Source organism: Aeromonas sp. 130281, assembly GCF_056642115.1.
The window spans coordinates 1-56863 of sequence record NZ_JBWVQS010000009.1 but is presented as its reverse complement, the minus strand read 5'-3'; the positions used below and the strand labels follow the sequence as shown (position 1 = coordinate 56863).

Annotated in this window: 49 protein-coding genes, 1 tRNA gene and 3 rRNA genes (1 of these 53 cut by a window edge); 24 read left to right on the top strand and 29 right to left on the bottom strand. The window is 62.1% G+C overall.

What is annotated here, in order from left to right; genetic code table 11:
* The 3 genes from rsmB to AC1IN8_RS18525 all read left to right on the top strand — a co-directional run.
* On the top strand, nucleotides 1-1219 hold the 3' portion of the coding sequence (gene rsmB / locus AC1IN8_RS18535; RefSeq protein ID WP_319917458.1) for a 16S rRNA (cytosine(967)-C(5))-methyltransferase RsmB. 74 nt of this gene lie to the left of the window's left edge; only the last 1219 of its 1293 coding nucleotides appear in the window; its start codon lies off the left edge, out of view; it ends in the stop codon at nucleotides 1217-1219.
* Nucleotides 1220-1299: 80 nt separating this feature from the next.
* Nucleotides 1300-2676, top strand: coding sequence for a Trk system potassium transporter TrkA (trkA, locus tag AC1IN8_RS18530; protein ID WP_139437629.1), 1377 nt, complete (start codon nucleotides 1300-1302; stop codon nucleotides 2674-2676).
* 93 nt (nucleotides 2677-2769) lie between these two features.
* Complete coding sequence (locus AC1IN8_RS18525) at nucleotides 2770-4212, top strand: TrkH family potassium uptake protein (RefSeq protein ID WP_404837542.1); 1443 nt, start codon at nucleotides 2770-2772, stop codon at nucleotides 4210-4212.
* Nucleotides 4213-4292: 80 nt separating this feature from the next.
* Here AC1IN8_RS18525 and rmuC read toward each other — a convergent pair whose 3' ends face one another.
* Together rmuC and AC1IN8_RS18515 are read right to left on the bottom strand one after the other, a co-directional pair.
* On the bottom strand, nucleotides 4293-5624 hold the full coding sequence (gene rmuC / locus AC1IN8_RS18520; RefSeq protein ID WP_139437625.1) for a DNA recombination protein RmuC: 1332 nt from the start codon (nucleotides 5622-5624) through the stop codon (nucleotides 4293-4295).
* 55 nt (nucleotides 5625-5679) lie between these two features.
* Entirely contained in the window at nucleotides 5680-5895 is a 216-nt protein-coding gene (locus tag AC1IN8_RS18515; RefSeq protein ID WP_139437624.1) for a hypothetical protein, read from the bottom strand.
* Nucleotides 5896-6032: 137 nt separating this feature from the next.
* Here AC1IN8_RS18515 and AC1IN8_RS18510 point away from each other — a divergent pair, with 137 nt between their 5' ends.
* A complete protein-coding gene (locus tag AC1IN8_RS18510) occupies nucleotides 6033-6545 on the top strand; it encodes a ferredoxin-type protein NapF (protein WP_247627693.1) in 513 nt (170 codons plus the stop codon).
* 92 nt (nucleotides 6546-6637) lie between these two features.
* On the opposite strand, the gene AC1IN8_RS18505 is transcribed toward AC1IN8_RS18510, so the two are convergent.
* From AC1IN8_RS18505 to aptA, 6 genes are all read right to left on the bottom strand, one after another.
* Nucleotides 6638-7090: an Rrf2 family transcriptional regulator gene (locus AC1IN8_RS18505; protein ID WP_005326180.1), complete on the bottom strand. Its 453-nt coding sequence runs from the start codon at nucleotides 7088-7090 to the stop codon at nucleotides 6638-6640.
* Nucleotides 7091-7377: 287 nt separating this feature from the next.
* On the bottom strand, nucleotides 7378-8217 hold the full coding sequence (locus AC1IN8_RS18500) for a PfkB family carbohydrate kinase (RefSeq protein WP_265435563.1): 840 nt from the start codon (nucleotides 8215-8217) through the stop codon (nucleotides 7378-7380).
* A gap of 65 nt (nucleotides 8218-8282) precedes the next feature.
* Nucleotides 8283-9254 (bottom strand): LysR substrate-binding domain-containing protein, encoded by a 972-nt coding sequence (locus AC1IN8_RS18495; protein ID WP_005326177.1) that lies wholly within the window; start codon nucleotides 9252-9254, stop codon nucleotides 8283-8285.
* 155 nt (nucleotides 9255-9409) lie between these two features.
* On the bottom strand, nucleotides 9410-10138 hold the full coding sequence (locus AC1IN8_RS18490) for a glutamine amidotransferase-related protein (protein ID WP_042650122.1): 729 nt from the start codon (nucleotides 10136-10138) through the stop codon (nucleotides 9410-9412).
* Between the two features lie 83 nt (nucleotides 10139-10221).
* A complete protein-coding gene (locus AC1IN8_RS18485) occupies nucleotides 10222-11718 on the bottom strand; it encodes a CoA-acylating methylmalonate-semialdehyde dehydrogenase (RefSeq protein WP_479760072.1) in 1497 nt (498 codons plus the stop codon).
* 102 nt (nucleotides 11719-11820) lie between these two features.
* On the bottom strand, nucleotides 11821-13152 hold the full coding sequence (gene aptA, locus AC1IN8_RS18480; RefSeq protein WP_319917461.1) for an omega-aminotransferase AptA: 1332 nt from the start codon (nucleotides 13150-13152) through the stop codon (nucleotides 11821-11823).
* 172 nt (nucleotides 13153-13324) lie between these two features.
* Between aptA and AC1IN8_RS18475 the strand changes: the two genes are divergently transcribed.
* The 3 genes from AC1IN8_RS18475 (at nucleotide 13325) to AC1IN8_RS18465 (ending at nucleotide 15855) form a co-directional block, all read left to right on the top strand.
* Nucleotides 13325-13867 carry a cupin domain-containing protein gene (locus tag AC1IN8_RS18475; RefSeq protein WP_139437613.1) on the top strand — a complete coding sequence of 181 codons (543 nt, stop codon included), beginning with the start codon at nucleotides 13325-13327 and terminating at the stop codon, nucleotides 13865-13867.
* A 198-nt stretch (nucleotides 13868-14065) separates the two neighbouring features.
* The gene (locus AC1IN8_RS18470; RefSeq protein WP_479760070.1) at nucleotides 14066-15562 is read left to right on the top strand and encodes an aldehyde dehydrogenase; all 1497 of its coding nucleotides are present in this window, start codon (nucleotides 14066-14068) and stop codon (nucleotides 15560-15562) included.
* Between the two features lie 125 nt (nucleotides 15563-15687).
* Nucleotides 15688-15855 (top strand): hypothetical protein, encoded by a 168-nt coding sequence (locus AC1IN8_RS18465; protein ID WP_162852236.1) that lies wholly within the window; start codon nucleotides 15688-15690, stop codon nucleotides 15853-15855.
* Between the two features lie 6 nt (nucleotides 15856-15861).
* On the opposite strand, the gene AC1IN8_RS18460 is transcribed toward AC1IN8_RS18465, so the two are convergent.
* Both AC1IN8_RS18460 and AC1IN8_RS18455 read right to left on the bottom strand, forming a co-directional pair.
* Nucleotides 15862-16176 carry a helix-turn-helix transcriptional regulator gene (locus AC1IN8_RS18460; RefSeq protein ID WP_236661792.1) on the bottom strand — a complete coding sequence of 105 codons (315 nt, stop codon included), beginning with the start codon at nucleotides 16174-16176 and terminating at the stop codon, nucleotides 15862-15864.
* Nucleotides 16177-16178: 2 nt separating this feature from the next.
* The gene (locus AC1IN8_RS18455; RefSeq protein WP_479760067.1) at nucleotides 16179-17531 is read right to left on the bottom strand and encodes a type II toxin-antitoxin system HipA family toxin; all 1353 of its coding nucleotides are present in this window, start codon (nucleotides 17529-17531) and stop codon (nucleotides 16179-16181) included.
* A 208-nt stretch (nucleotides 17532-17739) separates the two neighbouring features.
* On the opposite strand from AC1IN8_RS18455, the gene rarD reads away from it, so the two are divergent.
* From rarD to AC1IN8_RS18440, 3 genes are all read left to right on the top strand, one after another.
* Nucleotides 17740-18636 (top strand): EamA family transporter RarD, encoded by an 897-nt coding sequence (gene rarD, locus AC1IN8_RS18450; RefSeq protein WP_139437603.1) that lies wholly within the window; start codon nucleotides 17740-17742, stop codon nucleotides 18634-18636.
* Nucleotides 18637-18692: 56 nt separating this feature from the next.
* Entirely contained in the window at nucleotides 18693-19496 is an 804-nt protein-coding gene (locus tag AC1IN8_RS18445; RefSeq protein ID WP_479760065.1) for a helix-turn-helix domain-containing protein, read from the top strand.
* A gap of 82 nt (nucleotides 19497-19578) precedes the next feature.
* Entirely contained in the window at nucleotides 19579-20223 is a 645-nt protein-coding gene (locus tag AC1IN8_RS18440; protein WP_139437599.1) for a LysE family translocator, read from the top strand.
* Between the two features lie 92 nt (nucleotides 20224-20315).
* Here AC1IN8_RS18440 and AC1IN8_RS18435 read toward each other — a convergent pair whose 3' ends face one another.
* Entirely contained in the window at nucleotides 20316-20975 is a 660-nt protein-coding gene (locus tag AC1IN8_RS18435; RefSeq protein ID WP_479760063.1) for a chromophore lyase CpcT/CpeT, read from the bottom strand.
* A 236-nt stretch (nucleotides 20976-21211) separates the two neighbouring features.
* On the opposite strand from AC1IN8_RS18435, the gene AC1IN8_RS18430 reads away from it, so the two are divergent.
* Entirely contained in the window at nucleotides 21212-21661 is a 450-nt protein-coding gene (locus AC1IN8_RS18430; protein ID WP_427230409.1) for an SRPBCC family protein, read from the top strand.
* Between the two features lie 233 nt (nucleotides 21662-21894).
* Here the strand turns inward: AC1IN8_RS18430 and AC1IN8_RS18425 are convergent, their stop codons facing one another.
* Nucleotides 21895-22395, bottom strand: coding sequence for a DUF1993 domain-containing protein (locus AC1IN8_RS18425; protein ID WP_479760061.1), 501 nt, complete (start codon nucleotides 22393-22395; stop codon nucleotides 21895-21897).
* Between the two features lie 279 nt (nucleotides 22396-22674).
* Between AC1IN8_RS18425 and ydfZ the strand changes: the two genes are divergently transcribed.
* Nucleotides 22675-22872 (top strand): putative selenium delivery protein YdfZ, encoded by a 198-nt coding sequence (ydfZ, locus tag AC1IN8_RS18420; RefSeq protein ID WP_479760059.1) that lies wholly within the window; start codon nucleotides 22675-22677, stop codon nucleotides 22870-22872.
* Between the two features lie 153 nt (nucleotides 22873-23025).
* On the opposite strand, the gene AC1IN8_RS18415 is transcribed toward ydfZ, so the two are convergent.
* Nucleotides 23026-23367: an SH3 domain-containing protein gene (locus AC1IN8_RS18415; protein ID WP_479760057.1), complete on the bottom strand. Its 342-nt coding sequence runs from the start codon at nucleotides 23365-23367 to the stop codon at nucleotides 23026-23028.
* A gap of 210 nt (nucleotides 23368-23577) precedes the next feature.
* On the bottom strand, nucleotides 23578-24915 hold the full coding sequence (locus AC1IN8_RS18410; RefSeq protein ID WP_479760118.1) for a DUF4397 domain-containing protein: 1338 nt from the start codon (nucleotides 24913-24915) through the stop codon (nucleotides 23578-23580).
* A gap of 330 nt (nucleotides 24916-25245) precedes the next feature.
* Here AC1IN8_RS18410 and AC1IN8_RS18405 point away from each other — a divergent pair, with 330 nt between their 5' ends.
* From AC1IN8_RS18405 to AC1IN8_RS18390, 4 genes are all read left to right on the top strand, one after another.
* Complete coding sequence (locus tag AC1IN8_RS18405) at nucleotides 25246-26031, top strand: hypothetical protein (protein WP_479760055.1); 786 nt, start codon at nucleotides 25246-25248, stop codon at nucleotides 26029-26031.
* 167 nt (nucleotides 26032-26198) lie between these two features.
* A complete protein-coding gene (locus tag AC1IN8_RS18400; protein ID WP_479760053.1) occupies nucleotides 26199-27092 on the top strand; it encodes a LysR family transcriptional regulator in 894 nt (297 codons plus the stop codon).
* A 496-nt stretch (nucleotides 27093-27588) separates the two neighbouring features.
* Nucleotides 27589-27771 carry a hypothetical protein gene (locus AC1IN8_RS18395; protein ID WP_429111404.1) on the top strand — a complete coding sequence of 61 codons (183 nt, stop codon included), beginning with the start codon at nucleotides 27589-27591 and terminating at the stop codon, nucleotides 27769-27771.
* A 74-nt stretch (nucleotides 27772-27845) separates the two neighbouring features.
* Nucleotides 27846-29372: an anti-phage dCTP deaminase gene (locus AC1IN8_RS18390; protein WP_479760051.1), complete on the top strand. Its 1527-nt coding sequence runs from the start codon at nucleotides 27846-27848 to the stop codon at nucleotides 29370-29372.
* Between the two features lie 896 nt (nucleotides 29373-30268).
* On the opposite strand, the gene uvrD is transcribed toward AC1IN8_RS18390, so the two are convergent.
* Nucleotides 30269-32440 (bottom strand): DNA helicase II, encoded by a 2172-nt coding sequence (gene uvrD / locus AC1IN8_RS18385; protein WP_479760049.1) that lies wholly within the window; start codon nucleotides 32438-32440, stop codon nucleotides 30269-30271.
* A gap of 409 nt (nucleotides 32441-32849) precedes the next feature.
* Here uvrD and AC1IN8_RS18380 point away from each other — a divergent pair, with 409 nt between their 5' ends.
* The 4 genes from AC1IN8_RS18380 (at nucleotide 32850) to AC1IN8_RS18365 (ending at nucleotide 37692) form a co-directional block, all read left to right on the top strand.
* Nucleotides 32850-33848, top strand: a complete 999-nt coding sequence (locus AC1IN8_RS18380) for a BMP family lipoprotein (protein ID WP_005326140.1) — start codon at nucleotides 32850-32852, stop codon at nucleotides 33846-33848.
* Nucleotides 33849-33945: 97 nt separating this feature from the next.
* Nucleotides 33946-35523, top strand: a complete 1578-nt coding sequence (locus AC1IN8_RS18375) for an ABC transporter ATP-binding protein (RefSeq protein ID WP_139437734.1) — start codon at nucleotides 33946-33948, stop codon at nucleotides 35521-35523.
* Nucleotides 35524-35605: 82 nt separating this feature from the next.
* Entirely contained in the window at nucleotides 35606-36724 is a 1119-nt protein-coding gene (locus AC1IN8_RS18370) for an ABC transporter permease (RefSeq protein ID WP_202047911.1), read from the top strand.
* Nucleotides 36725-36726: 2 nt separating this feature from the next.
* On the top strand, nucleotides 36727-37692 hold the full coding sequence (locus AC1IN8_RS18365) for an ABC transporter permease (RefSeq protein ID WP_025325295.1): 966 nt from the start codon (nucleotides 36727-36729) through the stop codon (nucleotides 37690-37692).
* Nucleotides 37693-37769: 77 nt separating this feature from the next.
* On the opposite strand, the gene AC1IN8_RS18360 is transcribed toward AC1IN8_RS18365, so the two are convergent.
* Entirely contained in the window at nucleotides 37770-38951 is a 1182-nt protein-coding gene (locus AC1IN8_RS18360; RefSeq protein WP_479760047.1) for a M28 family metallopeptidase, read from the bottom strand.
* A 514-nt stretch (nucleotides 38952-39465) separates the two neighbouring features.
* Nucleotides 39466-40371 (bottom strand): LysR substrate-binding domain-containing protein, encoded by a 906-nt coding sequence (locus AC1IN8_RS18355; protein WP_479760045.1) that lies wholly within the window; start codon nucleotides 40369-40371, stop codon nucleotides 39466-39468.
* A gap of 119 nt (nucleotides 40372-40490) precedes the next feature.
* On the opposite strand from AC1IN8_RS18355, the gene AC1IN8_RS18350 reads away from it, so the two are divergent.
* The 3 genes from AC1IN8_RS18350 to AC1IN8_RS18340 all read left to right on the top strand — a co-directional run bounded on the left by AC1IN8_RS18350 (nucleotide 40491) and on the right by AC1IN8_RS18340 (nucleotide 43111).
* Nucleotides 40491-41618 carry an S-(hydroxymethyl)glutathione dehydrogenase/class III alcohol dehydrogenase gene (locus AC1IN8_RS18350; protein ID WP_247627671.1) on the top strand — a complete coding sequence of 376 codons (1128 nt, stop codon included), beginning with the start codon at nucleotides 40491-40493 and terminating at the stop codon, nucleotides 41616-41618.
* Nucleotides 41619-41669: 51 nt separating this feature from the next.
* Entirely contained in the window at nucleotides 41670-42524 is an 855-nt protein-coding gene (fghA, locus tag AC1IN8_RS18345; protein WP_479760043.1) for an S-formylglutathione hydrolase, read from the top strand.
* An 80-nt stretch (nucleotides 42525-42604) separates the two neighbouring features.
* Entirely contained in the window at nucleotides 42605-43111 is a 507-nt protein-coding gene (locus AC1IN8_RS18340) for a DinB family protein (RefSeq protein ID WP_479760041.1), read from the top strand.
* A gap of 64 nt (nucleotides 43112-43175) precedes the next feature.
* On the opposite strand, the gene AC1IN8_RS18335 is transcribed toward AC1IN8_RS18340, so the two are convergent.
* Nucleotides 43176-43898, bottom strand: coding sequence for a head GIN domain-containing protein (locus AC1IN8_RS18335; RefSeq protein ID WP_479760039.1), 723 nt, complete (start codon nucleotides 43896-43898; stop codon nucleotides 43176-43178).
* 339 nt (nucleotides 43899-44237) lie between these two features.
* Between AC1IN8_RS18335 and ovoA the strand changes: the two genes are divergently transcribed.
* The gene (ovoA, locus tag AC1IN8_RS18330; RefSeq protein WP_479760037.1) at nucleotides 44238-46388 is read left to right on the top strand and encodes a 5-histidylcysteine sulfoxide synthase; all 2151 of its coding nucleotides are present in this window, start codon (nucleotides 44238-44240) and stop codon (nucleotides 46386-46388) included.
* Between the two features lie 57 nt (nucleotides 46389-46445).
* Here ovoA and AC1IN8_RS18325 read toward each other — a convergent pair whose 3' ends face one another.
* The 11 genes from AC1IN8_RS18325 to AC1IN8_RS18275 all read right to left on the bottom strand — a co-directional run.
* Complete coding sequence (locus AC1IN8_RS18325) at nucleotides 46446-47417, bottom strand: bile acid:sodium symporter family protein (RefSeq protein WP_479760035.1); 972 nt, start codon at nucleotides 47415-47417, stop codon at nucleotides 46446-46448.
* Between the two features lie 269 nt (nucleotides 47418-47686).
* Nucleotides 47687-49129 carry an amino acid permease gene (locus tag AC1IN8_RS18320; protein ID WP_479760033.1) on the bottom strand — a complete coding sequence of 481 codons (1443 nt, stop codon included), beginning with the start codon at nucleotides 49127-49129 and terminating at the stop codon, nucleotides 47687-47689.
* Nucleotides 49130-49296: 167 nt separating this feature from the next.
* A complete protein-coding gene (locus AC1IN8_RS18315; protein WP_479760032.1) occupies nucleotides 49297-49635 on the bottom strand; it encodes a tRNA-binding protein in 339 nt (112 codons plus the stop codon).
* 62 nt (nucleotides 49636-49697) lie between these two features.
* The gene (locus AC1IN8_RS18310; protein ID WP_479760030.1) at nucleotides 49698-51143 is read right to left on the bottom strand and encodes an amino acid permease; all 1446 of its coding nucleotides are present in this window, start codon (nucleotides 51141-51143) and stop codon (nucleotides 49698-49700) included.
* A gap of 103 nt (nucleotides 51144-51246) precedes the next feature.
* Entirely contained in the window at nucleotides 51247-51702 is a 456-nt protein-coding gene (locus AC1IN8_RS18305) for a beta-galactosidase subunit beta (RefSeq protein ID WP_479760029.1), read from the bottom strand.
* On the bottom strand, nucleotides 51699-54773 hold the full coding sequence (ebgA, locus tag AC1IN8_RS18300) for a beta-galactosidase subunit alpha (protein WP_479760027.1): 3075 nt from the start codon (nucleotides 54771-54773) through the stop codon (nucleotides 51699-51701). The genes AC1IN8_RS18305 and ebgA overlap by 4 nt, the downstream gene beginning before the upstream one ends.
* A gap of 323 nt (nucleotides 54774-55096) precedes the next feature.
* Nucleotides 55097-56062, bottom strand: a complete 966-nt coding sequence (gene ebgR / locus AC1IN8_RS18295; RefSeq protein ID WP_479760025.1) for a transcriptional regulator EbgR — start codon at nucleotides 56060-56062, stop codon at nucleotides 55097-55099.
* A 155-nt stretch (nucleotides 56063-56217) separates the two neighbouring features.
* A 5S ribosomal RNA gene (gene rrf, locus AC1IN8_RS18290) occupies nucleotides 56218-56332 on the bottom strand.
* Between the two features lie 22 nt (nucleotides 56333-56354).
* A tRNA-Thr gene (locus tag AC1IN8_RS18285) sits at nucleotides 56355-56430 on the bottom strand.
* Nucleotides 56431-56536: 106 nt separating this feature from the next.
* A 5S ribosomal RNA gene (rrf, locus tag AC1IN8_RS18280) occupies nucleotides 56537-56651 on the bottom strand.
* 120 nt (nucleotides 56652-56771) lie between these two features.
* A 23S ribosomal RNA gene (locus AC1IN8_RS18275) occupies nucleotides 56772-56863 on the bottom strand; the annotation flags it as partial.

Below are 56863 nucleotides of genomic sequence, written 5' to 3'. Positions count from 1 at the left end.
GCCTGCTGCCCAGGAGAAGGTGGCGCCTCGCGATCGCGCCCTCCTGCAAGAACTCTGCTACGGCACCCTGCGCTGGCTGCCCCGTCTCGACGCGGCGGTGAGCGAGATGATGGACAAGCCGCTCAAGAACAAGAGCCGCATCTTCCACTATCTGATCCTGGTCGGTCTCTATCAGCTCATCTACACCCGCATTCCGGCGCATGCCGCCGTGGCCGAGACCGTCAATGCCGTCAAGCTGCTCAAGGGCACCTCACTGCGCGGCCTCATCAACGGCGTGCTGCGCAACTTCCAGCGCAGCGCCGAAGTCATACTGCTGCGCATCGACCGGGTGCCCAGCATCCGCCTCGGCCACCCCGAGTGGCTCACCAAGCGTCTGCGTCAGGCCTATCCCGAAGATTGGGAGTTCATCATGGAGGCCAACAACCAGCGCCCCCCCATGTGGATCCGCAACAACAGCCAGCGCCAGAGCCGCGAGCAGATGCTGGCCCGCATGGCCGAAGTGGGTATCAATGCGGTGGCCGGCGAAGAAGGTGAGGATTGCATCCTGCTGGAGCGCCCTTGCGACGTGACCAAGCTGCCCGGCTTCGAAACCGGTGACTGCTCGGTGCAGGACGGTGCCGCCCAGCAGGCCGCACGCCTGCTCGATCCTCAGCCGGGTGACTGGGTGCTGGACGCCTGCGCCGCCCCCGGCGGCAAGACCGCCCACCTGCTGGAGCTGCAGCCCGCCCTCGCCGGTGTGGTGGCCGTGGATGCCGACGAGAACCGCCTCACCCGGGTGCAGGAGAACCTGGATCGCATCGGCCTCACCGCCCGGGTGATCCACGGGGATGCCAGCACCCCGGATCTGTGGTGGCCAGAGGGCCAGTTCGACCGCATCCTGCTGGACGCCCCCTGCTCAGCCACCGGCGTCATCCGCCGCCATCCGGACATCAAGTGGCTTCGCCGGGATCAGGACATCCGCGAGCTGGCCGAGCTGCAGCGCCGCATTCTCAATGCCCTCTGGGCGAAGCTGAAGAGCGGCGGCACCCTGCTCTATGCCACCTGCTCGGTGCTGCCGGAAGAGAACCGCGACCAGATCCGCGCCTTCCTGGCTGACACCAAGGATGCCCGTCTGGTGCCGCTGCACCAGCAGGACACCCCGGATTGCCCGGGTCGCCAGTTCCTGCCCGGCGAGGCGGAGATGGACGGCTTCTATTATGCCAAGCTGATCAAGCTGTAGGCCGTGCAGCCGGATGCCGAGTCCGGGCGACAGGCTGGCTTGCCTCGTTTCGAAGCAACAATCTTGAGTAAGATGTCCATATGAAAATCATCATTCTGGGTGCGGGTCAGGTGGGTGGCACCCTGGCGGAAAACCTCGCCGGCGAGAACAACGACATCACCATAGTCGACACCGACAGCGACCGCCTGCGGGAGCTGCAGGACAAGTTCGACCTGCGGGTGGTGAACGGCCACGGCGCCCACCCCAGGGTGCTGCGGGAGGCGGGGGCCCAGGATGCGGACATGCTGGTCGCGGTCACCAACAGTGACGAGACCAACATGATCGCCTGTCAGGTGGCCTACTCCCTGTTCAACACCCCGAACAAGGTGGCGCGGATCCGCTCCCCCGCCTATCTGGTGGAGCGGGATCGCCTGTTCCTGCCGGAATCCGTGCCTGTGGATCACCTGATCGCCCCCGAACAGCTGGTGACCGACTATGTGCGTCGTCTCATCGAGTATCCGGGTGCACTGCAGGTGGTTGATTTTGCAGGTGGCAAGGTGGGCCTGGTGGCGGTCAAGGCCTACTACGGCGGCCCCCTGGTGGGCAATGCCCTCTCCACCCTGCGGGATCACATGCCGAACATCGAGACCCGGGTAGCCGCCATCTTCCGCCAGGGTCGCTCCATCCGCCCGCAAGGCACCACCATCATAGAGGCTGATGACGAGGTGTTCTTCGTCGCCGCCGCCGGCCACATCCGGGCCGTGATGTCTGAGCTGCAGCGGCTCGAGAGCCCCTATCGCCGCATCATGATCGTCGGGGGTGGCAACATAGGTGCCGGCCTCGCCCGCCAGCTGGAGAAGCGCTACAGCGTGAAGCTTATCGAGCGCAACCAGAAGCGGGCGGAGCAGCTCTCGGAGAACCTGGAACACACCATCGTCTTCTGCGGCGACGCGGCGGATCAGGAGCTGCTGGCGGAGGAGCACATCGATCAGATCGACGTCTTCATCGCGGTGACCAACGAGGACGAGGCCAACATCATGTCGGCCCTGCTCGCCAAGAAGATGGGTGCCAAGAAGACAATGGTGCTGATCCAGCGCGGCGCCTACGTGGATCTGGTGCAAGGCGGCTCCATCGACATCGCCATCTCGCCCCAGCAGGCCACCATCTCGGCCCTGCTGACCCACGTGCGCCGTGCCGACATCGCCAACGTCTACAGCCTGCGCCGCGGCGCCGCCGAAGCCATCGAGGCCATAGCCCACGGTGACGAGAACACCTCCAAGGTGGTGGGCAAGACGGTGGGCGAGCTCAAGCTGCCGCCGGGCACCACGATCGGCGCCGTGGTCCGGGGGGATGAGGTGCTGATCGCCCATGATCGCACCCAGATCCAGCAGGATGACCATGTGGTGATGTTCCTGGTGGACAAGAAGTACATCCCGGAAGTGGAACGCCTGTTCCAGCCCAGCCCTTTCTTCCTGTAAGCACCCCATGCAACAGGCTGCGACATTCAGACCCGGACACTTCCCAGAGGGAAGGTCCGGGTCTTTTTTCAATCAACGACCAGGTTATCTTGCATGATCAAGCTGCGTCCCATCGTCTTCACCCTCGGGCTGGTGCTCTCCAAGCTGGCCCTCTTCATGTGGCTGCCCACCCTGCTGGCGCTGTTCACCGGCTCCGAGGGTTTCGTCGAGTTTCTCAAGTCCGTGCTCATCACCCACGGCGCCGCCCTGCTCTGCCTCCATTACGGGCGCAAGGCCGAGTTTCACCTCGGGGTACGGGAGATGTTCCTGCTCACCACCTCGGTCTGGGTGGTGGCCTGCATCTTCGGCGCCCTGCCCTTCGTCTTCATCACCCATATCGGCTTTGCCGACGCCTACTTCGAGACAATGTCAGGGGTCACCACCACGGGATCCACAGTGCTGTCGGGGCTCGACGGCATGGCCCACAGCATCTTGCTGTGGCGCTCCATCCTGCAGTGGCTGGGGGGCGTGGGCTTCATCGTGATGGCGGTGGCCGTGCTGCCCTACCTCAACGTCGGCGGCATGAAGCTGTTCCAGACCGAGAGCTCGGATTGGTCGGACAAGAGCGCACCCCGCGCCAAGACGGTGGCCAACAACATAGTGGTGGTCTATCTGGTGCTCTCCATGCTCTGCTTCCTCGCCTATTGGGTGAGCGGCATGACGCTGTTCGAGGCGGTCAACCACGCCATGACGACCCTCAGCACCGGGGGTTACTCCACTTCGGACCAATCCATGTCCCACTTCTCCAACGAGGCGCACTGGATCGGCACCCTCTTCATGTTCCTCGGCGGCCTGCCCTTCCTGCTCTATGTGCAGGCCCTCTCCCGCCGTGACAACAGCCTGCTCAAGGATGCCCAGGTACAGGGCTTCTTCTGGCTGGTGGTCTGGGTGACCCTCATCGTCACCTTCTATCTGTGGTTCAGGGACATCTACGGTTTCATGGATGCCCTGCGCATCAGTAGTTTCAATATTGTCTCGGTGGTTACCACCACAGGCTATGGCCTCGGCGACTTCGGTACCTGGGGCCCGCTCACCAGCATCATCTTCATGATCCTGCTGGCGCTCGGCGCCTGCTCCGGCTCCACCTCGGGCGGCCTCAAGATCTTCCGGGTGCAGGTGGCCTTCGCCCTGTTCAAGAAGCAGATGCGCCAGCTGATGCACCCCTCCGGCGTCTTCCCCCAGAAGTACAACGGCCGCCCGGTGAACGACGCCATCATCCGCTCCCTGATCTCCTTCGTGCTGGTCTACTTCGCCGTCATACTGCTGATCGCCGCCCTGCTCGCCGCCATCGGCCTGGATCCCCTGACAGCCATCTCGGGCTCCATCACCGCGGTGGCCAACGTGGGCCCGGGCATGGGCCCCGTCATCGGGCCCAGCACCAACTTCGCCAGCCTGCCGGACTCGGCCAAGTGGATACTGTCGTTCGGCATGCTGCTGGGGCGGCTCGAGATCCTGACGGTGGCGGTGATCTGCTTCCCCTCGTTCTGGCGGCAATGAGGCTGGCGTCGCGGATCGCCATGACAAAAAGGGCAGCCCGCGGGCTGCCTTTTTGTCTGAGTTCGACCGCCGCCGTTGCGTCAGTCGGCGGAGTCTTCCCGCTCCAGCGCACGGTTGACCAGGGGCTCCGGCAGGGGCTTGGTGACCTCGACCCCCAGCTCGCGAAAACGCTCGGCCTGGGCGATCAGGTTGCCACGGCCGTTGACCAGTCGCCCCATCGCCTTGTCGTAGCTCTCCTGCGCCTTGTGCAGGCTGCCCCCCATCTGCTGCATCTCCTCCACGAACAGCCGCAGCTTCTCGTAGAGGCGACCGGCCCGCTCCGCTATCTGGCGCGAGTTCTGGTTCTGCCGCTCGTAGCGCCACAGGTTCTCTATGGTGCGCAGTGCCACCATCAGGTTGGTGGGGCTCACCAGCAGAATGTTGTGATCCAGCCCGTAACGCACCAGGGAGGGATCGGCCTCCAGGGCGGTGAGGAAGGCAGGCTCCACCGCCACGAACATCAGCACATAATCTAGGGTGCGTACCCCGGGCAGCTGCTGGTAATCCTTGCGGCCCAGCTCGCGGATGTGGTTGCGCACCGAGGCGACGTGCTCCTTGAGCGCCACCGCCCTCTCCAGCTCGTCCCCCGCGTTGTACCAGCGCTCGTAGGCGGTCAGCGACACCTTGGCGTCTATGATGATGTCCTTGTCCTGGGGCAGGTGGACGATGACGTCGGGCTGATAGCGCTTGCCCTTGTCCACCTCGATATTGACCTGGGTGTGGTACTCGTGGCCCTCCCGCAGGCCGCACTCGGAGAGGATGCGGGCCAGCACCACCTCACCCCAGTTGCCCTGCTGCTTGCTGTCCCCCTTGAGGGCCCGGGTCAGGGCCGCGGCCTCTTCGGTCATGCGGGCATTGAGCTCGGCGAGGCGCTCCAGCTCGAACCTGAGGCTGTGACGCTGGGCCGTCTCCTGGGCGTGGGTCTCCCCCACCTGGCGACGAAAGCCCTCGAGCTGCTCCTTCAGGGGTGTCAGCAGCAGATCCAGGCTGTTCTGATTCAATTCGCGGAAGTTACCGGAGTTTTGTTCGAAGATACGGTTGGCGAGGTTCTCGAACTGCTGGCTGAGGCGAGCCTCCGCCTGCTGTTGCAGTTGCAGCTTCTCGGCGCTGGCGATGCGTTCGCTGCGCAGAGTGGCTTCGGCATCCTTGAGGCGGGCGGTGAGCTTGAGCAACAGGGCCTGCTGCTGCTCCAGCTTCTGCTGGCCCAGCATCTTCTCGTCCTGCAGCTCGTCGAACCTGTCCTGCAGCGCCTGATGGCGCTCCTCAATGAGCAGTGTCTCCTCACGGGCCGTGCGACGCCCCGCCAGCCAGCCGAGGAGCAGGGCAAGCAGACCAGCCAGCACGGCAGGCAGCCAGGTCGTCATCGGGATCATCGCCGACTCCGCCGACGCAGGAAGCGCTGGAGATCAGCTCGTGCAGACAACCCTGTCATCGGCGGCTCCGCTGGCGCAGGAAGAGTTCGAGGTAACGGTTGAGCAGCAACCAGAACAGGACATAGATGAGGTAGGCGGCCAGCACCACCCACTTGTGACTGTTGACCCCGGTGTCGAGCTCGGTGAACTCGATCTCCTTGATGTGGCAGTAGGCCCACATCAGCAAGGGGAAGATATACAGCAGAGAAGCACGCCACAGAAATAACCACATGAGTTCATCAGATCCCGCAAAAAGACCCGCCTAGCTTACACAAGGGCAACCCGGCTTGCGATCCTGGCCGGCGCTATTCTCTGGCTTGCCGACGGAAAACTGGATAAAATTAACCCCTAATAGGTATAGGGGTGGGCATGACTCATTTTTTCTGTCGCTGGCTGACGCACGCACTGGGGGGCACCCGCAAACCGGACATGGTTTGCCACGAGGCGCGCCCGCCCTGGGCCATCGAAGAGTCGCAATTCCTCGCCCTGTGCCGCCGCTGCGGCGACTGCTTCAAGGCCTGCCCCAACGGTCTGCTCAAACCCGCCGACCAGCCCGAATATGTCGGCACCCCCATCGCCGGCACCCCAGTGCTGGATCTCGCCTGCGGCCAGTGCAGCTACTGTGGCAGCTGCGCCAGAGCCTGTCCCACCGGGGCGCTGGATCTGAGGCTCGGCCGTCAGGTACAGACCCGGGTCAGGATAGAGGCGAGCTGTCAGGCCCGTCAGGGCTTCTACTGCCTGCTGTGCGAGGATGCCTGTCCCCAGCAGGCGATCAAGGCCAGCAGCGAGGGGGTGAGCGTCAACATGGCGGCCTGCGACGGTTGCGGTGCCTGCGGCCTCGCCTGCCTGCACGGCGCCATCACCCTGATCCCCCAGCTCTGACGGCTCCGGCATTCCGACGCCCCCAGATCCGTCCCCCGCATGCATGCCAGACAGCAAAAAGGGCCCTCGGGGCCCTTTCACAGTCATGGCCCTCAGGCCATGGTCAGGATATTGTCCTGCTCTATCCCCAGCAGGTGGCACAGCCGGGTCGGATCCCGCACCGCATCCGCCAGGGTGTACTCCCCCAGCACCTCGAGGAAGGCGTTCATGGCGCGGCGCAGTATGCCCTGGATGCGGCAGCCGCCGGAGAGGCGGCAGTTCTCGCGCTTGCAGTCCACAGGGCAGAGCACGTGTTCCATGTCCATCACCACGTCGCGCAGGTTGATGGAGACGGCGGAGCGGCCGAGACGGATGCCGCCATGCTTGCCACGTACCGTTTCGATGTACCCCTTGATGCCGAGCTGATGCACTATCTTGACCACGTGGTTGCGGGAGATGGCGAAGGTGTCGGCCACTTCCGTGATGGTCGACAGGCGATCACCGGGCTGGATGGCCAGAAAGGTCAGGGTACGCAGGGCATAGTCGGTAAATCGTGTGAGTTGCATGGTCGCACTTGCCTCTTACTACAAGCCAGAAATCAGGACGACAGCCAGTGGCCAGAGAGGTGAGACTGCACGTGCGCCCGCACAGGTGTCGCGTCTTCAGCCGGGTCGTGGAGTGACAAGGTTAAGAGCAGCTCTGGCGGGTGTCGACGAAGATGTACATAAATCGACACTTTCTTTGATTGATCGCAAACTTGCCGGCTCGAGGCGGGGTTTTGGCCATTTCCGGCGGCTAAATTCCATCGGCAGGCACAGGGCCACAGGCCGGCGAGCGGGCCGGTTCTGGGCTGTCAGTGGGGATGCTTCAGCCAGGTTTTCAGGGCCTGGGAGGGAATGGAGCTCTCGGAGGCGACCGCGAAGGCGCCCCAGTCCACCGCACACTGCAGGGCATCCCTCATCGCCATGCCGCGGGCCAGACCGTGGATAAGGCCGCCGGCGAAGGCATCCCCCGCCCCCGTGGTGTCGACCACGGACACAGGCCGCGCCGCCACCCGCACCTGCTCCTCGCCGTGGATGGCCACGGCCCCTGCCTTGCCCTCGGTCAGCACCAGCCATTCGAGCTGATCTCCTGCGAGTTGGCGGGCATGCTGCCAGGGGTCGTCCACCTCGGCGAGATCGGCGCGGGAGGCCACCAGCACGTGGCAGGGGCGGCGAGCCTGCCCGCCCTTGGGATACTGGGCCACCACGAAACTCTTGCCCAGCATCTGGCGCATGTAGCCGATGATGGCGGTGCCGGGGTAGTTCACATAGAGGCAGTCCACCCCCTCCAGCGGCAGGTCGCCGGGCAGATCCGGGCGGCGCGGCCGCCTCAGAATGGTGCGCTCCCCGGTGGAGTCCACCAGCACCAGCAGCTCCCCTGTCTCGCCGCCGAAGCGCTCCACGTGGGAGCAGTCCAGCCCATGGCCCGCCGCCTGCTCCAGCAGCCAGTCGCCGGTCTCGTCCAGCCCGATGCGGGAGGCGATGATGACCTCGTGCCCCGCCCACACCAGCCCTATGCCGGTGTTGGCGGCGCCGCCGCCGAGCCTGCGCCCCTGATCCACGTATTGCAGGCGCGCCCCCGCCACCAGGGGTTCGGCCAGGGAGAGCACATGATCACAGTTGAGATTGGCAAGCAGCAGGATGCGGGACATGGGGACCTCGGCAGGGCGGGCAGGATCCGGCACCCAGCGGCACCGGATCTGTCACGGAAGACGACTCAGTAGACGGGCAGCTCCACCCCGACCAGCAGTTCGTCGATGCGCGCCTGGGTCGGCTGCTGCATCACGTTCTGGATCATCTCCTTGGTGAGATGGGGGGAGAAGGAGCTGATGAAGTCATACATGTAGTTCTGCAAGAGGATGCTCTTGCTGAAGCAGAGCTGGGCCGGGCAGGGCTCGAACAGGTGCTCCAGATTGATGGCCACCAGGCCGGGGGCATCGGTGTCATTGGCCACCAGCGACGAGATGATGCCGATGCCAAAGCCCAGCTCCACGTAGCGCTTGATGACCCCCGCATCCATCACCGTCATGTAGTAGTTGGGGCTGAGGCCAGCCGCCTGGAACACCCTGTCCTGCACCTGACGCCCGGTGGCGCCACTCTCGTAGCTGAGGATGGGGTACTGGCAGAGCTGCTCCAGGGTCGGTTTCTTCACCTTGGCCAGGGGGTGATCCTGGGGTACCACCAGCGACAGGGTCCAGAGATAGGCGGGCAGCGCGATCAGCTCCTTGTCGAAGCCTATCTCGTGGGCCACGATGGAAAAATCCGAGTAACCCTTGCTGATCTGCTCCTTGGTGGCCGACATCACGGGGTGCAGGTGGAACGAGATCTTGGGGTACTTCTTGGTGAAATAGGTGACGCTTTTCGGCAGCAGGTAACGGGCTATGGTGTGGGTGGTGTGGATGTTGAGGGTGCCCACCGTCGGGTCCAGATACTCCCGGGAGATGGCCTTGATCTTGCTCTCTATGTTGAGCATGGCCTCGGCGCACTTGATGATCTCCTCCCCCACAGGGGTGATCCTGTGCAGGTGCTTGCCGCGACGCTCGAAGATGCGCACCCCCAGCTCGCTCTCCAGCAAGCCGATCTGCTTGCTCACCCCAGGCTGGCTGGTATAGAGCGCATCGGAAGCGACGGAGACGTTGAGATTGTGGTCCCGCACCGCGATCAGATACTTCAACTGCTGTAGTTTCAAGGTTGCACCCTCACAGGCTGGCGCGGCTGTCGTCAGATGGACAAGGCCGCCACAAATGGCGGCCAGTGTACCATCCGAGCTCGGCATATCACCGCTTGATCCTTCATTTTGCTACAAAATCTAGCATCTGCAGGGTGGATATGACAAACGGACGCTCAGCGCACGGCAGGCCCGACCGGCAGCATGCCGAGGAACTGCAGCAGCCACTGCATCATGGTGGCCGAGTCCACTTCTCCCTCCAGGGAGGAGAGGCTGCTCTGGTAGTGTTCGTCGGGCAACCGATCCCGCCGCCGCTCGATCAGTGCCCGGTTGTACTCCACCGAGAACTCCGGATGACCCTGGATGGCGACTATGTGATCCCCCTGCAGGAACATGAAGTTCGGGCAGAAGTCGTTGCCCGCCAGCAGGGTCGCCCCCGGTGGCAGCTGCTCCACCTGATCCTGGTGACTGGCCAGGATCCGAATGGTCTCGAGCCCCGGCTGCATCCAGGGTTTCGCCTCCTGCATGGGGTGAACCGAGACCCCCAGCCCCCAGCCCTTGGTGGACTTCACCACCTCTCCCCCCAGCGCCTGGGCGATCACCTGATGGCCAAAGCAGATGCCGGCCAGCTTGACGTTGGCATCGTGGGCCCGCCGGATCCAGTCGCGCAGCGCCAGGATCCAGGGGATGTCGCTGTAGGCATCGTGGCGCGAACCTGTGATGAGCCAGGCATCGCATTCGTTCAAGTCGCTCGGCAGCTCGCCGTCGAGCGCCGACCAGACCCTGTATTCCAACGCCGGTGCCAGCGCCCGGAATCCCTTGATAAACATCTCGGAGTAAACGGGGCCGAAACTCCCAACCAAGTCGGGGTCCAGCCGGTCACAATCGAGAATTCCCAGTCGCATCTGTCACTCCTTCACAGGGATAGCGGGACACGCCGGCGGACTCCTTCCGCCGGGCCATGCCAGGGCTAGCTGCTGCATGTTGATCATTTCATGGTCGGCATGGAGAACTCGGCGCCGGCCCGCAGGCTCTGGGGCCAGCGCGCAGTCACCGTCTTCATCCGGGTATAGAAGCGCACCCCGTCCGGCCCGTGCATGTTGAGCGGCCCGAAGATGGATCGCTTCCAGCCACCGAAGCTGTGAAACGCCATGGGCACCGGTATGGGTACGTTCACCCCTACCATACCGACCTGAACCCTTGTGGTGAAGTCCCTTGCGGTATCCCCGTCGCAGGTAAAGATGGCGGTGCCGTTGCCGTACTCGTGTTCGTTGATGAGGCGCAGGGCCGTCTCGTAGTCCGGCGCCCGCACTATGGCGAGCACGGGGCCGAAGATCTCCTCCCGGTAGATGCGCATCTCGGGGCCGACCCGGTCGAACAGGCTGCCGCCGATAAAGTAGCCCTCACCGTGGCTGACACCGCGACCATCGACCACCAGTTCGGCTCCCTCGGCCACCCCCTGATCCACGTAGCCGCGCACCTTGGCCAGGTGCTCGCGACTGATGAGGGGGCCCATCTCGTTCTCCGGGCTCTGGCCGAGGCCGGGTCCGACCCGCAGGGCCGCCACCAGGGGCGAGAGTTTCGCGACCAGAGCATCGGCGGTGGCATCGCCGACCACCAGGGCCACCGAGATCGCCATGCAGCGTTCGCCGGCCGCGCCATAGGCCGCCCCCATCAGGGCGGAGACCGCTTGATCGAGATCCGCATCCGGCATCACCAGCATGTGGTTCTTGGCGCCGCCCAGGGCCTGCACCCGCTTGCCGTGGGCCGAGGCGGTGGCATAGATGTACTGGGCGATGGGGGTGGAGCCGACGAAGGAGACCGCCTGTACCCGCGGATCGGTCAGCAGCACGTCCACCACCTCCTTGTCGCCGTTGACCACGTTCAGCACCCCGTCCGGCAGACCGGCCTGCTTGAGCAGCTCGGCCATGCGCAGGGAGAGGGAGGGATCCTTCTCGGACGGCTTGAGGATGAAGCTGTTGCCGCAGGCCAGCGCCACCGGGAACATCCAGAGCGGCACCATGGCCGGGAAGTTGAACGGCGTGATGCCGGCGCAGACCCCCACCGGCTGCATCATGGAGTGGCTGTCCACCCCGCGGCCCACGTTGAGGGAGTGTTCCCCCTTGAGCAGATGGGGAATGCCGCAGGCAAACTCCACCACCTCCAGTCCCCGGGTCAGTTCTCCCTGGGCGTCGGAGAACACCTTGCCGTGCTCGCGGCTGATGAGGCGGGCCAGCTCGTCCCTGTGCAGCTCCATCAGCTCCTTGAAGCGGAACATCACCCGCGCCCGCACCAGCGGCGGGGTCTGGGACCAGTCGGCGAAGGCGCGCTCGGCGCTGGCGATGGCATCGAGGCACTCGGCGGCGGTGGAGAGGGCCACAGTGCCCTGCTGCTGGCCGGTGGCCGGATCGAAGATGGCGCCGAAACGCTCGCTGCGACTCTCTGTGGTTTCGCCGTCGATGAAGTTGTCGATCCTGTAACTCATAAATCCTCCGTGATGGGTCATTCGCGTCATTCCTGCGCGCGGCCGTGGGCATCAGGCACAGGAAGAGGGCGCCCGGCGGGCGCCATGCAATCGGGTGAAACGTTATTCCTGGGTCTGCAACACGTCCTGCAGCAGGGTGAAGAGGTCATCGATCTCGCTGCGCTCGATGATGAGGGGGGGCGACAGGGCTATGATGTCGCCGGTCACCCGGATCAGCGCCCCCTTCTCGAAGCAGCGCACGAACACCTCGTAGGCGCGCTTGCCCGGCGCATCCGGCATGGATTCGAGCTCTATGCCCGCCACCAGGCCGTAGTTGCGCACATCCTTCACATGCTTGCAGCCCTTCAACGAATGGGCCGCCTCCTCCCAGTAGCCCGCCAGATCGGCGGCGCGATGGAGCAGGTTCTCGCTGCGGTAGATCTCGAGGGTCGCCAGACCCGCGGCGGCGGCCACAGGGTGGCCCGAGTAGGTGTAGCCGTGGAACAGCTCGATGGCGCCCTTGCCGGCGGCCATCATGTCGTCATAGATGTGGTTCTGGACCAGCACGGCGCCCATGGGGATGGCGCCGTTGGTGAGCCCCTTGGCGCAGGTGATGAGGTCGGGGATGACGTCGAACTCCTGGGCGGCAAAGGCGGAGCCCAGGCGACCGAAGCCGGTGATCACCTCGTCGAAGATCAGCAGGATGCCGTGTTTGGTGCAGATCTCCCGAAGGCGCTTGAGGTAGCCCTTGGGGGGCATGATGACGCCGGTGCTGCCGGCGATGGGCTCGACGATGACGGCCGCTATGTTGCTGGCATCATGGAGGAAGACGATCTTCTCCAGCTCGTCGGCCAGGGTGAGATCTTCCTCCGGCAAACCCCTGGTGAAGGCATTTTTCCCAATGTTGAGGGTATGGGGCAGGTGATCCACCCCCCCAAGCAGGGAGCCGAACCACTTGCGGTTGCCGGGAATGCCCCCCACCGAGATGCCGCCGAAGCCGACCCCGTGGTAGCCGCGCTCACGGCCTATGAGCCGGGTGCGGGTGCCCTGACCGCGGGCCCGCTGCCAGGCCAGCGCTATCTTGAGCGCAGTGTCGACGGATTCGGAGCCGGAGTTGGTATAGAAGACGTGGCCGAAGCCCTTGGGGGCTATCTCCACCAGCCGGTTGGCCAGCTCGAACGGCAGAGGGTGGCCCATCTGGAACGTGGGGGCAAAATCGAGGTGGGAGATCTGCTGGGAGACCGCCTCGGCAATCTCGCGCCGACCATGGCCCGCGTTGCAACACCAGAGCCCGGCGGTGCCATCCAGTATCTTGCGGCCATCCTCTGAGTGATAATACATCCCCTCTGCCGACTTCAGGATGCGCGGCGCCGCCTTGAACTGCTGGTTGGCGGTGAAGGGCATCCAGAAGGCGGACATGTCGGAAGGGGTATTGATGTCGCTAATCGGTTTCATGGTCACCTCATCCTTAAGGCGTTTAGTAACACTTGGCTAATGCCTATTAAATTAAACACCTGAATCCATAAAAAAGGGCCTATCATCGCCCTGCTTGGTGTCACCCCCCAGGGGTGGTATAAGATATTTAACACAATTTTAATAATAGTAAACAGTCAAGGAGTGTCTATCGATGGATATCGGTCACCGCCTCAAGGCGGTTCGCACCAAGGCGGCCCTCTCCCAGCGCGAGCTGGCCAAGCGCTCCGGTGTGACCAACGGTTTTATCTCCCAGATCGAGAAAAATCAGGTGAGCCCCTCGGTCGCGTCGCTGCGCAAGGTGCTGGAAGGCATCCCCATGTCGCTGGCCAGCTTCTTCACCGATGAGACGGAGATGGATTCCGAGGTGATCTTCCGCGCGGACGACATGCCGGATCTCGGCACCCACCCCATCAGCTATCGACTGGTGGGCCACAGCCGGGCCAACCGCGCCATCGGCATGATGCAGGAGGTACTGCCCCCGGGGGCCGACACCGGCGACGACATGCTGAGTCACGAGGGGGAAGAGTGCGGCATCGTCATCAGGGGACAGGTGGAGGTCACCGTCGGCGAGCAGGTACACCTGCTGGCCCCCGGGGATGGCTACTACTTCGACAGCCGCACCCCGCACCGCTTCCGCAACGTGGGGGAACAGGAGTGCATGCTGATCTCGGCCAACACCCCGGCCAGCTTCTGATCCCCATGGGTGGCCAGGGCCGCTCGCCCCTCCACGAAACGGCCCTGCTGCCTAGATGAGGTCCGCCGCAGATCGGGGGCTTTCCTCAGGCACCGAGCGGCAAGTGTTTAATGAATTGTTACAAGATGAATTTACAAGCGGCAGGATGTTTAGCATATTGATACGCGAAGACGTTTTTTGCCGGTTCAAGGAGTGAACATGAGTGACCTGACCCTGGCCCAGTGGCAACACAAGGCCGCCCATCTGACCCTGCCCTCGCAAGCCTTTATCGACGGCAGCTACCGGGATGCCGTCAACGGCGCCACCTTCGATTGCATCAACCCGGCCAACGGCCAGCTGCTGACCAAGGTGGCCTCCTGCGACGCCGCCGACGCCGAGCTGGCGGTGCAGGCCGCGCGCGCCGCCTTCGATGACAAGCGCTGGAGCGGGCTCTCCCCGAAACAGCGCAAGCTCGTCATGCAGCGCTTCGCCGAACTGATGCGCCTCAACCAGGTGGAGCTGGCCCTGCTGGAGTCCCTGGACATGGGCAAGCCCATCGGCGATGCCATGGGCTATGACGCCCCGGCCGCCGCCAACTGCATCGCCTGGAACGCCGAGGCCATCGACAAGATCTACGATCAGGTCGCCCCGGTGGACGAGTCCGCCCTGGCCCTGGTGACCCGGGAGGCGCTCGGGGTGGTGGCCGCCATCGTGCCCTGGAACTTCCCCCTGGTGATGGCCTGCTGGAAGCTGGGCCCGGCGCTCGCCACCGGCAACTCCGTCATCCTCAAGCCGTCCGAAAAATCCCCCCTCACCGCCCTGCGCATCGCCGGCCTTGCGAAAGAGGCGGGCATCCCGGACGGCGTCTTCAACGTGCTGCCGGGCTTTGGCCACACCGTGGGCGAGGCGCTGGCCATGCACATGGACGTGGACTGCATCACCTTCACCGGCTCCACAAAAATCGGCAAGCATCTGGTGCAGTGCTCCGGCAAGTCCAATCTGAAACGCGCCTTTATGGAGTGTGGCGGCAAGAGCCCCAACATAGTGCTGGCGGATGCGCCGGATCTGGACGCCGCCGCCAGGAGTGCCGTGGGCGCCATCTTCTACAACCAGGGCGAGGTGTGCACCGCCGCCTCCCGCCTGCTGGTGCAAAACAGCATCAAGCCACAGTTCATGGAGCGCCTGCTGGCCCATGCCCGCGAGTGGATCGCCGCCAACCCGCTGGATCCCGCCACCCGCATCGGCGCCATGGTGGACGGCATCCAGATGGAACAGGTGCTGAACTACATCGCCATCGGCCAGCAGGAGGGCGCCAGGCTGCTGCTGGGGGGCAAGCGCACTCATGCCGAGAGCGGCGGCTTCTATATCGAGCCCACCATCTTTGACGACGTGACCCCACAGATGCGCATCTTCCGCGAGGAGATCTTCGGCCCTGTGCTGGCGGTGACCGGCTTCGACACCCTCGAAGAAGCCATCGCCCTTGGCAACGACACCGACTACGGCCTGGCGGCAGCGATCTGGACGGCGGATCTCAACAAGGCGGTCAAGGGCTCCCGCGCCCTGCGTGCTGGCACCGTCTTCGTCAACAACTGGGATGGGGGCGACATGACGATGCCGTTCGGCGGCTTCAAGCAGTCCGGCAACGGCCGCGACAAGTCACTGCACGCCCTGGAGAAGTACACCGAGCTGAAAAGCACCTGGATCCAGCTCGATTAGCGTCGAATATGACGAGATCAGACAACAAAGGGGGAGAAATCCCCCTTTTTCATTTTTACCCTTTCCTCAACGGCCTCAATCGATATAATCATCAAATAGACAAGCCCTTAAATATAAAGATAAAAATGCTGTTTTTTCTGGGAAGTGTACTGTTTCTGGTGGTGGGTCTGCCGCTGCTTTTCTTCATGCTGGGCCAGGGTGAGGCCTATGTGACCTGGGGTCCCTGGATCTCCGCCATCGCACTCATGCTGTGGCTGCTCATGGATGTAGAGAAGATCCGCCGTGGTCGTTGATCATTCCTACTCATCATCAACCAGTTGTTCGGCAATCTGTTTTTGCAAACCCAAGTTCAATGGTGTCAGCCTCATCTTCAATCCAAATGGCCGGAATACCTGATCGACCGTCTTCATTGAAGGAGTGGCAGTATTGCGTTCGATTGCTGACAAGGTGCGTCGACTGATTCCAATGAGACTGGCATAGCCCTCCTGATCCATCCCTAGCATCTCTTTGCGCAACTTGCGTAGCAGGTCGCCTTCGTGGATGACGCCACGATGCAACTTGACCAACAGTTCACGCAGCAGCTCCTCACGCTCTTCTATAGATAGTTTCTTCATCCTCATGCCCCCCACTGCTCAATCCAGACCGTCAGTCTTTCATCGAGCGTATTGAAATTGAATGTCGGCATATTCAGGATGGAAACGGGCACTCCACGTCGAGCCAAGCGTTCCGGTAACCCCTTGAGCCTTAGTGCCAGCTCGGTCAACGATGCCAACAAGATGTCAGGCTCAACCCTGTGTGACAGGCGTTGCGCAATGGCCACCCAATCAAACTGCCCTCCCTCTTCGAGCCCCAACCCCCACTGTGTCGTGCGACGGATCCCCTCTGGATCGGCTTTCATGGGGGCAAAGTCGTAGACTGGCGCGAGCCAGATCCCCTCGTCGCTCTTGAGCAATGCCGTATTGCGGCCATGGTTGTCCGAATTTCCAAAGACCACGTTGAGCAAGTCGCGTCTGACCCACTCGATCACAAATGCAGTGCTGTTGAAACGAGCGTTACGCTGTCGGGCCTCCCCCTCCAGCATGGGCAGCAAGGTATCGAGAATATCCAGATGGTTAAGGTCCGAGCCTGGGGCTGCGCCCATCACGCTATAGACAGATTCCACTCCGAAGCGAACCAATTTTTGCTCCTGCACCGCTACATCAAAGCGGGGAAGCCACAACGAAGGGTATTTGCTCCCTTCGTCAAGACGCATGCCATGAATCGGTATCGTATCGATCCCCAAGGCATTAAGTTCTTGATAATAGTGATACTCAGCTCTGAGGATATCCTGATCAATGGCGCTGCGATTGTTACGCGGGAACTTGACCAGATAGAACTCATCCAGGCAGTAGGGGTCATCCTGAAAAGTGTCTATCCACACCTCCTGATTGCGATTTTGCCGCAACAACAGCTTGGGGGCCTCTCCACCGGCCCCGGTCGCACCACCGCTGGCGGCCCCCATCTGCTGGGCATATTCCAGAAAGTCGGTATCACGTTCCAATACCATCGCCACAGGGAAGCGCAGTTGTGTGACCCGGCTCTGCTCGGGTATCTGAGTCGCGACTCTCTCTACAGCCTCCTTGATGCGCAAGTTTCCGATCGGAGCAATAGTGCCGAGAGCCAGAAGGGTACGGTCTTGTCCCTCTTCACCCAAATGTCCGATGTCGAGCTGCCTGACCCAGTAACGGCGCGCACTGCCCGCCGGCATAATGTCATCGAGAAAACGAAACCAGCCACCATCATGAGGGATCATCAGCTCAATGGGGTACCTCAAGGCACAGGCGTGCCATCCCTGTGTTTGATGCAGATGTTCAAGGGCATAATCAAACTCATAGGCGAGCCGGGCCGAGCGCTTCCCTTCCTCATTCAGCCGCAAACGGGCTGCATCACACCACCCCTTTTCACCATAAATCTGGATAGTCAGTTCCATCACACCTCACCATGTGAGTTATTTTGCTCAAAATTATGACGTCCTTCATATTTTGAGAATTATATTACTCAAAAATAGATCCTTCAGTAAATTTTGAGCAAAATAATTCACATCAAAACATGGTTCTTTGTTCCCGCTACGGTACTCGTTACACTCATTACCCCGTGAGCTCCAACACCCACAACAAGCCATAAGGCAACATTCACGCATGCAGCAACAGATCCAGCGCCAGGGCATCATCTATGCCCTGTGCGCCTATACCCTTTGGGGCCTGGCGCCCATCTACTTCAAGACCATTTCCGCCGTCCCGGCCGCCGAGATCCTGACCCACCGCATGATCTGGTCCTGCGCCCTGCTGATGGTGCTGACCCTGATCGGCCGCCAGTGGCACAAGGTGCAGGCGGTGTTGCGCCAGCCAAAAGTGCTGCTCACCCTGGCCTTCACCTCGGTCACCGTCGGCGGCAACTGGCTGCTGTTCATCTGGGCCATCAACAACGGTCACATGCTGGATGCCAGCCTCGGCTACTACATCAACCCCCTGTTCAACGTGCTGCTCGGCATGGTGTTTCTGAGCGAGAAGCTGCGCCGCCTGCAGTGGTGGGCGGTGGGACTGGCGGTGATAGGGGTTGCCGTCCAGCTCATCGCCTTCGGCTCCCTGCCCTGGATAGCCCTGGTGCTGGCCTCGAGCTTCGCCATCTATGGCCTGATCCGCAAGAAGCTGGCCCTGGATGCCCTCACCGGCCTGCTGATCGAGACCATGATCATGCTGCCGCCGGCGGCCATCTACCTGTGGGGATTCGCCGACAGCCCCACCAGCCACCTCACGCAAAACGACTGGCACCTGAACCTGCTGCTGATCGCCGCCGGGGTCGTGACCACGGCACCCCTGCTCTGCTTCACCGCCGCCGCCACCCGGCTCAAGCTCTCCACCCTGGGCTTCTTCCAGTACATAGGCCCCAGCCTGATGTTCATCCTGGCGGTCACCCTCTACGGGGAGGCGCTGGCGCTGGACAAGATGATCACCTTCGGCTGCATCTGGAGCGCCCTGGTGCTGTTCAGCCTGGACGGGTTGCGCAGCGGCAAGCGGCGCCAGGAGGCTGGCTGAGGAGCCGGCGCAATAATCTACAAGCCAAGGGGCGGCTTTCGGGTTATCAATAGGGGATGAACGCCCCCCAATCCCGCATCCACTACTGGCAATCCCGGCTGCTGCCGGGGGTTGAACTCTCCCACTCCCATCACAGGGAGTTCAGCTATGGCCGCCACGTGCACCTGGACTACCACATTGGTCTGGTGCAGCAGGGCGGCCAGAAGTTCATCCACAAGGGCAGCAGACACAATCTGGTGCGCGGCCAGCTCTCCACCGTCAACCCGGACGAGATGCACGACGGCCTCAGCCTGCTGCCGGAAGGGTACGAGGTGCGGGTGTTCGCCATCGCCCCGGAGCAGCTGGCACGCTGGCTGCCAGACAAGCCAGAACCCTTCTTCGACAAGGGATTGCAGAGCCGCCCCGACCTCTATCAGGGCTTCGCCCGGTTGCACATGTATCTGGATCAGCCCGAGCCCGACGCCCTGCTGGCGGAGAGCCAGCTCCTGGCCCTGCTCGGCGAGCTGCTGCACCTGGCACCGGAGCGCCATGCCCTGGCGGATCCCCAGATAAGATTCCTGCGCGACTACCTGCTGGGCCAGCTGGACGGGCACCACAGCCTGGAGGATCTGGCCGCCCTGTTCGGGCTGGATCGCTTCGCCTTCCTGCGCCAGTTCAAGAAGAAGACCGGCATGACCCCCTACGCCTGGCTCAAGCGGCTGCGTCTCGAGCGCGGCAAGCACCTGCTCGCCCGCGGCCTGCCGGTGAGCGAGGTGGCGCTGGCGGTCGGTTTCTTCGATCAGAGCCACTTCCACCACGGCTTCCGCCAGGCCTTCGGGCTGACCCCGGCGGACTACCGTCAGCAGATGCTCCCCGGCTGACCGATCCCGCTGCAATCTTTTACAAGCCAGCCCCTGCCCCCATCCCCCATGCTGCTGCCTCATCTTTGTAGCGAGGTATGCCATGTTCACCAGCCTGTTTCTGACCATAGGTCTCATCCACCTGATCGCCCTGGCGAGCCCGGGCCCGGATTTCGCGCTGATCCTGCGCACCAGCCTGCACAGGCCCACGGCGCTCGGGGCCGCGCTTGGCATCGCCATCGCCATCCTGCTGCACGCCACCCTCAGCCTCACCGGCATCAGCCTGCTGATCGCGAGCCAGCCCTGGCTGTTCCTGGCGGTGAAGGTGGTGGGCGCCCTCTATCTCGGCTGGCTCGGCTGGGGGGCCATCAAGGCGGCGCGCCGCAGCGCCGCCACCCAGGCACTGCGGGCTGGCGGGGAGTTGCAGGGCTGGAATCGGGGGCTGAGAGCCGGGATCGCCACCAACCTGCTCAACCCCAAGGCGCTGCTGTTCTTCATGGGATTGCTGGCGGCCATGGTGACGCCCCAGGTGGATGGCCTGACCCGGGGTCTGCTGATCCTGGAGCTCTTCCTGCTCTCCCTGGCCTGGTTCGGGCTGCTGGCCTGGAGCCTCTCCACCGCCCGGGCCCAGCGGCTGATCGGCCGGGTGCAACGGCCCCTGAACCTGGTCACAGGTCTGCTGTTCGGGGCGGTCAGCCTCTCCATCCTCATCGACCTTCAGGCGCACTGGCCCGGGCTCGCGACATAAACGGGGCTGGGCGGACGAGCGGCTGCGAAGCGGCGACCTCAGCGAGCACCGCCAGCAGCGGGAGATGCCAACGTGATGCGGCGCCGCCCGGGTCACTCCCCTCGTTGCTTCACCTTGCGCAGGTAGAGATACCCCTCCCCCGGGCTGCCCCAGCGCTGGCGGGCGCCGTTGTCATAGGCCCTGTCCAGCAGCCTGACGCTGTTGGGGCCTATCCAGAGGTACTGCACCAGGGTAGTGGCGCCGCCAAAGTCGGTGGCGCAGCTGCCGACCTTGCTGTGGCCCGCGTACTCTCCGCTGGCCTGGCGGGTCAGCCAGATCTCGCAGCCCTGGCGCAGGGAGAGCTGTTGCGGGGTGAGGGAGTCGAGCAGCTCGGGCTGACGCCAGGCGCCGGTGAAATCCGTGGCCCTCGGCATGGTCAGCTCGGCCATCAGGATGCGACCATCGGGCAGCGGGGAGAAACGGTAGATGCGCTGACGGAACGGGCGCACCGCCCGCTCGGTCAGGAACTGCTCGGCATAGACCCAGCGAAAGGGGCCTTCTCCGGGCCAGATCTCCACCAGGCGCAGCTCGGCGCTGGTGAAACGCGGGTCGTAACCGGCCTGCTCCTGGCTGGAGAACTCGCCGGTGAACCAGGAGAGCAGCGGCTCCATCTTCCCCTGCACCGGTGACGGACTGGCCACGAAGGGGACGGGGTTGGCCCACACCAGGCAGCCGTAAAACAACCCCAGCAGGGCCACCATCAGCTTTGTCATCGAATCCTTCCGAGTCGCTTGCATGGCGGCGATTATATGAGCGAACGGCGGCAATAACCTCTACCTTGATCAACTCCTCGCCAATCCGCTGAAAAATCACTGTGTTAGCGAAGAAGTACGACGCAGGAGAGCGGCGGAGCCAGGCATCCTCGCTCACTCGGCCCAGCACCCGGCCAGCGGCCAACATCACCGTGGGCGACTATTCTTGCTGCGGACCCACCGAGGAGGTATCCCTCATGACCACTGGAACCGTGACACTGCACCGCGTACTCAAGGCCCCGCCGATGCGGGTATACAGAGCCTTTATCGAGGCGGACGCCCTGGCCAAATGGCTGCCGCCCCATGGCTTCACCTGCAAGGTGGCGCAGCTGGAGGCCAGCGTCGGCGGCAGCTTTCGCATGGCGTTCTCGAATTTCGCCACCGGCCACAGCCATGCCTTCGGCGGCGAGTATCTCGAGCTGGAGCCGGGCAAGCGCATCCGCTACACAGACCGCTTCGACGACCCCAATCTGCCCGGGGAGATGCGGGTCACCATCACCCTCACCCAGGTGCTGTGCGGCACCGATCTCGCCATCGAACAGGCGGGGATCCCTGCGGCCATCCCGGTCGAGATGTGCTACCTCGGCTGGCAGGAGTCCCTGACCCAGCTCGCCGCCCTGGTGGAGCCGGAGCTCCCGAGCGAATAAGCCGAGCCATCCCGGGGATGCGGGAACCCCAAAAAAGCAGAGAGCCTGCCGGATGGCAGGCTCTCTTCATTCCGGCAGGGCAGCGGCTTACCACCTATCCCGATAGGCGTCATTGTCGAAGGCAGTCTGGACACAGCCAGCGCGCAGAAACCGGAGCGTACTGGAGTACCTGAGGATGTCGAGCACTGCCTGGGTTCAACATGGCGAGTTAACTAGCCTGATGGGATGGGTTCTTATTGCAGATTCAGGCCGCCCAGGTAATCCCGCTTGCCCAGATCCACCCCGGCCTGGCGCAGCAGGGCATAAGTCATGGTCAGGTGGAAGTAGAAGTTAGGAATGCCGTACTCGTGCACGCAGCTGTGGCCGTCCATCCCCTTGCCACCGGCCCAGTAGGGGTAGTAGTGGCCGCTCGCATACTGGCTGAAGTCGGCGTCCAGCTTGCTCTGCAGATAGGCGAGGGTCTTGGCTACATGAGCGCGCAGATCCGCCATTGTCTTGGGATCATCCCCCAGCACCGGCGGCTCGCTCAGGCTGGCGGTGGCCACCAGGGCGCGGGCGCTGTCACAGCAGATCAGCACCTGTTTGCTCAGCGGCAGCATGTCGACGATGAGGCGCTCATTGAAGAAGTTCTCCACATTGAACTTCTTCGCCGCGGCGTGGGCCTCGGCCTTGGCCAGACACTGGTCCAGGTTGGTCAGCATCTTGATGAACTGGGCGGCGATTTCACGATTCATATTGGGATCCCGGTTGGTTGAAGGCAGTTAAACGAGCGGCACCACTATAACCCATCCCTTTTCCGGTTCGAGCCTGTGGCGATGAAAAGCAGAGGCGACCCGCGTGCTCTGCGACAGGCAATGGCGGCCTCGGCGGGGCCCCTTGCCAGCGCGCCCGGCTCCCTGAGTCCCTCTTTCCCCTTTTTTTGATCTGTGACAGGCATCTCGTTTTTTCGGAGGCGTAGTCTGGGCCCGTTGTCCCGGCACGGGCCGGGACCCACACCCGAAAAGGAGAATGCCATGAAGATCTACGATAGAAACCGCAATGTGCTGACCCTGGGCCAGCGCGTCATGATTGCTGCCACCGGCGCGGTCGACACCCTGAAGGAGGCGCACACCGACAACATGACCCCCTATGAGGCGGAGCATGAGAAGTGCGTGCTGCTGGCGAACAGCCAGGAGCGTTACGCCCCCATAGAGTTGATTAGACTAGGCTGATCCCCTTCCCCGTCACCCTACTCTTTACAATTCACCCGGCCGCCGCGCCCCAGCTGACGGCCGGGTTTCTGAATGCCCAGGCCCCCTCCTTCCCCTCATCCCACGATGTTGACGGCTCCCCTGCCGCCTTAGGCAACGCAGAGCGGCCCTGCCTTATGACGGTGAGGCGATGCAGCTTGCCGGTATCCAGCCTGAGCCCCCTGTTTCGTTGTGCACCCAGAGCCAGCCTGCCAGCTCCCGCTCCACCCTCACCCGCTCCCCCACCGCCACGTCCAGCTCCCGGGCGCTATAGTCCTGGCGCGCCAGCGCCTCCCCCGCGCCGGTCGGGGTCAGCAGCGACAGGGGCGCCCACCCCTCGTTGCCATCTGCGGTAAAGGTGCGCACCCAGCCCGGAAACTCGTCATCCTCGTGGCCGATACGCACCCGCTCCCCGGCCCGAAAGGCGATGGGATTGGGATAACAGGTTTGGTGAGCCAGGGTGATCAACGCCAGCATTGTCTCTTCCTCCGACAGGTTCTGTTTGGTCACGCCCCGAGTCATACCACAACCCGGGCCTTGCGGCTCGATGCTGGCAGCATCTTTTGGATCGCGACCCCGGATAGCCAGGATTCCAGCTCCGCCAGGATGTCGCTACACCATAAAAAGACCCAGACTGAGGGGCTCAGTCCGGGTCAGATTGCGAGTCGGCTGACTCGCAGAGGAGCATCACTTGCTGCTGACGTCGTCCAGGATCAGCAGCTCGGGATCCACGCCACCGACGCTGTCAGACAGGGCTGCGGCTGTCAGCACCTGACCATTGGCCAGGGTGACCGGCAGGGGGCCGATGACAGGGGCCTTGTCACCCGAGGCGGTGACGGTGACCTGGTAATCCCCGGCAGCAACCGCAAGATAGCCGCTGTCCGCCTTGAAGGGCACGGCCTTGAGTGCTGGGGTGGCGCTGCTGATGTCCGACCCCGTCGTCAGATAGACGTCCACCGCCGGTGCCGTGGGGGCGGCATGGAGCACGCGAAGTTGTGCCTCCGTCGCCACCGCGCGACCGCTGTCGGTCAGCAGCAAGGGCTCTATGGTTTCACCGGCGGGATCCAGCAACTGGCCCACGGCAAACAGGGAGTAGCGCACCCCCGCCTTGAGCGGCACGTCGCCGGCATTGATGACTTCCGGCGTAGCGGCCCCGGTTGGCGTGACCACAAAGTCATAATCGGCGGCGGCCAGCTCCAGATACCCGGTATTCCCCTTGAACGCCAACCCCTGCAGCGGGGCCGCTGTCGGCGCAACGCCATTCACCCAAATATCGACGGCAGGGGCATCAGCGACGGCATGGACCACCCTCAACTGAGCCTGCTCATCGGCAGACAGCAGGGGGGTGGCGCCAGCACCGTCTATGGCGAGCAACTGCACCGGGCTTGGCCCCGCCCCCAGGTTGTCGATCGCCGCGATCAGCAGATCAGCTCCGGCATTGAGTGGCAGTGGGCCTGAGTCATAAACCACATCCACTGTCCCCGGCAGGGTCAGCCTGATCTGGTATTCACCTGCCGGCAGGGTGAGGGGGTCGCTATGGGTCTTGAACGGAATGTTGGCCAGCGTCGGGCTGGTCAGGGCGGCCCCCGGCGCGGTGACATGGATGTCGACGGCCGGTGCACCCGGTGCGGCATGCAGCACCTGCACACGAATATCGCCGCCCGTTGGCACCTGGTTCGGCCGCTCAATCACCAGCGGGCCGAAGGCGGTATCACCACTGCCAGCCAGCTTACCGACCGCCAGCACGTCGTACTGGGTGTCGGGTTTGAGGTCGAGGGAGACCGGGCCTATGACGGTCGCGGTACTGCCCGGCAAGATCCCGTCCACCGCCACCTCGTGGCTGCCAGCGGCAACCGGCTTGAGCCCGCTGCTTGAGCCATAGTCGACAGCCGCCAGCAAAGGCGCACCGTCCACATTGACATTCACCTTGGGGGCATCCGGGGCCAAGTGGCTGATCCTGATGGCGGCATTGGGCGGACTGCTGTCATTTTCACTGCCTCCGCATGCGGCCAGACCCAATACCATAGCCAGTGCGGCACAACGTTGAATCCATTTCATCTGGTCATTCTCCATTGGTTGGTCCCCACGGGCATATGCAGCTCGCTAATGACTGGATCATCACCCTTTGCTTTTTATTTGCTCAGGCGGTAGTGCGGCATAGACGGCAGACCTCCTCTTCCCGCTTCCTGCGCCCCCCACGCCGGCAGAGAGCGCCTCGCTCACATAGCGGCAGCTCCCACCCCCTCTCCCCCCGCCATTCATTACCAACAGTGAATTTTCATATCAACCGAGTGCCATTTCAGTGAACACTGCACCGCCCTAGACTGCTTCTCGAACCTTAACGAGGAGTCTGATATGAAATTCCCCCAAGTCGCTTTGCTGGCCGGTGCCATCGCCTCGGCCCTCTCTTTCAACACCTTCGCCGGTGACCTTGTCTCGGTGCAGTTCAGCGATGGCCGCCCCGCCGTCACCGGGGTCGAGGCGGTCAACAAAGCGCTCAACCCCATAGGCGTCAACGTGGTCACCGTCGACATTCCCGAGAGCGCCAGGCCGCTGCTCGAAGCCTCCCACCGCCGCGCCTTGACCCGGGCGGAGCACGGCGCCCTGATTGCGGCCTTCAACCTGAGTCAGGCCGAGCTGCTGGAGCAGGCCAGGCTCGCAGGGCGCGAACCCGCGGTGCAAGGGGGCGGCGTCGCCACCGAAGAGACAGGCGTCGGCCCCTACCCCAAGGTCTATGACCTGATGGCGCTGGACGAGCGCACCCGCAGCGCCGTGCTCGGCAAATATGGCCGCATGCACGTCAACTCCGCCGAGGACGGCACCGACATCGACGAGGTGATGACTGTGGTCAGCGGCGGCCCCTTCCGCTGGGGCTTTACCCTCAAAGACGGCAGCATAGCCCGCTTCCAGATAGACAAGGTGGGACTTCAGGACAAGGCCGTGCGAGTCAGCTATCACGGGCTCGGCATGCACGCCGGGTTGATGGACGCCAAACAGGGGCTGCTGGTGGCCTTCGCCCACGGCCCCGAGGCATTCACCATGCGCTACCAGGCCGACGTGCCCCACGCCCAACTGCTCGGCACCAACCCCTGGGCCGATGTCGGCATCACCCTGCCCCCCGCCCCGGGCAAGGCGCAATAAGCCTCCTCCATGGATCGGGCGGTCGGGCAGCAGCCCGGCCGCCTCGTCATGCCCCGCGTTTCAATGACGGCGGGCTGCCGATGGCCCTCCTTGCAATCCGCACTATCGCGATTAAAGTGCGCAATGATGGCACCATCATTTACCAGTGGTGAATTAACGGGGGCAGGATGAACAAGATCACGGCGCTGAACGTCTTTCGCCGGGTGGTGGAGATGGGCACCTTCAAGGCGGCGGCGGACGACCTGCACCTCTCTCAGGCGGCGGTCAGCAAGAACATCAACGAGCTGGAAGCCTTTCTCGGCATTGCGCTGATCAACCGCACCACCCGGCGGCTGAGCGTCACCGAATCCGGCATGGCCTACTACGGCCAGATATGCGGCGTGCTGGACAGCCTGGACGCCGCCGACCAGTCCATCATGGCCGCCTCCTTCACCCCCAGAGGCAGGCTGAGGGTCGGCGTGCCCATGTCCTACGGGCTGATCCGCCTCAACCCGCTGATCTGCGAGTTCCAGCGCCGCTATCCGGCGATCAGCATCGAGGTGATCCTGAGCGACGCCTACATGGATCTGGTGGATCAGGGGCTGGATGTGGTGATCCGGGGGGCTGCAGCGCTCGATGACTCCACCCTGCGCGCCAAACCCCTGTGCGAGGTGCGGCGGGTGCTCTGCGCCGCTCCCGACTACCTCGAGGAGGCGGGCCAGCCCGCCCGGCCTGAGGATCTCAAGGGCCACAACTGCCTGCTCTACAGCCTCTCGTCCTCCCCCCGCAAGTGGTTCTTCACCCGGGAGGCGGAGAGCGTGGCGGTGGAATTGAAGCCCGCCAGCTTCTGCGCCAACAACGGCATCGCCCTGAAACAGGCGGCGGTGCAGGGGCTTGGGGTGATCCTGGTGCCCAAAGAGTTCGTGTCGAGCGAACTGGCGGACGGCACCCTGATGAAGCTGCTCCCCGACTGGCAACCCGACCCCCACGCCCTGTTCGCCGTCTACCCCTTCCACAAGGAGCAGTCCCCCAAGGTGCGGCTCTTTATCGAATTTATCGTCAAGGCGTTTCAGTTGCGGTGACCCAGACAGGCGGGAGTGTGAGGTTTTCGTCTATCAGGTCGCGAAACCGATAGCCCGCCAGGCAAGACCCTATTCAGAAAGGTGGGAGCCCTAGGTCTCGCCTGATCATGTCATACAGGTAACCGATTGGCCGTACTCAACCTTCCATTGTTACGTAGCAAGCTGCATCTGTTTGCTGTATTGATGGATTTGTTTAAAGGGAGGCGGGGGGGTTGGAGCATACAGCCAAGGATTTCATCACGATCGTCCGAATACGCCTCGCCGTGCAAACCTTTGCCCCTATATATTGGGTCTAGCTAATGAAATCAGCACCATATATAGCGTTTTAAATAAAAAAGGTGATGTGGGTTAGTTTTTTATGTTTTAAATTAGTATGTTAGATCTAGATAGATTATGTTTTGGTTGCAGTTAGATAAAAAGTGAGTAGAATTTCGCGCTGCTTTTAGTGTTGTTGAACCCTACATTTAGGATGATGGATGTAGATAGGAGGTTAAGCATGGTCGCTTCTATGTATGAACATAGGCAAAAAAAGGCTCAACTTGTTGAATTAACACGAGATTTTTCTGCATCACAAAAAAATGAACAAACTACAACAGTTGTTGAATTTAAAGAAAATAATAAAAAAAAGAAAAAGGCTCGTGACATCCTTTTGTTATCCGCTCAAAAACTGGGCTGGTGAGTCTCATAAAACTGTTGCTTTTTTAATAGAAAACCCTTAAGAATTGACAAAACTATTCTTAAGGGTTTTCTATTATGGCAGGCTCGACAGCTAAAACACCAAACATCATCGGAATAAAAACCCCACCTAAAGATGTAATCGGAGTAATAAAACGTCGACGCTCACAGGAACTTATCATTGGGCTTTGTGGCGCAATAGGCTCTGGTATCAAACCACTTAAGAATACAATTTGTGAAAAATTAAAAGCTTATGGTTACGAAGTTCATCATATAAGACTAAGTGACATAATAATAAGCAAGACAGACCCATCACTAAAATCACTTACAGGATATAAACGATACGTACAGCTTCAAGATGCTGGTGATGAACTTAGAAAAATACATAATAACTCTATTTTAGCAGCATGCGCTATCAATGAGATTGCCTTAACTAGAATTGAGAAGTATGGCGATGAAAAGGATGAAGAAGGTGTTTTAGTTAAAACAGATAAAAAAGTTGCGTATATATTAGACCAACTTAAACATCCTGATGAAGTTAGTTTATTAAAAACCGTTTATAACCACAACTTCTATCTGATTGGTTTGATTCGTACAGAAAAAGAAAGAAAATTAAATCTTGAAGAGGAAAAAATCAATCCAGGGGAAATTGAAGAGTTAATCAGAAGAGACCGAAAGGACTCTGATGACCATGGCCAGCAAGTTGAGAAGACCCTCTATAGTGCAGACTTTTTCATCAGAAACGTGCATAATCAAAGCCAACTATTACAAGCATCAGTGGAACGATTTATTAAACTTGTTCATGGTGTCAATGGTATTACTCCAACACATGATGAAATTGGAATGTTTGCAGCTTACTCTGCCTCGTTACGTTCAGCATGTTTATCTAGGCAAGTCGGTGCAGCAATAACTGATATGGCAGGTAATGTCATAGCTACCGGATGTAATGATGTTCCAGCTGCTGGTGGGGGACTGTATTCTGCAAGCACTCTCAAAGATTTTAGATGTGTACATAAAGGGCAATGCTCTAATGATAAACATAAGAATCTTCTCAAAGAGGAGATCAGAAGTGTACTAATGTCGGAAATTCACGACGCCCCGCTTATTGACGAATTAGTAAAACAAATTGTCACAGAAACAAAAATAAAATCACTAATTGAGTATTCTAGAGCTATTCATGCAGAAATGGATGCTATTGTCTCATTAGCAAGAGAGGCATCTGAATCGACAAAAGGCAAAATATTATTTGCTACAACATATCCATGTCATAACTGTGCGAGGCATATTGTAGCGGCTGGAATAAGCAGAGTGGTATACATAGAGCCCTATGAGAAAAGTCTAGCAATGAAGCTCCATGATGATGCTATTTCGGATATAGATGAAATAGGAAAAGTTCTTTTCATGCCATTTGAAGGTGTATCACCAAATAGATTTGAGAAGTTTTTCAAATCAAATGGCGCAAGGAAAAGCAGTGATGGACGAGTGATTCATAGTCAAGTAAATGATTTATATCACGTAGATACACAATATTTAGATAGTTATCATGCATATGAAGCTAAAGTAGCAGCCATGCTGGAAGGAATGTTTAATAAGGTTGAAGGTTGATTTAATCTGTATCTTATAGATAAAACGCCGAGTCATATCGGCTTTTTATCTATTCAGTGTTTTTTAAACACCTCCAGCCTGACATGCACCGTCACCAGCAACTTAATACCGTTCTCGTCGAAATGGATCTGCATCCTACTCTGCTGCACTTAGTTCTTACTAATGCAGCTATATGTGATGCCCCAAACGCCACAGGTAGGCACGGTATTGATCCCCCTCCAATCCGCCGAGGGTCAGAGGCAACGTCAGGGACGCCATCAGGGATGATGGCGTAGCCGCAGCCGGCACAGGGATGTGCCGTCTGCGGCGGCCCGTCCGACGTTGGCTCTGGCCCGAGGGCACTGGCGAAGCCAGCGGATTGGCGGGGGAGAAGACCTTTGGTGACTTTGGGTCTTTCCAAAGTCACTCGCCCCAGCCCGAAGGGCGGGCGAAACCCTGTCGAGGGTCACACCCTCGCGTCCTGCACGGCGCCAGCCGTGCCAAGATACAAAGCCATTTACGAACCCCCTCATCCCCAACCCTTCTCCCGCAAGGGGAGAAGGGAGCAAAGACGATCACGGGAACAGGCCCCTCTCCCGCAAGGGGAGAAGGGAGCAAAGACGATCACGGGAACAGAGCCTTCTCCCGCAAGGGGAGAAGGGAGCAAAGACGATCACGGGAACAGGCCCTTCTACCGCCATGGGAGAAGGGGGCAAAACTATCTCGGGAACAGGCCCCTCTCCTGCAAGGGGAGAAAGGGGCAAAGACTATCTCGGGAACAGACCCCTCTCCCGCAAGGGGAGAAGGGCGCAAAGACGATCACGGGAGCAAGCCCCTCTCCCGCATGGGGAGAAGGGGGCAAAGACTATCTCGGGGATGATCCCCTCTCCCGTTGGGAGAGGGCTAGGGTGAGGGGATTAGAGCGCTTCCAATCTGGCATAGGCTGTCACCAGCCATTTGGCGCCGACGTCGTCGAACTGGATCTGCACCCGGCTCTGCTGGCCGACCCCTTCGAAGTTGAGCACTATCCCTTCCCCGAATTTCGGGTGCAGTACCCGCTGGCCGAGTTTGATGCCGCTGGCGTCGAAGCTCTGCTGCACCTCATTCTGGCTGAAGCGGCCGTACTGGGTGGGGCGGCTGACCTGGGTGCGCAGCCGGATCTCTTCCAGACACTCGGCGGGCATCTCGCGGATAAAGCGGCTCGGCTTGTGGAACATCTCGCGGCCGTAGATGCGGCGGCTCTCGGCATAACAGATGTAGAGCTTCTCCATGGCGCGGGTCATGCCGACGTAACAGAGGCGCCGCTCCTCCTCCAGCCGGCCCGACTCCTCGGTGGATTGCTGGCTGGGGAACATGCCCTCTTCCACACCGACCAGCAGCACCAGGGGGAACTCCAGCCCCTTGGCGCTGTGCAGCGTCATCAGCTGCACCGCATCGGCATATTCGTCCGCCTGATTCTCGCCGGACTCCAGCGCCGCGTGGGCGAGGAAGGCGGAGAGGTCGCTCATGTCTTCCAGCTCGTCCGGGCGCTGGTACTGGCGGCAGGCGGTGACCAGTTCGTCCAGGTTCTCTACCCGCGCCTGGGATTTCTCGCCCTTCTCCGCCAGATACATCGCCTTGAGGCCGGAGTTCTGGATGGCGATATCCGCCTGCTGGTGCAGGGGCAGCATGCCGACCTGTTCTTCCAGGGCATCGATGAGATCGACGAAGCCGCGCACCGCGTTGCCGGCGCGACCGGTCAGCACCTTGTCGTTCAGCAGCGTCTTGGCCGACTGCCACAGGTTCTGGCCCTGATCCCGGGCGTTGTTACGCAGGATCTCGAGGGTGCGATCGCCTATGCCGCGGGTCGGGGTGTTGACCACCCGCTCGAAGCTGGCGTCGTCGCCTCTGTTGTTGATGAGGCGCAGGTAGGCCATGGCGTCCTTGATTTCCTGGCGCTCGAAGAAGCGCAGGCCGCCGTAGATGCGATAGGGCATGGCGTCCTGCATCAGCGCCTCTTCCAGCACCCGGGACTGGGCGTTGGAGCGATAGAGGATGGCGCAGTCGGCGAGCAGGCCGCCTTTCTCCTTCCAGTCCTTGAGGCGACCCACCACGAAGCGCGCCTCGTCCACCTCGTTGAAGGCGGCATACAGCGAAATCGGATCCCCCTCGGCCCCTTCGGTCCACAGCTCCTTGCCGAGGCGCTCGGCGTTGTTGGCGATGACGCTGTTGGCGGCTTTCAGGATGTTGGCGGTGGAGCGGTAGTTCTGCTCCAGACGGATGGTTTCGGCGCCCTGATAGTCGGTCAGGAAGCGCTGGATGTTCTCTATCTTGGCGCCGCGCCAGCCGTAGATGGACTGGTCATCGTCGCCGACTATCATCACCTTGCCGGACTCCCCTGCCAGCATCCGCAGCCAGGCGTACTGGATGCCGTTGGTGTCCTGGAACTCGTCCACCAGGATGTTCTGGAAGCGATCCCGGTAGTGCTCGAGGATGTGGGGCTTGTTCAGCCACAGCTCGTGGGCGCGCAGCAGGAGTTCTGCGAAGTCCACCAGACCGGAGCGATCGCAGGTCTCCTGATAGGTCTTGTAGATCTGCTGATAGGTGCGGGTGACGGGGTCGCCGTAGAGGTCGATGTCGCCGGGGCGCAGGCCTTCGTCCTTCTTGCCGTTGATGTAGCCCATCACCGCGCGGGGGGCCCAGTGCTTCTCGTCGAGGTTGAGCGCCTTGAGCACCCGGCGAATGAGGCGGTACTGGTCGTCGGAGTCGAGGATCTGGAAATCCTGGGGCAGGCCCGCATCCAGATGGTGGGCCCGCAGCAGGCGGTGGGCGATGCCGTGGAAGGTGCCTATCCACATGCCGCGCACGCCGTCGCCGATCACCTTCTCGACCCGGCCGCGCATCTCGGCCGCCGCCTTGTTGGTAAAGGTCACGGCGATGATGGAGAAGGGTGAGCAACGCTCCACCTGCATCAGCCAGGCGATACGGTGCACCAGCACCCGGGTCTTGCCCGAGCCGGCGCCCGCCAGCACCAGCAGATTGCTGCGAGGGGCCGCCACCGCGTCTCTTTGCTTGTCGTTGAGCCCGTCGAGCAGGGTTGAAACGTCCATCACCACTCCTGTTTATTTATACAGGCGGGGATTATACGGCCTGAGCGGCCAGAGACCAAGTCGAGGTGCGGCGCCTGCGCGCCCCTGCCGAGAGAAGCGCTCTGGCCGCCGAATTTGGTGCCGATGGAAACCACTTTTTTCATCGCCGGAGGAAAACGCTTGCGTATAACCTCATGAATAGAAACACAAATGTCATTTGGCGCCTATTAATCGCAGCATTTAACTCTGCAAACAAACCTAAAAACAAACACTTATAAAGCAATTTGCTTATATTTCAAACCGTTAACGCAAACGTTTTTCCTCTATGATCCCCTTGACCCACAGGCTGGCTCACTTACAGTTAGCCAGCGTGCTTTATGACCTGCCAAGACAGGTTGTGGACCCTCACATAACAATCAAGGATACGATCGTGACTAAAGTGCTCAAGCTGGCCACCGTGGCCGCCCTCACCCTCGCTGCCCTTTCTGCCCAGGCAGCCTCCGAGCCCGCCGTCATCTATGACACCGCTGGCAAATTCGACAAGTCCTTCAACGAAGCCGTGTTCCGCAACGGCGTCGAAGTCTACAACAAGGACAAAGGCGTCAAGGTCAAAGAGTTCGAACCCCAGAACGAAGCCCAGCGCGAGCAGGGTCTGCGCCGTCTGGCCAGCCGTGGCAACGGCCCCATCGTCGCCGTCGGCTTCAACATGGGTTCCGCGGTAGAGAAGGTTGCCACCGAATTCCCGAAAACCCAGTTCACCATCATCGACATGGTGGTCGACAAGCCGAACGTACAGTCCCTCATCTTCAAGGAGCATGAAGGCTCCTTCCTGGTGGGTGCCCTGGCAGCCATCGCCTCCAAGAGCGGCAAGGTCGGCTTCGTGGGCGGCATGGACATCCCGCTGATCCGCAAGTTCCAGTGCGGCTACGAGCAGGGTGCCAAGTACATCAATCCGAAGATCGACGTGTACCAGAACATGACCGGCTCCACCCCGGCTGCCTTTGCTGACCCGGCCAAGGGTGCGGAGCTCGCCAAGTCCCAGTTCGCCAAGGGCGCCGACGTTGTCTATGCCGCCGCCGGCGGTACCGGGATCGGTGTCTACCAGGCTGCCAAGGACGAAGGCAAGCTGGCCATCGGCGTGGATTCCAACCAGAACCACCTGCAACCTGGCACCATGCTGACCTCCATGGTCAAGGATGTTGGCCTGGCCGCTTACAAGTCCTGGGATGACGCCGCCAAAGGCAGCTGGAAGCCGGGCATCCAGACCCTGGGTCTGGCGGAAGGCGGTGTTGACTGGGCGCTGGACGAGAACAACGCCAAGCTGATCACCCCGGAGATGAAAGCCAAGGTCGAGAGCATCAAGGCCGACATCATCGCCGGCAAGATCAAGGTACACGACTACATGAGCGACAACTCCTGTAAGTACTGATACTGCGAGTACCGAGTCTCTGCTACGACTCTCAACCCAGACCGGCCCGCACGGGCCGGTTTTTAGTCTCTACTTCATGACCCGCAAGGACTGCATCATGGACCAGACAGATCGCTATGCCATCGAATTAAGAGGTATCGATAAGCGCTTTGGCGAGGTTTACGCCAACAAGCAGATCGACCTTCAGGTTCGTAAAGGCAGCATTCACGGCATCGTCGGCGAAAATGGCGCCGGCAAGTCGACCCTGATGAGCATCATCTACGGTTTCTACCACGCCGACAAAGGCGAGATGCTGATCGACGGCAACCCCTTCAAACCCCATGGATCCCAAGATGCGATTGCCGCAGGGGTGGGCATGGTGCACCAGCACTTTATGCTGGTGAACAATTTTACTGTTTTAGAAAACGTGATCCTCGGCGCGGAAAACGGCTGGCACCTGGGCAAGAGCCTGGCGGCGGCCGAGAAACTGCTCGGCGAGCTGGCCAGGGACTATGGTCTCGAGGTGCCGCTGCACGAGAAAGTCGAGGATCTGCCGGTGGGCCTGCAACAGCGGGTCGAGATCCTCAAGGCGCTCTATCGCGGCGCCCGCATCCTGATCCTCGACGAGCCCACCGGGGTGCTGACCCCGCAGGAGGCGGATCACCTGTTCGAGGTGCTGAAAAAGCTGCGGGATCAGGGGGCGACCATCATCCTCATCACCCACAAGCTGCGGGAGATCCTGGCCATCACGGATCAGGTCTCCATCATGCGCCGGGGCGAGATGGTGGCCCACGTCGCCACCAAGGACACCGACAAGGAGCAGCTCGCCGAGCTGATGGTGGGCCGCAAGGTGCGCCTCAAGGTCGACAAGGGCACCGCCCAGCCGGGCGAAGCCAAGCTCAAGGTCGATGGCCTCTCTTACGTCGATGACGCCGGGGTGGAGCGGGTCAAGTCCGTCAGCTTCGCGGTGCGCGCCGGGGAAGTGGTCGGCATCGCCGGGGTCTCCGGCAACGGCCAGTCCGAGCTGCTCAGCCTGCTCGGCGGCATCCTCAAGCCCAGCAAGGGCAGCTTCACCATCGCCGGAGCCCAGAACCACGAGGTGAGCCTGAGCCATCCCGCCGATCCGGAGCGGGTGCGCAACTTCGGCCTCGGCCACATTCCGGAAGACCGCCACAAGATGGGGCTCATCAATCGCTTCGAGGCGAAAGAGGCCTTCATCCTCGGTTATCACCGCCGCACCCAGTACAACAAGGGCTGGCTGCAGGACAAGGAGGCGATCCGTCAGGATTGCCAGGCCAAGATGGAGAAGTGGGACGTGCGCCCGCCGAGCCCGGAGCACAAGACCGCGAACTTCTCCGGCGGCAACCAGCAGAAGCTGGTGATCGCCCGGGAAGTGGAGCAGGACCCGGATGTGCTGCTGGTCGGCCAGCCGACCCGGGGCGTCGACATCGGCGCCATCGAGTACATCCACCAGCAGATCATCGCCATGCGCGACAAGGGCAAGGCGGTGCTGCTGGTGTCGGTGGAGCTCGACGAGATCATGAGCCTGTCCGACCGCATCCTGGTCATCGCCGACGGCCGCATCGTCGGCGAGCTGGATGGCGCCAAGGCGGATGAGCGCACCATAGGTCTGATGATGGCAAATATCGTTCCCGACGAGGTGGCGGCAAGCCAACCCGAAGGAGCCGCATCATGAACCAGGTATCCTGCCGTGAAACATGGGGTCTGATGATGGTCAACACACCCGTGCCTGACGAGATTGCCAAGGAGGCCCACTGATGAGCCAAGTACGTATTCCTGCCTGGATCTCCGTGGGCGTGCTGCCCGCGGTCAACATCCTGCTGGCCTTCCTGGTGTCGGCCATCCTGTTCTACTACCTCGACATCAACCCGATCGATGCCGCCGAGATCATGTGGTACGGCGCCTTCGGCACCGGCGAGGGGATAGGCTTCACCCTCTACTACGCCACCGGCTTCATCTTCACCGGTCTAGCGGTGGCGGTGGCCTTCCACGCCGGCCTGTTCAACATCGGCGGTGAGGGGCAGGCCTATATCGGCGGCCTGGGTGTGGGGCTGGTCTGTCTGCTGCTCGGGGACGTGCTGCCGTTCGCCCTGCTGCTGCCGCTCGCCATCATAGCCGGTGGCCTGTTCGGTGCGGCCTGGGCCTTCATCCCGGCCTGGCTGCAAGCCAAGCGGGGCAGCCACATCGTCATCACCACCATCATGTTCAACTTCATCGCCGCCTCCCTGATGGCCTACCTGCTGGTCGACGTCTTCAAGCCGCCAGGATCCATGGCCACGGAGAGCAAGGTGTTCGCCGTGGCGAGCTGGCTGCCGAAGATGAGCGAACTGGCAGCCGGTTTCGGTGTGGAGATGCCGAACAGCCCCCTCAACATCAGCTTCTTCTGGGCGCTGATCTGCGCGGCCCTGGTGTGGGTCTTCATCTGGCATACCCGCTGGGGCTACGAGATCCGCTCGGTGGGCGCCAGCCAGAGCGCCTCCGCCTATGCGGGCATCTCCTACCCCAAGGTGGTGATCCTGGCCATGGTGATCTCCGGCATGCTGGCGGGCTTCTTCGCCCTCAACGTGCTGCAGGGGGAGCTGCACCAGATCAAGCTCAACTTCGTGGAAGGCTTCGGCTTCACCGGCATAGCGGTGGCCCTGATGGGTCGCAACCACCCGGTCGGCGTCATCATCGCCAGCCTGCTGTTCGGCTTCCTCTATCAGGGTGGCGCCGAGCTCAGCTTCGAGTTCGGGGTGGATCGCAACATCGTCGTGGTGCTGCAGGGTCTGGTGATCCTGTTCTGCGGCGCCCTTGAGCACATGCTGCGTCCGCGCATCGAGCAGGCCTACCTGGCGTTTGCCAACCGCTCAACCGCACAAGTGAAGGGAGTCTGATCATGTTCGAAATGCTGATCCTGATGCTGGACGCCACCATACGTACAGCGCCGCCGCTTATTCTGGCGGCCATGGCGGGGATGTTTTGCGAGCGCTCCGGGGTGGTCAACATCGCCCTGGAGGGCAAGCTGCTGGCGGCGGCCTTCGCCAGTGCGGCCGCGGCTGCCGTCTCCGGCTCCGCCTGGATTGGGCTGGGTGCCGGGGTGGGTGTCTCCATCCTGTTCGCCCTGTTGCACGGCTTCGCCACCATCACCCACCGCGGGGATCAGGTGGTGAGCGGCATGGCCATCAACATACTGGCGGCCGGCCTGACCGTCACCCTGGGCCGTTACTGGTTCGATCAGGGGGGTCAGACCCCGGCGCTCTCCGGCGATGCCCGCTTCGCCCCCATCGATCTGCCTTTCGCCAAGGAGCTCTATGACGTGCCCGTCATCGGCCAGCTCTACAGCGAGCTGTTGAGCGGTCACTCCCTGCTGGAGTACGTGGCGTTCGCCGCCGTGCCCCTGGCCTGGTGGGTGCTGTTCCGCACCCGCTTCGGCCTGCGGCTGCGGGCGGTGGGCGAAGCCCCGGCGGCGGTGGATACCGCAGGTATCTCCGTGGTGCGGATGCGCTACACGGCGCTCATCATCGGCGGCCTGCTGGCGGGGATCGGGGGCACCTATCTGGCGGTGGCCCAGACCGCCCAGTTCATCCCCAACATGAGCGCGGGCAAGGGCTTCATGGCGCTGGCGGCCCTGGTGTTCGGCAAGTGGCGCCCCTGGAACGCCATGGCGGCCTGCCTGCTGTTCGGCTTCCTCGACGCGGTCGCCATCCGGTTGCAGGGGGTCAGCATAGGCGACTTCCCGATCCCGGTGCAGGCCATAGAGGCGCTGCCCTACATCTTGACTGTCTTCCTGCTCGCCGGCTTCATCGGCAAGGCGGTGGCCCCCAAGGCGCTCGGCACCCCCTATGTCAAGGAGCGGGAATAGCGCTTCGCCCATACCAAAAATGCAAGAAGGCCCACGAATGTGGGCCTTTTTTTGCGTGCTTCATCCCCCCAGACGCCTCAGTTTATCTTGCCCATCTCGATGGCGAAGCTGGTGGCCAGCTGGGCGAACTTGAGGGCGTGGGCGGCCGAGGGATCCGAGTTCTGCAAGGTGTCCTGGGCGGTGTGGATCTTGGGGTTGTAGTCGTTGAAGCGCGACTCGAACGGCATGGCGGCCGGGTAGCCCTGATTGTGCCAGGAGGCGTGATCCGAACAGCCGTAACCGCAGCTGTCATAGCCGTAGCGGATCTGGGGCAGATAGGCGTCGAGCAGCTGGGCCAGATAGCCGGTCAGCCCCTGGTCGGTGTAGTCGGTCATGAAGACGATATCTTCCGCCGAGCCCTGGTAGTTGGTCATGTCCAGCTGCAGCGCCGCCAGCACCTTGGTATTGGCCGCCTTGTAGCGGGTGGCGATGTCCTTGGAGCCGCGCAGCCCCACCTCTTCCGCCGCATAGCCGATGAACTGCAGGGTGCGCTCCGGCTGGCGGCCCTGCTCGGCGATGACCCGCAGCACCTCGGTCAGGGTCGCGATGCCGGAGGCATCGTCGTCGGCGCCCGGCGCCAGGGTACGGTTGTTGGGGGCCGATCCCGCGGTGGAGTCGAGGTGGCCGCCGAGTACCACCACTTCGTCCGGGTAGCGGCTGCCCTTGAGGGTCAACACCACGGATTGCTGCGGATAACCGCTGTGCTTGACCCGGCTGACGCTGGCCCAGGGCAGGGTCGCGCTCAGACTCTGCCACTGGCCGGCCACCCAGTCCGCCGACTGCACCCCTGTGGTGGTGGTGTAGTAGCGGTTGCGCCAGCTCGAGAGCTGGCTGATGGTGCCGACTATCTTGCCCTGATCCAGATGGGGCAGCAGCCGGTTGACGCTGGCCCCCTGGGTCAGCGGCGGGGCACTGAACAGGTTCTGGCTGATGGGCTGGGCCATGCTCTGCAGGGCGTCGGCCAGGGTGCTGTGCACCACGTAACCGCCGCAGCGCTGGTGCCCTTCGTGCATCAGGTGGGAGAGGGTGCCAAGCTCGCTCGCCTCGACCTGGGCCAGCTGGATGGGGGCGCCGCTGGCGCTGAACAGGGGGGCCAGCCTGGCCTTGACCTGCTTGAGTTCGACGCCGCTGTCGGCACCGACCGTGATCCAGACGGGTTCGGCGGCCTGTGCGGCGAGGGGCAGCAGGGGGAGCAAGAGGGCGGTCAACAAGGGTTTCATATCGGATCCTTCCAGATAGAGTGGCGGGCAAATGTGCCAAATGGGTGTCATAAGACGACCGGTCCAGTCTAGCCAAGGAGGCTGACCGGCGAATTTGCCCGTCTGGCGCGGCCGTCCCCCCGTCCGGTGGGGGCCGCTGCAGGATCTGCTGTCTACTGCGCCGGTATCAGGGGGGCGGACGGAGCTTTGTGCTGGCGAGGGGGTTCCACAGGGCGTGCCCGCCGGACAGAACGATGACAGCCCAGGCTGGGGGGCTGACAAAGGGAGTCAAACTGTGCCATATCGGCGCGGATAGCCGAGGGGGCAGCCACGACATCGCGACAACCTGGTGGTCAATGAAGCCATCGAAGGGCGAGCGGTCAGTTCATGTGAGCAACAGGGCGCTGGCGCAAGCTAAGGCAGGTGTGGCTGGGGCATCCATGATGGCCCCCCCTCACGGCGGTGGCCAGCCTCTGGACTGGCCTTCCAACAGGGGGCAGCGTTTGTTGATGAGGCGCGTGTTGTCATCCGGGCGTCAGCCTATGGGGCGCACCAGCGCCGGCTGGGCGGGATCGCTGAGCCGCTCGGCGAGGTAGTCCACCAGCAGCCGCACCTTGGGGGAGAGATGGCGGTTGTGGGGATAGAGGGCCCAGATCCCCTCCTCGGGCGCCCGCAGCTCCGGCAACAGCTCGATAAGCTCCCCCCGGGCCAGGTGGTCACTCACGTAGTAGTCCGGCAGCTGGATGATGCCTATCCCCTTGAGCGCCGCGTCCAGCAGGGCGTGGCCGCTGTTGCAGTGGAGCAGGCCGCGCACCCGCACGCTGTGGGGTTTACCGTCCAGAGTGAAGTGCCACTCGTCGCCGTTGCCCACCAGGCAGTGGTGGCGGGCCAGCTCCGAGAGGCTGTTGGGCATGCCGTGGCGGGCGGTATAGGCCGGCGAGGCGCACACATAGGGCACCCGCTGGGCCAGCTTGCGGGCCACCAGGGTCGAGTCCTTGAGGTGGCCGAGGCGGATCGCCAGATCGAACCCCTCGTGCACCAGATCCAGCAACTGGTTGGTGAGGTTGAGGGTCACCTCCAGCTGGGGGAAGCGCACCATGAAGTCGTTCACCAGGGGGGCGATGCGACTCTCGCCATAGGAGACGGGGGCCGTGATGCGCAGGGACCCTTGCGGCACCGCCTGATGGCGCCCCAGTGCCAGCTCCGCCTCGTAGAGGTTGTCCAGCAACTGGCGACAGTGGCGAAAGTAGATCTCGCCGAGCTCGGTGAGCCGCACCTGGCGGGTGGTGCGCAGCAGCAGCTTGGCCTGCAGCCTGTCTTCCAGCTGCGCCACCTGCCGGCTGACTTGCGCCACCGACACCCCCAGCTTGCGCGCCGCCGGGGTAAAGCCCCCCTGCTCCGCCACGCTGACAAATTCACAGACCCCTTCCCAGCCGAACATTATTACCCGTGTGTAAAAGTGATTTGATATTTAGCCTTATTATCACCAAATCGGCGGGAAACTACACTGAATGTCCGAACTCATTTCCGTTCACCCACACAACCACGAGGACATCATTCATGGCACAGGTTCAGAGCATCAAGTGTAAAGCCGCCATCGCCTGGGGACCGGGTCAGCCCCTCTCCATCGAAGAGGTCGAGGTCATGCCGCCCCAGGCTGGCGAGGTGCGGGTGCGGATCGTCGCCACCGGCGTCTGCCACACCGATGCCTTCACCCTCTCGGGTGAAGATCCTGAAGGGGTCTTCCCCTGCATCCTGGGCCATGAGGGGGGCGGCATCGTCGAGTCCGTCGGCGAGGGCGTCACCAGCGTCAAGGTGGGGGATCACGTGATCCCGCTCTACACCCCCGAGTGCGGCGAGTGCAAGTTCTGCAAGTCCGGCAAGACCAACCTGTGCCAGAAGATCCGCGCCACCCAGGGCAAGGGGCTGATGCCGGACGGCACCACCCGCTTCTCGAAAGACGGCCAGCCCATCTATCACTACATGGGCACCTCCACCTTCAGCGAATACACTGTGCTGCCCGAGATCTCCATCGCCAAGGTGGACCCGGCCGCCCCGCTGGAAGAGGTCTGCCTGCTGGGCTGCGGCGTCACCACCGGCATAGGCGCCGTGATGAACACCGCCAAGGTGAAGGAGGGTGAGAGCGTCGCCATCTTCGGGCTGGGGGGCATAGGCCTCTCCGCCATCATAGGCGCGCGCCTCGCCAAGGCCGGCCGCATCATCGCCATCGACATCAACGAGAGCAAGTTCGAGCTGGCCCGCAAGCTGGGCGCCACCGACTGCATCAACCCGAACAAGTTCGACAAGCCCATCCAGGAGGTGATCGTCGAGATGACCGACGGCGGCGTCGACTTCTCCTTCGAGTGCATCGGCAACGTCAAGGTGATGCGCGCGGCGCTCGAATGCTGCCACAAGGGCTGGGGCGAGTCGGTCATCATAGGCGTGGCCGGCGCCGGCCAGGAGATCAGCACCCGTCCGTTCCAGCTGGTGACCGGCCGGGTCTGGCGCGGCAGCGCCTTCGGCGGGGTGCGCGGTCGCAGCGAACTGCCGAGCTATGTGCAGCGCTACATGCAGGGTGAATTCCGCCTCGATGACTTCATCACCCACACCATGCCCCTCGAGCAGATCAACGAGGCGTTCGATCTGATGCACGAAGGCAAGAGCATCCGCACCGTCATCCACTACTGATCCCATGAGAGCCCCGCCCATCGATGCATGGGCGGGGCAAGGAGTCCTTCCATGAATCTGGACATCATCAGCAGCAACAAGAGCTTCGGCGGTTGGCACAAGCAGTATCGCCACCCCTCCACAGTGCTCGATTGCGAGATGCGCTTCGCCATCTATCTGCCACCCCAGGCCCTCACCGGCCAGAAGGTGCCCGTGCTCTACTGGCTCTCCGGCCTCACCTGCACCGACGAGAACTTCATGCAGAAGGCGGGGGCCCAGCGCATCGCCGCCGAGCTCGGCATCGCCCTGGTGGCACCGGACACCAGCCCCCGCGGCGAGGGGATACCGGACGATCCCGGTTACGATCTCGGCATGGGGGCCGGCTTCTATGTCAACGCCACCCAGCACCCCTGGCGGGCGCACTACCAGATGTATGACTACGTCACCCGGGAGCTGCCCGAGCTCATCGAGACCCACTTCCCGGTCTCCACCAGGCGCGCCATCAGCGGCCACTCCATGGGGGGGCACGGTGCGCTCATCGCCGCCCTGCGGGAACCCGGTCGCTACCGCTCGGTGTCGGCCTTCAGCCCCATCAGCCACCCGAGCCGCGCCCCCTGGGGCCAGAAGGCCCTCGGCGCCTACCTCGGCAACAACCCCTTGCTGTGGCAGGAGTGGGACGCCTGCCAGCTGCTGCGCCACCACGACAGCCAACCCCTGCCGACCCGGGTGGACGTGGGGCTGGACGACCCCTTCCTGACGGAGCAGCTCGGCATAGACGCCCTGGCCGAGATCGCGACCGCCAAGGAGTGGCCCCTGGCGCTTCATCGCCATGCCGGCTATGACCACAGCTACTACTTCGTGGCGAGCTTCATCGAGGAGCATCTGCACTTTCACGCTAGCCACCTCGGCGAGCCAGCCCAGGGCTGACCAGGGGGCGGACAGGCCCCCCCATGGTCGCCCGCCCCTCAACCGCGGGCGGCCATAAACAAGGGAACAGGGAGACAAGGATGACGATCTTCACCACGCTGCTGGCCATGCCGGACCAGTTCGCACGACTGCTGGCACAGGTGCCCGCCGACCAGCTGGACTGGGAGCCCGCCAACTGGGCCGGGATCCCCTCAGAGCGCTTCAGCGCCCGGGGACACCTCTGCCACCTGCTGGACATCGAGACGCAAGGCTACCAGGTGCGCTTTCGCCGTACCCTGGAAGAGAGCCTGCCGGCGCTCGCCTCCCTCGATGGCTATCAGCTGGCGCTGGACCATGATTACCCCCGGCAGGATCCTGCGGTGCAGCTCGACCGCTTTCGCACCGCCCGTATGCAGACGGTGGAATGGCTCAGGGCACTGCCCGCCAGCGCCTGGCAGCGGCGTGCCCGCTATGGCGGCTATGGGGAGGTGACCCTGGACGGTCTGGTGCGCCTGCTCGTCAGCCACGACCACCAGCACCTCGCCGGCATGCAGTGGCTGCTGATGCGGCTCAATGCGGATCTGGAGCTCGCGCAGCCCCTCGAGTGAGAACCATGGATAATAAAACAGGCCCTGCATGGGCCTGTTATTTAGCTGTCATCGCGCCGGATACTCAGCTTCCCGCCCGGGAGATGGCGCCGGACCCTGCGATCTCGCTCTCCAGCCTGGGGTTGCCCAGATAGCTGACCGAGCCGGAGCCGGCGATGCCGACCTTCAGCAACGCGCTGGCATTCACTGCCACGTCGCCACTGCCGGCGATATTGACCTCGACCTCCTCTCCTCTGAACTGCGCGCCCGACACACCACCGGCACCGGCGATGTTGAGCTCCACCTCCCTGGCCGAGCCCTGCCCCAGATCCAGGCTGCCCGCACCGGCAATATTGCCCTCCAGTCGATCCAGTGCCAGCTGGCTGGCGACTATATCCCCCAGGCCGGCCACCGACAGTACCAGCTCGTCTCCCGAAAAACCGCTCAGATCGCCGCGAGCCAGGCCCGCCAGCGCCAGCTCATGGAGCTCGGGCAGGGTGATGGTGATATCGATGGGCTCGGGGGGATCGAGCCGGTAGCCCTCCTTCACCTCTATCTCCAGCTTGTCCTCCTGCTCGGTCAGCTCCAGATAAGGCAGCAGGTTCCCCTGCCCGCGGATCAAGATGCTCCTCTCTTCCCCCGCCACCAGATGGATATTGGCGGGCACCCCGGCCAGCACCCGGGTCACCTCCCGGCCCAGAGGGTGCTGCTGCTCCACCAGGGCCCCGGCCCCGCTCACCTTGACGTCATCCTGCCAGCTGCAACCACCCAGCCCCAGGGCCAGCACGGCTCCCATCATCCATTTCATCGCCACTCTCCTCGTTGTGTGTTGGCAAGTGCGACCCCTGGGTCCGCACAGCCTGGTGCAGGGGCAATTGCAAGCCACATGCCATAGAACCAAGACTATGATTTTAAACTGAAAATCAGATTTCATCTTCACCACAGCCTGCATCTTTGAGAGCCATTCAGACCATATGTTGGTCAAACTCACCATGCCCGAACGGGGGAGACAGCCCGCCGGCAGGGCCAGTCGCCGCCGGAGGAGCAAGTTTTTGGTTGCCGCCCCGGTCTGTTGAGCCAATAGTGATACCTTGTGCGTATAGAGCTCTCCACCGTGCATTTGTCACTGCCAACAAGGAGTCAGAGCGTGACCCAAGTCAGCCACCCATTCGCCAGCCCAGAGGGCCTGCCGGCCCCGACCCGCACCCCGCTGCTCGGCGGCGACGATCCCGAGCACAAGCGCCGCGAGCTGCTCGACTACTTCTGTCAGACCTTCGATCTCTACGACAGCCTGTTTGACTGCTTGGCCGATGAGCGGGCCTGGTTCAACAAGGCGATCCCCCTGCGCCACCCCCTCATCTTCTACTACGGCCACACCGCCGCCTTCTTCGTCAACAAGCTGCTGGCGGCGCGCCTCATCGACCAGCGCCTCGACCCCCGCATCGAGGCCATGGTGGCCATAGGGGTGGACGAGATGAGCTGGGACGATCTGGACGAGACCCACTACGACTGGCCCGCCGTCAGTGAACTGCGCGCCTACCGCAGTCGCGTGCGCGCCCTGGTGTGTGATTTCATCGAGCGCATGCCCATCGCACTGCCCATCGACTGGCAGAGCCCTGCCTGGGTCATCCTGATGGGGATAGAGCACGAGCGCATCCACCTGGAGACCTCCAGCGTGCTGATCCGCCAGCTGCCCCTGGCCTGGGTGCAATCACGGCCCCATTGGCCCGCCTGCACCCAGGCCCGCCACAGGCGCGACCAGGTGCCCGCCAACAGCCTGCTGCCGGTGGCCGGCGGCCGGGTGCACCTCGGCAAGCAGGACGCCACCTACGGCTGGGACAACGAATATGGCGAGCGCCACATAGCGCTGGCCCCCTTCCAGGCCAGCCGCATGCTGGTGAGCAACGCAGAATTTTTCGATTTCGTGCAGGCGGGCGGCTACCAGACCCGGGCCTGGTGGGACGACGAGGGCTGGGGCTGGTGCCAGTATGCCAGGGCGCGCATGCCCAGCTTCTGGGTCGGCGACCCCAGCGAGCCCGAGCAACTGCAACTGCGGCTGATGACCGAGCAGGTTGCCCTGCCCTGGGACTGGCCGGTGGAGGTGAACCAGCTGGAGGCCGCCGCCTTCTGCCGCTGGAAGGCGGATCAGACCAGCCTGCCCATCCAGCTGCCGAGCGAGGGGGAGTGGGCGCTGCTGCGCGAGCAGGTGCCCGGGGATCAGCCGGACTGGCTGGCGGCCCCCGGCAACATCAACCTGGCCCGCTTCGCCTCCTCCTGCCCGGTGGATGCCTGCCCCCAGGGTGACTTCTTCGATCTGGTGGGCAACGTCTGGCAGTGGACCAGCACCGCCATCGACGGCTTCGAGGGGTTCAAGGTGCACCCCCTCTACGACGACTTCTCCACCCCCACCTTCGATGGCAAGCACAGCCTCATCAAGGGCGGCAGCTGGATCAGCACAGGCAACGAGGCGCTCAGGTCCTCCCGCTACGCCTTCCGCCGCCACTTCTTCCAGCATGCGGGCTTCCGCTATCTGGTCTCACGCTATCAGGAAGCCATCACAGTGAATCCTTATGAAACCGACGCCCTGGTGGCGCAATACCTCGACTTCCAGTACGGCCCGACCCACTTCGGGGTGGCCAACTACGCCCAGACGCTTGCTGATCTTGCCAGCGAACTGTGCAGCCGCCATGAGCGGGCGCTGGACATCGGCTGCGCCACCGGCCGCGCCAGCTTCGAGCTGGCCCGCCACTTCCAGCATGTGGACGGGGTGGACTACTCGGCCCGCTTCATCGACGTGGCGCTGGCCCTGGCCAGCCAGGACAGCTTCCGCTATGCCCTGCCCCTGGAGGGGGATCTGGTGGAGTATTGCGAGGCGCGCCTCTCCCGCCATGATCTGGGCCGCGAGCAGAGCAATCGGGTCCACTTCAGCCAGGGGGATGCCTGCAACCTCAAGCCCAGGTACGAGCACTACGATCTGGTGCTCGCCTCCAACCTGATCGACCGGCTGCGGGAGCCCGCCCGCTTCCTGCGGGACATTGCTCCCAGACTGCGCAGCGGCGGCCTGCTGGTGCTCACCAGCCCCTACACCTGGCTGACCGACTACACCCCCAAGGTGAACTGGCTCGGCGGCATCCGTGAAAATGGCGAGGCCCTCTCCACCCATCAGGCGCTGCAACGGCTGTTGGCGGCGGAGTTCGAGGAGCTGTGCCCGCCGAGAGACGTCCCCTTCGTCATCCGCGAGACCGCCCGCAAGCACCAGCACACGGTGGCCCAGCTCACCGTCTGGCGTAAACGCTGACTACGCTGCAAACGAAAGAGGGAGGCCAGTGGCCTCCCTCTCTTTTATCCGGGCGTCTTACCCCTCCTGGGCCTGGGGCAGGGCCTCCTGCTCGCGGTAGCGGCGGGCCAGCACGGCGCACACCATCAGCTGGATCTGGTGGAAGATCATCAGCGGCAGCACCATGACCCCGACGCTGGCGGCGGGGAACATGACGTTGGCCATGGGCACACCATTGGCCAGGCTCTTCTTGGAGCCGCAGAAGACGATGGTGATCTCGTCCGCCCTGTCGAACCCGAGGCGGCGGCTGATCCAGACGTTCCAGCAGAGCACCAGGACCAGCAGCACGCAGCTCAGCAACACTATGCTGGCGAGATCGTACCAGCCGACCTGATGCCAGATCCCCTGCACCACGGCCTCGCTGAAGGCCACATAGACCACCAGCAGGATGGAGCTCTGATCCAGCTTGCCGATGAGCGGCCGGTGGCTGTCGACCCAGCGGCCGATGAGGGGCCGCGACAGATGGCCCACCACGAAGGGCAGCATCAGCTGCACCATGATGGCCTGGATGGAGTGCCAGGTGTCGACCCCCTCCCCCTGCACCTGGATCATCAGCCCCACCAGCACAGGGGAGAGGAAGATGCCGAGGATGCTGGAGGCCGAGGCGCTGCACACCGCCGCCGACACATTGCCCCCCGCCATGGAGGTGAAGGCGATGGCCGACTGCACCGTGGCAGGCAAGGCGCACAGATAGAGGAAGCCGAGGTAGATGGCCGGGCTCAGCCACTGGGGCACCAGCGGCGTGAGCAAGAGCCCCAGCAGCGGAAACAGCAGGAAGGTGCTGGCCATCACCACCAGATGGAGCCGCCAGTGGCCGAGGCCCGCCAGCAGGTTCTGGCGCGACAGCTTGGCGCCATGCATGAAGAACAAGAGCGCCACCGCCAGCTTGGTCAGCAGCGCGAACCAGACGGCCACCTGGCCCTCGCAGGGGAAGAAGGAGGCCAGGGCCACCACGGCAATCAATACAGAGGTAAAGGGATCCAGACGCACGGGGAGTCTCCAGGGAAAGCGCGTCCCGCACCGTATGGGGACGACAGGGCACTCGAGGGCCATCCTCAGACGGCGACCCTCGACACGAAACCCCAGCTTACCCCGAACACAGGGTGGCGCAAAGTTGAGCGACGGCCCCAGGCATTCAGTGAAATTAAACGAGTTGGATTTTAGCGCTTTAAAACTGAACACCCAGGGGGGCCACGGCGGGCAACAGAGACAAAAAAACGGGTGGCCAGAGGCCACCCGCGCAGCACCGCAGTCGATGCTCAGCTCTGCCGGGCCAGGGCGTCGCCCCCCGCCTTGCCCCCGGCGGCCAGTTTGCGGGCCTGACGCTTCTCGAAGCGGGAGATCCACCAGTAGGCCAGCGCCGAGAAGACTGCCGTCATGAAGACGTTGATGAAGAAGGCGCGCACCAGATCCACCCCGGACGGGAAGGCGGAGGCGCTCATGCTCACCACGAAGATGGTGATCAGCACAGAGACTACCGCCATGCCGAAGGTGCGCGATCCCATGCGAAAGTCCCGCGGGGTGTCGTCATGTTTCCAGCGGAACACGAAGTAGGCCACCATGATGAAGATGGGCGGCAGCATGGCAGTCCCGGCGGTGAGGTTGATGGCGGTGTTCATCATCTGCTGCACCGACTCCGAGCCGAAGCCGTTGACCACCAGCATCGCGAACACGAAGGCAAACTGCCACCAGGCGGCGCGCACCGGCACGCCGTGCTCGTTGAGCCGGGTGGTCTTGTCGCCGTAGACCCCCTGGGGGATCTCGGAGAAGTGGATCTTCACCGGCGCCGAGGTCCACATCATCATGGAGCCGAACATGGCGATGAAGAGCACCACCCCGACCGCGCGGCCCACCAGCGTCTCGGAGAGTCCGAAGTACTGCGCCATGCCGGTGAAGATCTCCACCATGCCGCCAGCATAGGTGAGGCTCTCCCTCGGCACGAAGACGTTCACCAGCAGGGAACCCAGCGCATACATGGCACCGATGACCACACCGGCGATGATGATCACCTTGATGAAGGACTTCTGGCCGCCTTTCACGTCATTGAGATAGGCCGCCGCCGTCTCGGCACCGCCCGCCGCCTGGAAGATCCAGCACATGATGCCCAGCGTCGCCCAGTTGACGGTCGGAGTCATCGCCTCCAGGGTGATCGGCTGGGCCGCCACATGGTCACCGCCGAGGGCCATCAGGGCCCCCAGCACATAGATGGCGAACAGGGCGAAGACGCCGTAGGCCACCAGTTCGGCAATCTTGCCGAGCCAGCTCGCCCCCTTGGTGGAGATATGGGTTGCCGCCGCAAACAGCGCTATGGAGATGATCGAGGTGACGGTCGGCGAGAAGCTGTACTCATAGCCCAGCATGGCGTAGGAGGCGTAGGCGATGACGTTGGGCAGCAATGAGACGAACCAGAACAGGTTCACGAACCAGTAGAGGAAGGAGCCCAGATAGGCCATCCGGGTACCGAGGGGCTTTTTCAGCCAGTCGTACATCCCCGATTCGGAGTTTTTGTTGGCCGAGACGAACTCCGCGATGATGAAGACGAACGGAATGAAGTAAACGAGGGTCGCCAGCAGGAAGATGGGGGCGGAGCTGAGCCCCAGCTCTATGTTGTTGTTGACGATGTTGCGCACATTGAACACGGCGGCAAAGGTCATCGACAACAGGGCAAACTTGCCTATGGTGCCGCGTACGGATTCAGACATGGTGTCCTCCAATGGACTCGCGCTCCCTGCGGGCAACGCTGTGACTCTGTGATGTGTTTGGCAAGGGTCTGTCGGCCCCGCGCTTTACTCTCTTGTTATGATCGGGCCGTTTGGACGGCCTCCTTGGTGAACCTGTGCAATCTCCCCGCACCGGCTCGCAATACCGTTCAGACGATGGGGGTGCCCGGCGCCATGGGCACCCGGGGTTGCAGCAGCACACTCTGGCTCTCGTCCGGGGTCTCGGCGCAGAGCAACATGCACTCGGAACGCTCGCCGCGCATCCTGGTGGGCTTGAGGTTGGTCAGCACCACCACCTCGCTGCCCAGCAGCTCAGCCTCGCTGTAATGGGGTACCAGGCTGGTGACGGTCTGCAGCGGCCGCTCGCCCCCCACGTCGATCTGGACGATGTAGAGTTTGTCGGCACCGGGGTGGCGCACCACCTCCAGCACCTTGCCCACCTTCATCTCGACCCGCTTGAATTCGGCAAACTCGATCGTCTCGCTCATGCTCTTCTCCTTATCTGGTTCAAGGGTTTGCGGGTGGTCAGCGGCCACCCGGCTTGATGGGGTCATGACGGCTGGATGACCGCCTGCGCCGCCGGCTGGGCCTCTTTCGCGCGCGCTTCGGCACTCAGGGAGGCCTCGTAGCGGTTGTATTTCCACCAGGCGAAGCCGAGGAAGATGACGATCCCGCCGACGTTGTAGAAGATGATGGTCATGATGTCGGCGCCGGTCGGGAAGGTGGAGGCGAGGAAGCCCACCGAGAAGATGGCGATCAGCACCGAGACCACGGCGATACCTGTGGTGCGCGAGCCCATCTTGAACTCCCGCGGCAGGTGATCCAGCTTCAGGCGCAGATTGAGGTAGGCCAGCATGATGAACAGCGGCGGCAGCATGGAGGCGGCAGCGGTCATGTTGATGACGGTGTTCATCAGATCCTGCGCGGTGTTGGAGCCGAGCGTCGGGATCACCATCAGCGGCAGCACGATGAGGTACTGGATCCAGGCTGCGCGGGCGGGCACGCCGTTCTCGTTCAGCTCGACCGTCTTCTTGCCGAAGATGCCGGCCGGGATCTCGGAGAAGAAGATCTTCACCGGGGTCGCCGTCCACATCAGCAGGGAGCCGAACATGGCGGTGAAGGAGACCAGCCCCACGAAGCGGTTCATCAGGATCTCCGGCAGGCCGAAGTAGGCCGCCAGCCCCTCGAACACCTGCACCGAGCCGCCGGTATATTTCAGGGTGCCGCTCGGCACGAACACGTTGATCAGCAGCGAGGCGATGGAGTAGAGCACGCCGATAAAGATCCCGGCGACGATGATCACCTTCACGAAGGACTTGGAGCCCCCTTTCACGTCATTGACGTAGACCGCCACCGACTCGGCGCCACCGGCCGCCATAAAGATCCAGGTGGTGATGCCGAGGAAAGCCCAGCTGAAATCGGGGATCATGGCCTCGACCGTGATGGGATCGGCCGGTTGAACGCCGCCCACCAGTGCCGCACCTGCCAGCAGAATGTAGGAGAGGGTCAGCAGCAACATCAGGGACGAGGTCACCGAGGTGATGGGGCCGAGCATCTTGGCGCCATTGGTGGAGACGTAAGTGGCAAAGGCAAACAGCACCATGCTCAATGCCGTGGTCGCCACCGGAGTGAGAATGTACTCGTAGCCGAGAAAGGCATAGGAGGCGTAGGCGATGACCCGCGGCAGCAAGGAAGTGAAGAAGAAGAGATTCACGAACCAGTAGGTGTAGGCGGAGATAAAGGCCCAGCGACCGCCGAGGGAGCTCTTCACCCAGGCATAGACGCCCGCTTCGGAGTTTTTGTTCAGTGACACGAACTCCGCAATGATGAGGCAAAACGGAATGAAGTAAAAAAGGGTGGCCAGAAAGAACATCGGGGCCGAGGCCAGACCGATTTCGATGTTGTTGTTGATGACGTTGTTGAAGCTGAATACCGCCGCGAAGGTGAGCGACAGCAGACCAAACTTGCCTATCGTATTCCGTTTGGAATCAGACATGGTGCATCTCCAGACCTGTAGTTATTGCAGCGAAAGAGCGGGACATGATTTGTAGGGTGAACCCCGCCCTTCCGGCTTTTATCAGTGCAAAAACAGCGGCTTGTTATTTGTTTTTGAAGTAGCCGCCTTCGACGGTGACCTTGATGATCAGCTTGCGTACCTGGCTGTCGCCGACGAAGCGATAAGCCTCGTCGTTCTCGAAGATCACCACCTGACCGTTGCCGACTTTCTGGCGCTCGCGCACCTCTCCGGCCAGCCACTCACGGTCTGTGGTGTCGTCATAGGCCTGTTCGACCGCCAGCTCGCTCTTGGCTGCCCACTCCACCGTCTCTTCCCCTTCCAGGTAGTAGTGAACATCGAAGTAGCGGCGCTGCCCCTCAAACAGTGAGGTGGCCGGGCTGGCCCCCTCCTGCAAACGGTAGGTGAGGGAGTCACCGATGGAGTGGCAGATGCCGGGCTTGAGGTTGGCCAGGTTGTTGATGGCCTCCACGCAGCGGCCCCACTTCTTGCCCTCCCGGTAGATGTTTTTGAACAGGGTCAGGTTGCCTAAGGTGATCATGCGAGGTTCCTCCCGCCGTTGATGGTGAGATCGAGCCCGGCCAGCGCAGCCGGATTGAGGTTGCCACGGGCGATGGGCAGCAGGGTCAAGCCGAAGCTGAACGGTTCGAAGCGCACCCGCCAGGAGTCCAGCACCTCGGAGCCCCAGGAGTTGGAGCCGAGCCCCAGTACCTTGTGATCCAGATTGAGGGTGAGATAACCGCAGGGCTCCAGCTCGTTGATGTGCTGAGCCGCGTGGATATGCTCCCAGCTGTAGGGCCAGACGCTCAGGTTGATGGGGGCATCGGGGCGCACGTAGAGACCGGCGCCGTGGCGGTTGGTCAGGGTCGCCCAGCGCACCTGCTGGCGGTTGCCGTTGTCCTGCGGGAAGGGGTAGTGCTCCCACATCTCGCTGACTGTGCTCTGGAAGCTGTCGATCCAGTTGCTCTGGCGGCTGTCCTGATAGTTTTCGCCCGGCCCCATGCCAAGGTAGTGCACCCGGTCGAGATCCTGACGAATGCCCAGCTCGAAGCCGATCTTGGGAATGATGTCGTCATAGCCGCCGTAGGGCTGGCCGGAGAGCGCCACGTGCAGCTGGCCGTTCTGGCTCAGGGTGTAGACGTAGCGGCAGCGCATGCCGAAGTCGAACACCGGCGGCGCGATCAGGCTCTCCACCGTCACCTCGACCGCGTCACCCAGCTGGCGCCAGCTTAAGCCACGGAAGTGCTCCTGCATGATCTGCAGGTGGTTCGGGTGCCACAGGCTCTCGTACTCCTGCTTGTGGTTGTCGATCATCGGCTTGAAGAAGGTGAGACGCGGCGCCCGTTCGATAAGCTCATTGCCATCCTGCTGCCAGCTCACCAGCTTGCCGTCGAGGCGTGAGAAACGCAGGGCAAAGCCGCTGCCGCTCAAGGTCAGCGCGAGGCGCTCGTCGGCAATCTGCAACGGAGTGGCGTTGGGATTGGCAAAGGGCTGCAGCTGGCGAGTCGACTCTTTCAGCTGGAACTGGTACTGGCCCAGCTCGTGCTCCGCCGCGCTGTAGCGAGTGGCGGTGGCCTTGATGACCCGCAGCTGGACGAAGGTTTCCCGCCCATCGAGGGATGGCAGTTCGAGCTGCAGCTCTGTGGTGGCACCGGGGGCAACCCCTTCCAGCCGGATTTGCTGGCTCGCCAGCAGTTCACCCTCGGCCTTCACCTCGACCAGCAGGCGGATATCGTCGAGATTGGAGAACCAGTAGCGGTTTTCCACCGCCAGCTTGCCGCTCGCCAGATCCAGCGCGCGCACCTTGACCGGGCAGATCACCTGCTTGTATTCACGCAGGCCAGGCCCCGGGGTCTGATCCGGGTAGATGAGGCCATCCATGCAGAAGTTGTAGTTGTTGGGGTAGTCGCCGTAGTCGCCGCCGTACTTGTAGACGGGGCGCCCCTGCTCGTCCTGATCCAGAATGCCGTGATCGCACCACTCCCAGATGTAGTGGCCCTGAATGTGGGGATGACGGTCGAACACCTGCTGATATTCGCTGAGGCCACCCGGGCCGTTGCCCATGGCGTGGGCGTATTCGCAGATAATGCGCGGCTTCGCCATCGGGAACTCGCCAAAGCAGTTCATCTGGGAGACGCGCGAATACATGGTGCTCACCACATCCACCACCTCGGCATCGCGATCCTCTTCGTAGTGCACCAGCCGGGTCGGGTCGATCCCCTTGCAGCGCTGGTACATGGCTCTGATGTTGCAGCCGTAGCCGGACTCGTTGCCGAGCGACCAGATGATGATGGAGGGGTGGTTCTTCTGGGCGTGAACGTGGCGCTCGATGCGATCCACGAACACCAGCTCCCAGAAGGGGTCGTCGGTGATACGGCTGAGATCGCCGACGTTGGCAAAACCGTGGGTCTCCACGTCGGTCTCCGCCATCACGAACAGGCCGTACTGATCGCACAGCTCGTAGAAACGCGGGTCGTTCGGGTAGTGGGCGGTGCGCACCGAGTTGAGGTTGTGCTGCTTCATCAGCACGATGTCGCGCTCCACCCGATCCATGCCGACGGCGCGGCCCTTCAGGTGGTCGTTGTCGTGGCGGTTCACCCCGTGCAGCTTGAGGTAGTGGCCGTTGACATGGAAGAGGCCATCCTTGACCTTGATTTCACGCACCCCGACCCGCTGCGGGATCACTTCCAGCAGCTCGCCCTGACCGTTGTAGAGGGAGAGTTGCAGCTGATAGAGGTAAGGGTCTTCGGCGCTCCACAGATGAGGGTTGGCCAGATCCAGCGTGAAGCGGCAATCACACTTGCCGTCGATGGCGAGATGGTCGAGCGAGCCGCTGGCGATCTCGTTGCCCTGATCCAGCAGGGACCAGACCAGACGGTGATCTCGGGCAGCCGCACCCAGATTTTCCAGCTGGATATCGCAACTCAGGGTAGCGCTCTGGTTGTCATCGGCCAGAGCGGTGCGGATGAAGAAGTCCTGCACATGGGCGGCCGGTTTGCCCACCAGATAGACGTCGCGGAAGATCCCCGCCATCCACCACATGTCCTGATCTTCGATATAGGTGGAGTCCGCCCACTGCATCACCCGCACCGACAGCAGGTTCTCACCAACCTTGGCGTAGGCACTGATATCGAACTCGGCGGTGAGGCGGCTCCCCTTGCTGAAGCCGACGTAGTGGCCATTCACATAGACCTCGAAGTAGGTCTCCACCCCGTCAAACTTGATGATCACCTGCTCGCCGTCCCAGGCCGGGCTCAGCGTGAAGCTGCGCTGATAGGCGCCAGTGGGGTTGTTGGTCGGCACGAAGGGCACGTCGATGGGGAAGGGAAAACCTTCGTCGGTGTACTGCAGCTGGCCGTGCCCTTCCATCTGCCACATGTTGGGCACGGTGATCTGGCCCCACTCGCTCATAGGGCTGTGATAGAAGGCCTCCGGCACCTGCAGGGGGTGGTCGAAGTAGTGGAACTGCCACTGACCGCTAAGGCCCAGAAAACGGCGGCTCAGCTCGCGCTGCATGGTGGCCGCCAGCGCGTGGTCGGCATAAGAGAAGAAGTAGGCACGCGGAGCCAGCCTGTTTTCACCAACGAATTGGACGTTTTCCCAGTTATTCACATGTCCTCCCGGAACAAGGCAACTTTGACTGGGTAAACTTTAGATAAACATTTACTAAATATCAGTTTTGGATCGGTAAAGTTTTAACCTGATCACAATGGCTGGATGGTTTTGTGAGCGAGATCAGAAGCGGAGGATAAAAGGGGGTAAAGCAGACAGGGATGGCATGGATGTTGATAATAAATGCAGGCAAGCAATGGCCAAAACCACTGTAAAACAATGTATTAAGAATTTATCAGGAGAGATAGTGGAGAGGATGATGAAGGGAAGGAGTCGCACCACCGCGAGATGGCGCGACTAAAACAGGCTTTATTTTACTAAAATTAGCGCGTGGTGCCACGCAGGGTCAGCTTGCTAGGTACCAGCACTCGGAGTGGAATATCCCGCTCGTCACGCAGCCGTTCGACCAGCAGATTGACCCCCTGGGAGCCCATCAACTCGGAGTGGATCCGCACCGTGGAGAGCGGCGGGAAGGTGAACTTGGCGGTGGGGATGTCGTTGACGCTGATAAGCTCGATCTGCTGGGGAATGGCCAGTCCCTTCTCGTGGATGGCACGCAGCACGCCGATGGCGATGGAGTCGGAGGCGACGAACAGCGCCTTGGGCCAGTCCCCCGCCAGCATCTCTTTGGCCAGCCGGTAGCCGGAGGCGCTGGAGAAGTCCCCGCGATAGAGATCGCTCTCCTGCACCACCCCCAGCCGCTGGCCGTAGTCGAGGAAGGCCAGTTCACGGAGATCCGGCGCCTCATCCTGGCCCCCTATATAGCCGATGCGGCCATGCCCCTGGGCGATAAATAAGTCCACCACCTGCTGGCTGATGAGCGCCAGATCCACGTCCACGGAGTCAAATTCCCCCTGGGAGCGGCAATCCACAAACACCAGCTGGGCAGAGAGAGAGTGGAGCGCTGCCAGGCGCTCCTCGGGCAGGTGGCCGATGACCAGGATGCCGTCGACGGCGGAGAGCTCACGCCCCTCGGCGCCGTTGTAGAAATGGGTCAGCTCTATGTTGAAGCGGGCGCACTGGGTCTCGATGCCATAGCGAATGGCGAGATAGTAGGGGTCGTTGACCTCTGTGCTCTGCGGGTAGGCATAGACAGCCAGAAAGTGCAGCTTGCTCTTGTGCACCCCCTTGCGGGCGCTGCTGGTCTTGTACTCCAGCCGCTCGGCAATCTCGAAGATCTTCTGCCTGGTCTCTTCCTTGACGCTCAGTGTCGGATCTTCATTGAGCACCCGCGACACAGTGGCCTGGGACACCCCTGCTTCCTGTGCAATTTCCTTCAACGTGGCCATGCATACTCCTCTGGCGATGACTCCCGACAATACCTGACCAAGAGTAACGGGCAAGCCGCTGACAGCCCAGCATTTTTACTAAAAGAAGCAGACCTGAATCGAAAAAATCCCAAAGCAAAAAGGCCTCCCGAATGGGAGGCCTCTTCTAAATAGGTGCCTGACAGTGTCCTACTCTCGCATGGCGAATGCCACACTACCATCGGCGCTACCGCGTTTCACTTCTGAGTTCGGCATGGGATCAGGTGGTTCCACGGCGCTATTGCCGTCAGGCAAAAGCTGTATTACTAAATAATGGTGCTGATACCCAGAGTCGAACTGGGGACCTCATCCTTACCAAGGATGCGCTCTACCAACTGAGCCATATCAGCACACTAACCGGTAAAGACCGCACTGTGTGTGCTATCTAAATCTTCTGTCCAACACGACCTGACGTCGTATCGCGACCAACCACATCGCTGTGATTGCTTAATTGAAGCCTGGCAGTGTCCTACTCTCGCATGGCGAATGCCACACTACCATCGGCGCTACCGCGTTTCACTTCTGAGTTCGGCATGGGATCAGGTGGTTCCACGGCGCTATGGCCGCCAGGCAAATTCTTTAATCCAGAAAGCTGACGTGAGTAATGATGTTGCGCTTGGCTTGTCACTATCACTGAAGTTGAGTAGTTCGTTCATTCGCTACAAGGCCCAGAACACTTCTTGGGTGTTGTATGGTTAAGCCTCACGGGTAATTAGTATGGGTTAGCTCAACACGTCGCCGCGCTTACACACCCCACCTATCAACGTTGTGGTCTCCAACGGC

What these genes read in the sequence shown, in the direction of transcription:
- trkA (WP_139437629.1), top strand. Translation starts at nt 1,300, where the DNA reads ATGAAAATCATCATTCTGGGTGCGGGTCAGGTGGGTGGCACCCTGGCG.
- AC1IN8_RS18525 (WP_404837542.1), top strand. Translation starts at nt 2,770, where the DNA reads ATGATCAAGCTGCGTCCCATCGTCTTCACCCTCGGGCTGGTGCTCTCC.
- rmuC (WP_139437625.1), bottom strand. Translation starts at nt 5,624, where the DNA reads ATGATCCCGATGACGACCTGGCTGCCTGCCGTGCTGGCTGGTCTGCTT.
- AC1IN8_RS18515 (WP_139437624.1), bottom strand. Translation starts at nt 5,895, where the DNA reads ATGTGGTTATTTCTGTGGCGTGCTTCTCTGCTGTATATCTTCCCCTTG.
- AC1IN8_RS18510 (WP_247627693.1), top strand. Translation starts at nt 6,033, where the DNA reads ATGACTCATTTTTTCTGTCGCTGGCTGACGCACGCACTGGGGGGCACC.
- AC1IN8_RS18505 (WP_005326180.1), bottom strand. Translation starts at nt 7,090, where the DNA reads ATGCAACTCACACGATTTACCGACTATGCCCTGCGTACCCTGACCTTT.
- AC1IN8_RS18500 (WP_265435563.1), bottom strand. Translation starts at nt 8,217, where the DNA reads ATGTCCCGCATCCTGCTGCTTGCCAATCTCAACTGTGATCATGTGCTC.
- AC1IN8_RS18490 (WP_042650122.1), bottom strand. Translation starts at nt 10,138, where the DNA reads ATGCGACTGGGAATTCTCGATTGTGACCGGCTGGACCCCGACTTGGTT.
- AC1IN8_RS18485 (WP_479760072.1), bottom strand. Translation starts at nt 11,718, where the DNA reads ATGAGTTACAGGATCGACAACTTCATCGACGGCGAAACCACAGAGAGT.
- aptA (WP_319917461.1), bottom strand. Translation starts at nt 13,152, where the DNA reads ATGAAACCGATTAGCGACATCAATACCCCTTCCGACATGTCCGCCTTC.
- AC1IN8_RS18475 (WP_139437613.1), top strand. Translation starts at nt 13,325, where the DNA reads ATGGATATCGGTCACCGCCTCAAGGCGGTTCGCACCAAGGCGGCCCTC.
- AC1IN8_RS18470 (WP_479760070.1), top strand. Translation starts at nt 14,066, where the DNA reads ATGAGTGACCTGACCCTGGCCCAGTGGCAACACAAGGCCGCCCATCTG.
- AC1IN8_RS18465 (WP_162852236.1), top strand. Translation starts at nt 15,688, where the DNA reads ATGCTGTTTTTTCTGGGAAGTGTACTGTTTCTGGTGGTGGGTCTGCCG.
- AC1IN8_RS18460 (WP_236661792.1), bottom strand. Translation starts at nt 16,176, where the DNA reads ATGAAGAAACTATCTATAGAAGAGCGTGAGGAGCTGCTGCGTGAACTG.
- AC1IN8_RS18455 (WP_479760067.1), bottom strand. Translation starts at nt 17,531, where the DNA reads ATGGAACTGACTATCCAGATTTATGGTGAAAAGGGGTGGTGTGATGCA.
- rarD (WP_139437603.1), top strand. Translation starts at nt 17,740, where the DNA reads ATGCAGCAACAGATCCAGCGCCAGGGCATCATCTATGCCCTGTGCGCC.
- AC1IN8_RS18445 (WP_479760065.1), top strand. Translation starts at nt 18,693, where the DNA reads ATGAACGCCCCCCAATCCCGCATCCACTACTGGCAATCCCGGCTGCTG.
- AC1IN8_RS18440 (WP_139437599.1), top strand. Translation starts at nt 19,579, where the DNA reads ATGTTCACCAGCCTGTTTCTGACCATAGGTCTCATCCACCTGATCGCC.
- AC1IN8_RS18435 (WP_479760063.1), bottom strand. Translation starts at nt 20,975, where the DNA reads ATGACAAAGCTGATGGTGGCCCTGCTGGGGTTGTTTTACGGCTGCCTG.
- AC1IN8_RS18430 (WP_427230409.1), top strand. Translation starts at nt 21,212, where the DNA reads ATGACCACTGGAACCGTGACACTGCACCGCGTACTCAAGGCCCCGCCG.
- AC1IN8_RS18425 (WP_479760061.1), bottom strand. Translation starts at nt 22,395, where the DNA reads ATGAATCGTGAAATCGCCGCCCAGTTCATCAAGATGCTGACCAACCTG.
- ydfZ (WP_479760059.1), top strand. Translation starts at nt 22,675, where the DNA reads ATGAAGATCTACGATAGAAACCGCAATGTGCTGACCCTGGGCCAGCGC.
- AC1IN8_RS18415 (WP_479760057.1), bottom strand. Translation starts at nt 23,367, where the DNA reads ATGCTGGCGTTGATCACCCTGGCTCACCAAACCTGTTATCCCAATCCC.
- AC1IN8_RS18410 (WP_479760118.1), bottom strand. Translation starts at nt 24,915, where the DNA reads ATGGTATTGGGTCTGGCCGCATGCGGAGGCAGTGAAAATGACAGCAGT.
- AC1IN8_RS18405 (WP_479760055.1), top strand. Translation starts at nt 25,246, where the DNA reads ATGAAATTCCCCCAAGTCGCTTTGCTGGCCGGTGCCATCGCCTCGGCC.
- AC1IN8_RS18400 (WP_479760053.1), top strand. Translation starts at nt 26,199, where the DNA reads ATGAACAAGATCACGGCGCTGAACGTCTTTCGCCGGGTGGTGGAGATG.
- AC1IN8_RS18395 (WP_429111404.1), top strand. Translation starts at nt 27,589, where the DNA reads ATGGTCGCTTCTATGTATGAACATAGGCAAAAAAAGGCTCAACTTGTT.
- AC1IN8_RS18390 (WP_479760051.1), top strand. Translation starts at nt 27,846, where the DNA reads ATGGCAGGCTCGACAGCTAAAACACCAAACATCATCGGAATAAAAACC.
- uvrD (WP_479760049.1), bottom strand. Translation starts at nt 32,440, where the DNA reads ATGGACGTTTCAACCCTGCTCGACGGGCTCAACGACAAGCAAAGAGAC.
- AC1IN8_RS18375 (WP_139437734.1), top strand. Translation starts at nt 33,946, where the DNA reads ATGGACCAGACAGATCGCTATGCCATCGAATTAAGAGGTATCGATAAG.
- AC1IN8_RS18370 (WP_202047911.1), top strand. Translation starts at nt 35,606, where the DNA reads ATGAGCCAAGTACGTATTCCTGCCTGGATCTCCGTGGGCGTGCTGCCC.
- AC1IN8_RS18365 (WP_025325295.1), top strand. Translation starts at nt 36,727, where the DNA reads ATGTTCGAAATGCTGATCCTGATGCTGGACGCCACCATACGTACAGCG.
- AC1IN8_RS18360 (WP_479760047.1), bottom strand. Translation starts at nt 38,951, where the DNA reads ATGAAACCCTTGTTGACCGCCCTCTTGCTCCCCCTGCTGCCCCTCGCC.
- AC1IN8_RS18355 (WP_479760045.1), bottom strand. Translation starts at nt 40,371, where the DNA reads ATGTTCGGCTGGGAAGGGGTCTGTGAATTTGTCAGCGTGGCGGAGCAG.
- AC1IN8_RS18350 (WP_247627671.1), top strand. Translation starts at nt 40,491, where the DNA reads ATGGCACAGGTTCAGAGCATCAAGTGTAAAGCCGCCATCGCCTGGGGA.
- fghA (WP_479760043.1), top strand. Translation starts at nt 41,670, where the DNA reads ATGAATCTGGACATCATCAGCAGCAACAAGAGCTTCGGCGGTTGGCAC.
- AC1IN8_RS18340 (WP_479760041.1), top strand. Translation starts at nt 42,605, where the DNA reads ATGACGATCTTCACCACGCTGCTGGCCATGCCGGACCAGTTCGCACGA.
- AC1IN8_RS18335 (WP_479760039.1), bottom strand. Translation starts at nt 43,898, where the DNA reads ATGAAATGGATGATGGGAGCCGTGCTGGCCCTGGGGCTGGGTGGTTGC.
- AC1IN8_RS18320 (WP_479760033.1), bottom strand. Translation starts at nt 49,129, where the DNA reads ATGTCTGAATCCGTACGCGGCACCATAGGCAAGTTTGCCCTGTTGTCG.
- AC1IN8_RS18315 (WP_479760032.1), bottom strand. Translation starts at nt 49,635, where the DNA reads ATGAGCGAGACGATCGAGTTTGCCGAATTCAAGCGGGTCGAGATGAAG.
- AC1IN8_RS18310 (WP_479760030.1), bottom strand. Translation starts at nt 51,143, where the DNA reads ATGTCTGATTCCAAACGGAATACGATAGGCAAGTTTGGTCTGCTGTCG.
- AC1IN8_RS18305 (WP_479760029.1), bottom strand. Translation starts at nt 51,702, where the DNA reads ATGATCACCTTAGGCAACCTGACCCTGTTCAAAAACATCTACCGGGAG.
- ebgR (WP_479760025.1), bottom strand. Translation starts at nt 56,062, where the DNA reads ATGGCCACGTTGAAGGAAATTGCACAGGAAGCAGGGGTGTCCCAGGCC.